The 57166-nt window shown below is 71.3% G+C and carries 47 protein-coding genes and 1 tRNA gene (1 of these 48 cut by a window edge); 16 read left to right on the forward strand and 32 right to left on the reverse strand.

Translation table 11 applies throughout. The annotated features are described in order from the left end of the window. The first annotated feature begins 131 nt into the window (after positions 1 to 131). Positions 132 to 956 (forward strand): SGNH/GDSL hydrolase family protein, encoded by an 825-nt coding sequence (locus tag ACFWEE_RS18645; protein ID WP_386890370.1) that lies wholly within the window; start codon positions 132 to 134, stop codon positions 954 to 956. A gap of 8 nt (positions 957 to 964) precedes the next feature. Here ACFWEE_RS18645 and ACFWEE_RS18650 read toward each other — a convergent pair whose 3' ends face one another. From ACFWEE_RS18650 to ACFWEE_RS18675, 6 genes are all read right to left on the reverse strand, one after another. After that, the gene (locus tag ACFWEE_RS18650; RefSeq protein ID WP_386890372.1) at positions 965 to 1879 is read right to left on the reverse strand and encodes an STM4011 family radical SAM protein; all 915 of its coding nucleotides are present in this window, start codon (positions 1877 to 1879) and stop codon (positions 965 to 967) included. 7 nt (positions 1880 to 1886) lie between these two features. Then, a complete protein-coding gene (locus ACFWEE_RS18655; RefSeq protein WP_386890474.1) occupies positions 1887 to 3320 on the reverse strand; it encodes an STM4012 family radical SAM protein in 1434 nt (477 codons plus the stop codon). A 37-nt stretch (positions 3321 to 3357) separates the two neighbouring features. After that, positions 3358 to 4164 (reverse strand): STM4013/SEN3800 family hydrolase, encoded by an 807-nt coding sequence (locus ACFWEE_RS18660; protein ID WP_386890475.1) that lies wholly within the window; start codon positions 4162 to 4164, stop codon positions 3358 to 3360. A gap of 61 nt (positions 4165 to 4225) precedes the next feature. Further along, a complete protein-coding gene (locus ACFWEE_RS18665; protein WP_386890373.1) occupies positions 4226 to 5434 on the reverse strand; it encodes an STM4014 family protein in 1209 nt (402 codons plus the stop codon). Further along, positions 5415 to 6476, reverse strand: a complete 1062-nt coding sequence (locus tag ACFWEE_RS18670) for an STM4015 family protein (protein WP_386890375.1) — start codon at positions 6474 to 6476, stop codon at positions 5415 to 5417. Before ACFWEE_RS18670 ends, ACFWEE_RS18665 begins: the two co-directional genes overlap by 20 nt. Then, positions 6473 to 7429, reverse strand: coding sequence for an STM4015 family protein (locus ACFWEE_RS18675; protein ID WP_386890377.1), 957 nt, complete (start codon positions 7427 to 7429; stop codon positions 6473 to 6475). The genes ACFWEE_RS18670 and ACFWEE_RS18675 overlap by 4 nt, the downstream gene beginning before the upstream one ends. A 320-nt stretch (positions 7430 to 7749) precedes the next feature. Here ACFWEE_RS18675 and ACFWEE_RS18680 point away from each other — a divergent pair, with 320 nt between their 5' ends. The 4 genes from ACFWEE_RS18680 to ACFWEE_RS18695 all read left to right on the forward strand — a co-directional run bounded on the left by ACFWEE_RS18680 (position 7750) and on the right by ACFWEE_RS18695 (position 11016). Then, positions 7750 to 8076, forward strand: a complete 327-nt coding sequence (locus tag ACFWEE_RS18680) for a hypothetical protein (protein WP_386890378.1) — start codon at positions 7750 to 7752, stop codon at positions 8074 to 8076. Between the two features lie 92 nt (positions 8077 to 8168). Continuing rightward, positions 8169 to 9188, forward strand: coding sequence for a DUF6745 domain-containing protein (locus tag ACFWEE_RS18685; protein ID WP_386890380.1), 1020 nt, complete (start codon positions 8169 to 8171; stop codon positions 9186 to 9188). Between the two features lie 90 nt (positions 9189 to 9278). Beyond that, positions 9279 to 9719: a PPOX class F420-dependent oxidoreductase gene (locus tag ACFWEE_RS18690; protein WP_386890382.1), complete on the forward strand. Its 441-nt coding sequence runs from the start codon at positions 9279 to 9281 to the stop codon at positions 9717 to 9719. Positions 9720 to 9825: 106 nt separating this feature from the next. Further along, complete coding sequence (locus ACFWEE_RS18695) at positions 9826 to 11016, forward strand: MBL fold metallo-hydrolase (protein WP_386890383.1); 1191 nt, start codon at positions 9826 to 9828, stop codon at positions 11014 to 11016. Positions 11017 to 11085: 69 nt separating this feature from the next. Here ACFWEE_RS18695 and ACFWEE_RS18700 read toward each other — a convergent pair whose 3' ends face one another. Further along, entirely contained in the window at positions 11086 to 12747 is a 1662-nt protein-coding gene (locus tag ACFWEE_RS18700; protein ID WP_386890385.1) for a beta-1,3-glucanase family protein, read from the reverse strand. A 254-nt stretch (positions 12748 to 13001) separates the two neighbouring features. Between ACFWEE_RS18700 and ACFWEE_RS18705 the strand changes: the two genes are divergently transcribed. Beyond that, positions 13002 to 14042: a LacI family DNA-binding transcriptional regulator gene (locus tag ACFWEE_RS18705; protein ID WP_386890386.1), complete on the forward strand. Its 1041-nt coding sequence runs from the start codon at positions 13002 to 13004 to the stop codon at positions 14040 to 14042. 163 nt (positions 14043 to 14205) lie between these two features. Here the strand turns inward: ACFWEE_RS18705 and ACFWEE_RS18710 are convergent, their stop codons facing one another. After that, the gene (locus ACFWEE_RS18710) at positions 14206 to 17007 is read right to left on the reverse strand and encodes a glycosyl hydrolase (protein WP_386890387.1); all 2802 of its coding nucleotides are present in this window, start codon (positions 17005 to 17007) and stop codon (positions 14206 to 14208) included. 325 nt (positions 17008 to 17332) lie between these two features. Here ACFWEE_RS18710 and ACFWEE_RS18715 point away from each other — a divergent pair, with 325 nt between their 5' ends. From ACFWEE_RS18715 to ACFWEE_RS18725, 3 genes are all read left to right on the forward strand, one after another. Next, entirely contained in the window at positions 17333 to 17773 is a 441-nt protein-coding gene (locus tag ACFWEE_RS18715; protein ID WP_386890388.1) for a MarR family winged helix-turn-helix transcriptional regulator, read from the forward strand. Between the two features lie 167 nt (positions 17774 to 17940). Continuing rightward, positions 17941 to 18504, forward strand: a complete 564-nt coding sequence (locus ACFWEE_RS18720) for an isochorismatase family cysteine hydrolase (RefSeq protein ID WP_386890389.1) — start codon at positions 17941 to 17943, stop codon at positions 18502 to 18504. After that, positions 18501 to 19073 carry a YbhB/YbcL family Raf kinase inhibitor-like protein gene (locus tag ACFWEE_RS18725; protein ID WP_386890391.1) on the forward strand — a complete coding sequence of 191 codons (573 nt, stop codon included), beginning with the start codon at positions 18501 to 18503 and terminating at the stop codon, positions 19071 to 19073. The genes ACFWEE_RS18720 and ACFWEE_RS18725 overlap by 4 nt, the downstream gene beginning before the upstream one ends. 84 nt (positions 19074 to 19157) lie before the next feature. Here ACFWEE_RS18725 and ACFWEE_RS18730 read toward each other — a convergent pair whose 3' ends face one another. The 9 genes from ACFWEE_RS18730 to ACFWEE_RS18770 all read right to left on the reverse strand — a co-directional run bounded on the left by ACFWEE_RS18730 (position 19158) and on the right by ACFWEE_RS18770 (position 36471). Further along, positions 19158 to 21557: a discoidin domain-containing protein gene (locus tag ACFWEE_RS18730; RefSeq protein WP_386890392.1), complete on the reverse strand. Its 2400-nt coding sequence runs from the start codon at positions 21555 to 21557 to the stop codon at positions 19158 to 19160. Between the two features lie 51 nt (positions 21558 to 21608). After that, positions 21609 to 23213, reverse strand: coding sequence for a glycoside hydrolase family 13 protein (locus ACFWEE_RS18735; protein ID WP_386890393.1), 1605 nt, complete (start codon positions 23211 to 23213; stop codon positions 21609 to 21611). Positions 23214 to 23451: 238 nt separating this feature from the next. Next, positions 23452 to 24327, reverse strand: coding sequence for a carbohydrate ABC transporter permease (locus ACFWEE_RS18740; protein WP_386890394.1), 876 nt, complete (start codon positions 24325 to 24327; stop codon positions 23452 to 23454). Between the two features lie 18 nt (positions 24328 to 24345). Then, a complete protein-coding gene (locus tag ACFWEE_RS18745; protein ID WP_386890395.1) occupies positions 24346 to 25302 on the reverse strand; it encodes a carbohydrate ABC transporter permease in 957 nt (318 codons plus the stop codon). Positions 25303 to 25393: 91 nt separating this feature from the next. After that, on the reverse strand, positions 25394 to 26818 hold the full coding sequence (locus tag ACFWEE_RS18750) for an extracellular solute-binding protein (RefSeq protein WP_386890397.1): 1425 nt from the start codon (positions 26816 to 26818) through the stop codon (positions 25394 to 25396). An 898-nt stretch (positions 26819 to 27716) separates the two neighbouring features. Further along, complete coding sequence (locus tag ACFWEE_RS18755) at positions 27717 to 32003, reverse strand: discoidin domain-containing protein (RefSeq protein WP_386890398.1); 4287 nt, start codon at positions 32001 to 32003, stop codon at positions 27717 to 27719. A gap of 398 nt (positions 32004 to 32401) precedes the next feature. Further along, positions 32402 to 33616: a D-mannonate dehydratase ManD gene (gene manD, locus ACFWEE_RS18760; protein ID WP_386890400.1), complete on the reverse strand. Its 1215-nt coding sequence runs from the start codon at positions 33614 to 33616 to the stop codon at positions 32402 to 32404. 174 nt (positions 33617 to 33790) lie between these two features. After that, positions 33791 to 35188 carry a ricin-type beta-trefoil lectin domain protein gene (locus ACFWEE_RS18765; protein WP_386890402.1) on the reverse strand — a complete coding sequence of 466 codons (1398 nt, stop codon included), beginning with the start codon at positions 35186 to 35188 and terminating at the stop codon, positions 33791 to 33793. Then, positions 35185 to 36471: a family 16 glycosylhydrolase gene (locus ACFWEE_RS18770; protein WP_386890403.1), complete on the reverse strand. Its 1287-nt coding sequence runs from the start codon at positions 36469 to 36471 to the stop codon at positions 35185 to 35187. Before ACFWEE_RS18770 ends, ACFWEE_RS18765 begins: the two co-directional genes overlap by 4 nt. A 654-nt stretch (positions 36472 to 37125) precedes the next feature. Here ACFWEE_RS18770 and ACFWEE_RS18775 point away from each other — a divergent pair. The 5 genes from ACFWEE_RS18775 to ACFWEE_RS18795 are packed head-to-tail and all read left to right on the forward strand — an operon-like array spanning position 37126 to position 41268. Then, positions 37126 to 39282 (forward strand): ATP-binding protein, encoded by a 2157-nt coding sequence (locus ACFWEE_RS18775; protein ID WP_386890404.1) that lies wholly within the window; start codon positions 37126 to 37128, stop codon positions 39280 to 39282. A gap of 7 nt (positions 39283 to 39289) precedes the next feature. Continuing rightward, entirely contained in the window at positions 39290 to 39724 is a 435-nt protein-coding gene (locus ACFWEE_RS18780) for a roadblock/LC7 domain-containing protein (protein WP_266712128.1), read from the forward strand. Further along, positions 39721 to 40095 carry a DUF742 domain-containing protein gene (locus ACFWEE_RS18785; RefSeq protein ID WP_327179223.1) on the forward strand — a complete coding sequence of 125 codons (375 nt, stop codon included), beginning with the start codon at positions 39721 to 39723 and terminating at the stop codon, positions 40093 to 40095. The genes ACFWEE_RS18780 and ACFWEE_RS18785 overlap by 4 nt, the downstream gene beginning before the upstream one ends. Continuing rightward, positions 40073 to 40702: an ATP/GTP-binding protein gene (locus ACFWEE_RS18790; RefSeq protein WP_327179224.1), complete on the forward strand. Its 630-nt coding sequence runs from the start codon at positions 40073 to 40075 to the stop codon at positions 40700 to 40702. Before ACFWEE_RS18785 ends, ACFWEE_RS18790 begins: the two co-directional genes overlap by 23 nt. Further along, positions 40699 to 41268: a GAF domain-containing protein gene (locus ACFWEE_RS18795; protein WP_386890407.1), complete on the forward strand. Its 570-nt coding sequence runs from the start codon at positions 40699 to 40701 to the stop codon at positions 41266 to 41268. The genes ACFWEE_RS18790 and ACFWEE_RS18795 overlap by 4 nt, the downstream gene beginning before the upstream one ends. 79 nt (positions 41269 to 41347) lie before the next feature. On the opposite strand, the gene ACFWEE_RS18800 is transcribed toward ACFWEE_RS18795, so the two are convergent. Continuing rightward, a complete protein-coding gene (locus tag ACFWEE_RS18800) occupies positions 41348 to 42244 on the reverse strand; it encodes a transketolase family protein (RefSeq protein ID WP_386890408.1) in 897 nt (298 codons plus the stop codon). Positions 42245 to 42313: 69 nt separating this feature from the next. After that, complete coding sequence (locus ACFWEE_RS18805) at positions 42314 to 43021, reverse strand: transketolase (protein ID WP_386890410.1); 708 nt, start codon at positions 43019 to 43021, stop codon at positions 42314 to 42316. Positions 43022 to 43145: 124 nt separating this feature from the next. Between ACFWEE_RS18805 and ACFWEE_RS18810 the strand changes: the two genes are divergently transcribed. After that, positions 43146 to 43219, forward strand: a tRNA-Pro gene (locus tag ACFWEE_RS18810). A 106-nt stretch (positions 43220 to 43325) separates the two neighbouring features. On the opposite strand, the gene ssuE is transcribed toward ACFWEE_RS18810, so the two are convergent. The 10 genes from ssuE to ACFWEE_RS18860 form a co-directional block, all read right to left on the reverse strand. After that, positions 43326 to 43883 carry an NADPH-dependent FMN reductase gene (gene ssuE, locus ACFWEE_RS18815; RefSeq protein WP_386890412.1) on the reverse strand — a complete coding sequence of 186 codons (558 nt, stop codon included), beginning with the start codon at positions 43881 to 43883 and terminating at the stop codon, positions 43326 to 43328. A gap of 66 nt (positions 43884 to 43949) precedes the next feature. Continuing rightward, positions 43950 to 44720 carry an alpha/beta hydrolase gene (locus tag ACFWEE_RS18820; RefSeq protein WP_386890413.1) on the reverse strand — a complete coding sequence of 257 codons (771 nt, stop codon included), beginning with the start codon at positions 44718 to 44720 and terminating at the stop codon, positions 43950 to 43952. Positions 44721 to 44826: 106 nt separating this feature from the next. Further along, positions 44827 to 46167, reverse strand: a complete 1341-nt coding sequence (locus ACFWEE_RS18825) for an LLM class flavin-dependent oxidoreductase (RefSeq protein WP_386890477.1) — start codon at positions 46165 to 46167, stop codon at positions 44827 to 44829. Between the two features lie 127 nt (positions 46168 to 46294). Next, positions 46295 to 47167 carry an ABC transporter ATP-binding protein gene (locus ACFWEE_RS18830; RefSeq protein ID WP_386890415.1) on the reverse strand — a complete coding sequence of 291 codons (873 nt, stop codon included), beginning with the start codon at positions 47165 to 47167 and terminating at the stop codon, positions 46295 to 46297. Then, complete coding sequence (locus tag ACFWEE_RS18835; RefSeq protein ID WP_386890416.1) at positions 47164 to 48150, reverse strand: ATP-binding cassette domain-containing protein; 987 nt, start codon at positions 48148 to 48150, stop codon at positions 47164 to 47166. The genes ACFWEE_RS18830 and ACFWEE_RS18835 overlap by 4 nt, the downstream gene beginning before the upstream one ends. After that, complete coding sequence (locus tag ACFWEE_RS18840) at positions 48147 to 49037, reverse strand: ABC transporter permease (protein ID WP_386890418.1); 891 nt, start codon at positions 49035 to 49037, stop codon at positions 48147 to 48149. The genes ACFWEE_RS18835 and ACFWEE_RS18840 overlap by 4 nt, the downstream gene beginning before the upstream one ends. A gap of 2 nt (positions 49038 to 49039) precedes the next feature. Then, positions 49040 to 50068, reverse strand: a complete 1029-nt coding sequence (locus tag ACFWEE_RS18845; RefSeq protein ID WP_386890420.1) for an ABC transporter permease — start codon at positions 50066 to 50068, stop codon at positions 49040 to 49042. 52 nt (positions 50069 to 50120) lie between these two features. Beyond that, positions 50121 to 51692, reverse strand: coding sequence for an ABC transporter substrate-binding protein (locus ACFWEE_RS18850; RefSeq protein ID WP_386890422.1), 1572 nt, complete (start codon positions 51690 to 51692; stop codon positions 50121 to 50123). Between the two features lie 491 nt (positions 51693 to 52183). Further along, positions 52184 to 53050 carry a DsbA family protein gene (locus ACFWEE_RS18855; protein ID WP_386890479.1) on the reverse strand — a complete coding sequence of 289 codons (867 nt, stop codon included), beginning with the start codon at positions 53048 to 53050 and terminating at the stop codon, positions 52184 to 52186. Between the two features lie 53 nt (positions 53051 to 53103). After that, positions 53104 to 53559 (reverse strand): RrF2 family transcriptional regulator, encoded by a 456-nt coding sequence (locus ACFWEE_RS18860; RefSeq protein WP_386890423.1) that lies wholly within the window; start codon positions 53557 to 53559, stop codon positions 53104 to 53106. Between the two features lie 140 nt (positions 53560 to 53699). Between ACFWEE_RS18860 and ACFWEE_RS18865 the strand changes: the two genes are divergently transcribed. Beyond that, complete coding sequence (locus tag ACFWEE_RS18865) at positions 53700 to 54212, forward strand: cupin domain-containing protein (RefSeq protein WP_386890425.1); 513 nt, start codon at positions 53700 to 53702, stop codon at positions 54210 to 54212. Positions 54213 to 54473: 261 nt separating this feature from the next. Here the strand turns inward: ACFWEE_RS18865 and ACFWEE_RS18870 are convergent, their stop codons facing one another. From ACFWEE_RS18870 to ACFWEE_RS18880, 3 genes are all read right to left on the reverse strand, one after another. Beyond that, positions 54474 to 55355: an endonuclease/exonuclease/phosphatase family protein gene (locus tag ACFWEE_RS18870; RefSeq protein WP_386890426.1), complete on the reverse strand. Its 882-nt coding sequence runs from the start codon at positions 55353 to 55355 to the stop codon at positions 54474 to 54476. Positions 55356 to 55545: 190 nt separating this feature from the next. Continuing rightward, the gene (locus tag ACFWEE_RS18875) at positions 55546 to 56481 is read right to left on the reverse strand and encodes a WD40 repeat domain-containing protein (RefSeq protein WP_386890427.1); all 936 of its coding nucleotides are present in this window, start codon (positions 56479 to 56481) and stop codon (positions 55546 to 55548) included. Between the two features lie 220 nt (positions 56482 to 56701). Then, positions 56702 to 57166, reverse strand: partial view of an RHS repeat-associated core domain-containing protein gene (locus ACFWEE_RS18880; protein WP_386890428.1) — the 3' end only. It continues 6165 nt past the right edge of the window; 465 of the gene's 6630 nt are visible here — the last part of the coding sequence; its start codon lies off the right edge, out of view; its stop codon occupies positions 56702 to 56704.

Consider the following 57166-nt stretch of genomic DNA (forward strand, 5'->3'; position numbering starts at 1 on the left):
GCACGCGCAAGCGTGCCGCCCCTCTACTTATTCCGGCTTTACCAAAAACTGACCGGGTGGCCTATCTCACCCCACGTCAACCCCTCCTTACGGTCGCGTAGGTCACATTGAAAGGAGCAAGATATGTGGCCGTGGCAGACGATTCGAGAATCCAGAAGACAGACATCATCGGGTCGTACGCGGCGATCGGCGACAGTTTCACCGAAGGAGTCGGAGACCCCGGACCCGACGGGACCTATGTCGGCTGGGCGGACCGTTTCGCGGCTCTCCTGGCGGACCAGCTTCCCGTCCCCGACGAGGCGACGAGCTCCGATTCCCCGCGCGGGGAATTCCGGTACGCCAATCTCGCGGTACGCGGACGACTCCTCGACCAGATCGTCGAGGAGCAGGTCCCCCGCGCCAAGGAGCTCGCACCCGACCTGGTGAGCTTCTGCGCCGGGGGCAACGACATCATCCGGCCCGGCACGGACCCGGACGACCTGGCCGAGCGCTTCGAGCGCGCGGTCGCCGACCTCACCGACGCCGTCGGCACCGTCATGGTCACCACCGGGTTCGACACCCGCGGCGTGCCGGTCCTGCGTCACATGCGCGGCAAGATCGCCACGTACAACGTCCACCTGCGGGCCATCGCGGACCGCTACCACTGCCCGGTGCTCGACCTCTGGTCCCTCCGCTCGATCCAGGACCGCCGTGCCTGGGACGAGGACCGGCTCCACCTGTCCTCCGGAGGGCACACGCGGGTGGCACTGCGCGCCGCGCAGGTCCTCGGACTGGAGACACCGGCCGACCCCGACCAGCCGTGGCCCCCGCAGCCCCAGCGGAACACCTTCGAGGTGCGGCGCGACGACATCCACTGGGCACGCGAGTACCTCGTGCCGTGGATCGGCCGCCGACTGCGCGGCGAGTCCTCCGGCGACGAGGTCGCCGCGAAGCGCCCGGACCTGCTGCCGCTCTGAGCGGGGCCCTACACCAGAGGAAGCCGGAGACGTGCCGGGCCCGCCGCGGCGGGCCCGGCCGGCGCCGCCGGAATCCGCTCCGGGCCCGCCGGAATCCGCTCCAGGACACCCCCGGCGAACACGTCGTACAGCGGCAGAGACTCCAGGTGCACGTACCCGATATGGCAGTCGCAGACCGCCAGTGGGCAGGCCCTCGGGCCGAGCGCCCGGCGGTAGCTCCCGTCGTAGAGACTGCCCAGCTCTTCCTTGACGAAATGGCACCGGCGCACGGTGCCGTCCCCGTCCACCGAGATCACCGACTCCCCGGTCCGGCACGGCAGCCCCGCCGAGCGGTGCGGATGGCGGCTGTACGGGAACAGCGGGTCGAGCGCCGTCCAGCGCTCCGCCTCCGCGTCCGTGTACGCGACCCCCTCGGCGGCGTTCACCCACAGGTACACCTGCTCCGGCAGCTCCGCCCGCAGCCTCCGTGCCTCGGCGAGGTGCTCCTCGAAACCGACGACCCCCACGCTGTACCGCACCCCCGCCGCGGTCAGCTCCCGGCACTTGCCGAGGAACCGGTCGTATGGGGTCTGGCCCGGGTGGTACGTGCACCAGAGCGCCACCCGCTCAGGGTCGGCCCCGGACAGCCAGCCGGTCCGGCCGCTGAGGTTGGTCTGGATCGCGACCCGCGCCACCTGCGGCAGGTGGGACAGCTCGACCAGCGCCCGCCGGTACCAGGACCGCACCAGCCCCTCGCCCCACGGGGTGAAGAGCACCGAGAGACGGTCCCCGGTCTGCGCCGCGACCCACGCCGTGAAGCGTTCGAGCGCCGCCCGGTCCGCCGAGAGCTGCTCCCGGCTGTCCCGCCTCTTGGCGAACGGGCAGTACGGGCAGTCGTAGTCGCAGGACGCGAGCGGGCCGCGGTAGAGGATCGTCAGGTCCACGGCCCGCTCACTTCGCCTCGTACGCGGCCATCGCGGCGCGCACGGCGGGGGAGAAGAGGGCAGGACCGAGCGCGTCGGAGTGGGCGAGCCCTTCGGGGGAGAGCCGCAGGAGGTCATGGCCGCCTATGCCGTTGCCGCCGTCCAGCCACCCGAGCTCCGCGAAGCGGGCCAGCTCCACGGGGAAGTCGTCCGCTGGGTCGCTGCCGAACCGCTGCCGGTACTCGGCGCGCGGCAGCCCGGCCGCCTGAAGCAGTGACTGGAGGAGATGGCGGCGCTTGGCCTCGTCGCCGTCGACGGGCCGGCCGACCTCCGCCCGGGAGAAGTCCTCGGTGGCGGTGAAGCGGTCGATGATGGTGCGGATCTCCGGCATGCCGACGGCGTAGTCGAAGGAGTAGTGCAGCTCCGAGGTGTACGAGCGGGCGCCGCAGCCCAGGCCGACCATGCCGTCCGTCTGGCAGGCGTAGTCGTCGGGGCCCTCGTGCGGGGCGTCCGCGCGGCGGAACATCCGCATCGAAACCTGCTCGTACCCGTGGGCCAGCAGGTGGTCCCGGCCGGTGCGGTAGAGGTGGAGCCGCTGGCCGTCCCAGGCGGCGTCCGCCGCCGCCCGGGCCTCGGGGCCGTTGCCCTCGGCGAGGCGGCCGAGGCCGGTCAGAGGGCGTACGTACAGCGGGTAGAGGTACAGCTCCTCGGGGCGCCAGGCCAGGGCGGCGTCCAGCGAGGCGAGCCAGGTCCGCGGGGTCTGCCCGTCGATGCCGTAGATCAGGTCGATGTTGAGGACCGGTATCCGGGTCTCGCGGATGCGGCCGAGCGCCGCTTCCACGTCGGCCCGGCGCTGCGGGCGGACCGCCGCCCTGGCCTCGCCGTCGACGAAGCTCTGCACGCCGATGCTGATGCGGGTGGTGCCCCGGTCGGCGAGCACGGCGAGCCGGTCGGCGGTCGCCGTGGACGGGGAGGTCTCCACGGACAGCGGCACCGCGCGCAGATCAGCGCCCATCCTCTCCTCCGCGATGTCGCAGAGCCGATCCAGCTCGCCGGCGGTGAGGAAGGTGGGCGTACCGCCGCCGAACGCGGCGGCGGCGAACCGCACCGGCCCGTCGTCGCCCAGCGCCTCCCGCACGGCGGACGCCTGCCGGTCGAGCGCGTCGAGGTAGCGGGTGGTCAGCTCGCCGGGAGCGCCGATCCGGGTGAAGAGGTTGCAGAAGCCGCAGCGGACCTCGCAGAACGGTATGTGGGCGTAGAGCTGGAGGGCGTCCTTGTTCTCCCCGGCCCACAGCTCGCGCAGGGCGGGGCGGTCGTCGAGCTTCGCGTAGGCCGTCTTGTGCGGGTAGGCGTAGACGTAGCTCTGGTACGGCCGCACGGTGGCGCCGGTGGCGGGCGTTCCGGCCGGGGTGGGAGTGGCGGCGGGTGTCGCGGCCGGGGCGGTGGGGCGAGTGGCCGTCATGGCCGGGGCGGTGGGGCGAGTGGTGGTCATGGTCGGGTCAGGCCCCCGGTTCGAGGAAGAAGTGGGCGTACGGAACCGTCCAGACGGCCTCGTGGCCGAGCCGGTGACCGGTGTACCCGTCGTCGCCGTAGGCGGTGCCGTGGTCGGAACAGACGATGGCGAAGCACCGGCGCCGGCTGCTTGCCGCCGCGAAGAGCCTGCCGATGTGCCGGTCCACGTACTCCAGAGCCGCCGCATGGGTCGCGCGAGAGTCCCCGGCCTCGGCGGTGGCGCCGGGCAGATGGAACCAGTTCGGCTGATGGAGCGCCGAGACGTTGACGAAGAGGAAGAGCCGCTGATCGGCCGGGAGCGCGGCCACGACCTCCTCGGCACGGGTGACCTGCGCCTCGAAGGAGGCCGGGGAGGCCACGCCGAACTCCGGCTCCCAGTGGCTCTCCGCGAAGAGGCCGGGCAGCACCGAGCCCAGGGGCGGCTGCCGGTTGAAGAAGCCGACGCCGCCGACACACACGGTGCGGTAACCGACTGCTTCCAGACCGCTCAGCAGGTCGGGGGAGTCGTACACGAAGGTCCGGCCGGCCGTCGTCTCACTGCCGGCGAAGCGCGCCGCGAAGAGCCTGGGGTGAGGTCCGGGCGAGGCGGGGGTGGGCAGGAACCCGGCGAAGATCGCCTGGTGGGAGGCGTACGTGAAGCTGCCGGGAGCGTGCCGCTTCTCCCAGACCCCGCCGGGGAGATGCCGGGCCAGATTCGGCAGGCGGCCCGCCGCCGCGAGTTCGACGGCGACGTCGTGGCGGAGGGTGTCCAGTGTGACGAGCAGCAGATCGTGACTGCCGACGACGGCGTTCATGTCGGGTACGCCGTCGTCCGGGGCGGTGGTCGTGGTCGTGGCGGTCGCGAGGGGTGCGGGGTCAGGGGGCTGCGGTGGCACGGTCGTTCCTTGTTCGTTCGTCGGATGCGTCGTCGTTGCCGGTGGGGGCGTCCGGGTGGGACCGCAGGGCGGCGGCCACCTGCGCGGCGTAGGTGTCCTGGCCTTCGGCGCCGCTGCCCGGCAGACCGGTCAGGCCGGGCAGCAGATCACCGAACGCGTTGACCTCGCCCACGGCGAACCGCCGCCAGCCGGTCGCCGGCAGCAGATCGACCCCCACGCACGGGGTCCGGGGGAAGCGGGCAGCCGCGCGTTCGCAGAGGGCCAGCGCCTCGGACCAGCTCCCGCCCGCCGAGGCCACCGCCTCACGGACCCGGTCCAGATCGCCGCGGGCCCCGCCGAGATGGAGGTTGGTCATGGGGGAGCGGCTGGTCCGCACGACGGCGTGCGTCGCGCGTCCCGCGACGACCACGACCCGCAGATCGGCCGACCGGCCCTGCTGCGAGGCCTTGGGCAGCCAGCGTTCGACGTGCAGGCCGTCCGGTGCGAGGGCGTCGACAAGGGCCGCGACCTCCCGCTCGGTGGTGTACCGCCGCACCCGCAGGGAGTTGAACAGCCGGCCCCGCTCGTCCCGTTCCACCGAGGTGGTCGCCTGGACCCGCCCCGGACCGGCCGTCTCCACGGCCAGCACCCCGGAGGCCGAGGAGCCGTGCGCCAACTTCACGAACACCCTGGGCATGCGGTGGTCCCGCATCAGCTCCCGTACGTGCTCCCAGTCCCGGACCGGAGCCGCAGAGGCTCCCGAGGTCGGCGAGGCGGGTACCGGTACGCCTGCCCCGTCCAGCAGCGCATGGCACAGCCGCTTGTCGAACAGCTGGGCCAACTCGTCCGGATGGTTCAGTAGTTCACCGCCGGCGGACGCCACCTCGGCGGCCACCGTCCCAACGGCCGCGAGGAAGTTCGCGTACCAGAGGGCCGAGCCTTCCACACGGGTCGGGTCGCCGACCCCGCGCAGCAGCCGCTCGACCTCCACCTCCTCGCCCGGCGAGTCCAGGCGCACCGACTCGCCCGGCAGGAAGCGCGCCCGGCCGCGCAGGACGTCCAGCCACGGCACGACCCGTGGCTCCGGCAGACCGGCGGCGCGAACCGCCTCCCGGAAGAAGGCGACCCGGCGGTTGAGCGGGTTGCCGACGACGGCGAAGCGCGGTCCCCGGCCCTGTCCCCGCCCCGCGCTATTCGCTGACCGCGACATACCGCTCGTCGTCCTCGTCCGGATCGAAGTCGGACGCGTCACCCGGCTCCGCGTCCACCACCGCGGGCGCGCAGGCGGACACGATGCGTCGGAGCATCTCCTCGCCCAGGTAGTGGTGGCGCAGATCGAGACGCGACAGATGCGACAGGGGCTGCCCGGCCAGCAGTGCCTCGCCGCCGGTGTCGCTCAGGGTGCCCATGGCCAGCGAGAGCGAATCCAGCTGGGCGACGACGGGCGCCGACGCCACGGCGGCGGCGATCTCGTCCTGGACGACGCTGTTCTGCAGTCCGAGATGGCGCAGCGCCGGAAGCCCTCCGCCGGAGAGCAGCGGAGCAAGGTCCTCGACCGTGGCGTCCCCGCCGTACCAGTCGGAGCCGAGCCACAGCTCCAGGCTCCGCAGCGCGGGCAGTTCGCAGGCGCCGACCGCCCGCACGACGTCTCCGGGCAGCCCGCCCGATTCGAAACGGAGGGACGTGAGGGAGGTGTGCCGCACGGGCCGCAGCCGGAGGGTTTCGCCGTCCTCGGTTTCCCCCGTGGTGCCGCCACCCCGGACGACGAGCTCCTCCAGGAGCGGATAGGCCTCCAGCACCGGAGTGATGTCGCACAGTTGCAGCCACGACACCTCGCACTCCTCGCTCTCCACGTCGGCGAGGAACAGTCCGCGCAGGGACGGGAGACGGGCGGCGTCGGCCGAAAGGAGCTCGACCACCCGCGTGAGAGGGGTGTACTCGTCCTCCCACCAGGGGCCGATCACGAGCGCCCGGACCCGCGAGGTGTCCACGGTGTCCATGAAGTGCCGCCACAGGACGGGAAAGTCGAGATCGTCCTGCCAGGCACTTTCGAGCCGCCAGGCGACCGCGTCCGCCGCCGGGAGGCTTCCGGCCGGTGCTGACTTCCCGTCCACGCTCGCGGGCGTCGTCCCACCGGGCGTCGTCCCACCGGGCCCTGTTTCGCCGGGCCCTGTTTCGCCGGGGGCAGGCAGGATGTGCACGGGCAGGCCGTGGAAGCTCTCCGGGTGCTCGATGTCCGTCGCGCTGCTCATTCCGCCACCGCCGTGTACCGGTTCTCGCGACCGCCGTCGTTCCAGGGTTTGTTGCGGTCGGACAGGTCGAGGCGGACGCCGTGCGGTTCCAGCGCGGCGGTGAGCCGCCGCTCCATCGCCTCGCTGAGGAAGTGGTGGTGGAGGTCGAGGGTGTCGAGATGGGTGAGCGGCTGGCCCGCGAGCAGCGCCGCGGCACCGTCGTCGCCGAGGACGCCGTTCGACAGGTCCAGGGTGCGCAGGCGCGCGACCACCGGAGCCGAGGCGACCGCCCCGGCGATCTCTTCCTGGATCTCGCTGTTGCGCAGGCCGAGGTGGTGCAGGGCCAGGAAACGGGTGCCGGAGAGGAGGGGCGCCAGGTCCGTGAGCTCCGTGTCACCGCCGTACGCCGAGACGCCGAGCCAGAGGTCGAGCTTCTCCAGCGCGGGCAGTTCGCTGTCCAGCACGCCGCGCACCACCTGCACCGGCAGGCCGCCCGACTCGATCGTGAGTGACCGCAGCGCGTCGTGCCGCACCGGAGGGAAGACCAGGCCGTCGCCGCCCCGCACACCCAGCTCCACCAGCCCGGGGAAGGCGTCGAGCAGAGTCGTCACGTCCGACTGCTCGATCCAGGAGATCTCCGCCTCCTCCAGGACCAGGTCACCGACGAACACGGCTTCGAGGGAGGTCAGCCGACTCGCGGCGGCGGTCACCAGGCCTATCGGGTAGGAAGAGCGGTGCTCGGTCGCCTCGCCCCACTGACCGATGATCAGCGCCCGCACGCCGGCCGGGTCCACCGTCGCCAGGAACAGGTCGAAGACCTCCTCCCAGCTGACCAGCGGGTCGTCCTCGTACGGGTCGACCCTGAGCCGCCACGCCACGGCGCCGGCCTCGGGGAGCGGGCGCCCCTCGGCGGGGATCTCGAAATCGACGGCGGGAAGGCCGTGCAGCTCGCTCAGGTGGTTCGCAATGGTCATGACCCGAAGCTCCGGTGTGCTGGGGACGTCTGTCTGCCGCAAGGTCTATCAAGTGCCACTGACAGCGCCGCATCCGGGACGGGGAACGCCGCCGTCCGGCGGCCGGCACGTGCGCCGGTGCTCCCGGGACGCCGCGCCCCGGAGCGCCCGGACCGGCGGATCCACGGTTGCGATCGCGCGGCCCGACGGTCCGGGGACCGGGGCCGTACACAGCCGCGCGGTGCCTCCGCCGACCGCGTGGAGCGGCCGATGTCAGACCCACCTCCTAGCGTTCTCCACAGGTTCGGCGCACGGGGCGCCGCACTGGAAGGGAGACGTCCGTGTACCGGCAGGGGGATGTGCTGATCATGAAGGTCGAGGAGTCCGAGGTGCCCGCGCCGTTCCTGGAGGCGCCTGGCGAACTGCGGGACGCGCGGGGTCGGTTGGTGCTGGCGCTGGGTGAGGTCACCGGACACGCGCACGCCGTGCAGGGCCCTGGCCGGCTGATACGCGAGTCGGGGACGTTCGGACCGATGCTGCTCCACCTCCCCGACGGGGGGCGGGTCGTGCACGAGGAGCACGCCCCGATCGCGTTGCCCAGGGGGTGGTTCCGCGTGGTGCGTCAGCGGGAGTACGTCCCCGGCGCGTTCCGCGTCGTGGCGGACTGACGGGCGATCACCGGCACGGGCTCGGAACGAAGGAAGCGCCTGACAGGCGCACCGCAGCAGGAACGAACCAGAACAGGAACGGGTGACCAGGGATGACAGGGACGGGCATGATGACGCGGGACGTGACCTCGTGGCGGGCGGTGGCCTCGGCCACCGGAAGGGCCGACCGGACGGCGGCGGAGGAGGGCATTCGCCTGGCCTACCGCACGGCGGGACTGGCGGAGCCGGGCCGGATCGTCTGGGTGGACTCGCCCAGGGCCGCGGTGGAGGCGGTGGAGAAGCTCGTCGACGCCGGGAAGCCGGTGCGCGAGGAGGTGCGCACCCGGCCCTGGGGTCACGAACGCCGCCGCAAATACGACGAGTTGGGGGCGATGGGCTGGGCCGCGCTCTGGTCGGCGACCGGCGCGCAGCTGTGGGAGACCACCTCCGCCCTCGCCGAGCGCATCCGTGCGGGCGTCGTGGCCGAGCTCGCCGTGCGTCCCGAGGACGAGACGGCGGTGCGGCTGGTGCTGCTGGACGCCGTGCTCGGGCAGCACGACGCGGCATGGCTCGCCGCCTTCGAGGACAGCGAGCCCCTGGCCGGCCTCGCGGTGGTGGCGCGCAACGCCGGCTGGTGGTGGCCCTACGAGAACGTGGTCGTCGTCGCCGAACGCCCCGAGGTGCTGCACCGCGACGAGGCGGGCCGCCTCGACCGCGGGGACGGCCCGGCGCTCGCCTACCCGGACGGCTTCGCCCTCCACGCCTGGCGCGGCATGCCCGTGCCGGCCGCCTTCCTGGAAGAGCTCTCGGCCCTCACCCCCGAGCGGATACGCGAGGAGGCCAACGCCGAGCTGCGGCGCGTGATGCTGGAGCACTTCGGCTACGACCGCTACCTGGAGGAATCCGGGGCGGAGCCGGTCCACCGGGACGAGACGGGCATCCTCTGGCGCATTCCGCTCCCGGGGGACGAGGACGTCGTGATGGTCGAGGTCGTCAACTCCACCCCCGAACCCGACGGCACCCACCGCACGTACTGGCTGCGGGTGCCGCCGGGGACCCGTACGGCGAAGGACGGGGTCGCCTGGACCTTCGGGCTCGGGGGTGAGCAGTACGCACCGGTGCGCCAGACGTGACGGAGGGTGGCCACGCGTCACCACCGGCAGAAGATCGTGCCGCCGGCCCGTCGGTGGAATCTTGCGGGGTGCGGGCACGTTGGAGGGGGCATGACGTCTCTCGACCGCACACAGGAAGACCTTCTGCGACTCGTCGGTGCCTCGCACGACGGGGTACTCGTGACGCTGAGGAAGAACGGCCGTCCCCAGCTGTCGAACGTGAACCACGCCTACGACGCGGAAGCCCGGACGGTCCGGGTCTCGGTGACGGAGGACCGGGCGAAGACGCGGAACCTGCGCCGCGATCCCCGGGCGAGCTTCCACGTGACGAGCGAGAACCGCCGCGCGTGGACCGTCGTGGACGGGACGGCCGAGCTGACCCCTCCCGCCGCCGATCCCCGGGACGCCACCGTCGAGGCACTGATCACCCTCTACCGGGACGTTCTCGGTGAGCACCCGGACTGGGACGACTACCGGCAGGCGATGGTGCGGGACCGCAGGGTCGTCCTCACCCTGCACATCGATCACGTGTACGGGCAGCCGAGTGCCTGACGCGATACGCGTGGGGAGCCGGGCGGGTCCGGGGCGCGGTGCCCGACCGTCGCGCGGGCACATGTCCCGCACATAATAGGAAGAGACCGACTCCCCAGGAGATGCTGTGACCGGCGCCGACTTTCTGACCCCCCTCCGCACCCGCCTGCGCTCGATGCGTGCCGACGCGTTCGGGGCCGACCCCTCGGGGGCCCGGATGGAGCGCATCCGACGCTCGCCCCACTTCGCCGACGGAGCGTTCCAGAACCCGGTCGAAGCCCGCACCCTGCCTTCCGGCTCCTCGGTGGAGCTCGCGAAGACCTACTTCAACAAGGAACAACGGTCACACAGGGCACCGCAGGGAAACATTCCGGTGTACGCCACGACCTACGCCGACCTGGCCCGGCCCCCGGCCTCGGGCCTCCGGGTGACCTGGATGGGCCACTCCAGCGTCCTCGCCGAGATCGACGGCAGCCGCGTGCTCTTCGACCCCGTATGGGGCGAGCGCTGCTCCCCGTTCCCCTTCGCGGGCCCCAAGCGGCTCCATCCGGTGCCGCTGTCGCTCGAAGCGCTCGGGCCGGTGGACGTGGTCGTCATCTCCCACGACCACTACGACCACCTGGACCTGCCGACGATCCGCGCCCTCGCCCGGACGGACACCGTCTTCGCCGTGCCGCTCGGTGTCGGCGCCCATCTGGAGCACTGGGGCGTGGCGCCCTCGCGCCTGCGTGAGCTGGACTGGAACGAGAGCACCGAGGTGGCGGGCATCCGGCTGACGGCGACCCCCGCGCGGCACTTCTGCGGACGCGGCGTGCGCAGCGGGCAGCACACCCTCTGGGCCTCCTGGGCCGTCGAGGGCCCCGAGCACCGGATCTACCACAGTGGCGACACCGGCTACTTCTCCGGGTTCCGCGAGATCGGGGCCGAGCACGGCCCGTTCGACGTGACGATGATCCAGATCGGTGCCTACGCGGAGTTCTGGCCCGACATCCACATGACGCCCGCCGAGGGTGTCCGCGCGCATCTGGATCTCCAGGGCGGACGCCCGCACGGCGTCCTGATGCCGATCCACTGGGGCACCTTCAACCTGGCCCCGCACGCGTGGGCGGAGCCGGGGGAGTGGACCAGGGCCGCTGCTGAGGCAGTGGGCCAGCCGGGGGCCTTCCCCATTCCGGGGCAGCCCTTCGAGCCGTCCGGGGAACTGCCGGCCGAGCCGTGGTGGCGGGCCGTGGGCCACGTACCCGACCAGGAGTGGCCCGCGCCCGGCCTGCCGGAGGGCGAGGTCCGCGGCGCCCTCGAACTCGTCACGGAGGAGTGACACGCGTGTCCCGGTGCCCCGGCCGTCGACGACGGCCGGGGCACCGGGACCACCGGCGCGGTGGCCGGTTCAGTGGGTGAAGGTGAACCAGTTGAGGTTGACGAAGTCGGAACTGCTGCCGGAGAAGACCAGATAGACGTCGTGGACGCCGGTCGCGGAGGCGACGACGTTGGCGGGGACGGTCTGCCAGGCCTGCCAGCCACCGTTGTTGGCGAAGTCGATCTCGGCGATCTGCGTACCGCTGGTGCTGTCCAGCCGTACCTTGATCGCGCCGCTCACGCCCGCGTCGGCGCCCGAGGCGATCCGGGCCTTGAACTGGCTCGGCGAGGTCGAACCGAAGTCCACCGAAGAGAACTTGAGCCAGTCCCCGTTGGCGATGTAGCCGACGTTCTGGCCACCGCCGGTGTCCGTGGTGGTCTCCGTGGTGGTGCCGCTCTGGGCGGAGTAGGACTCCGCCTGGATGGTGTTGTAGGCGCTGGTCCCCGTGCCCGTGCCGCCGCCCGGGTTCGAACCCGAACCCGTGCCCGCGCCCAGCGAGATGGTCCAGGACGTGGGGTTGCCGTCCTGGATGTGGCCGTCGACGGGCGCGGAGTTGGTGGGGCCGACGTCGTCGTACGGGAAGGCGTAGCCGATGCTGGCGTACTTGTGGACGAGCCGGGCGTAGTGGTTGGTGATGGGGTCCGTGTAGTACTGGGACGGGGACACGCCGTCGGGGTTGTTGTTGCCGCCGGAGACCAGCAGGCTGCTGCGGTTGAGCGCGGCGGAGAGCCGGGCCGCGATGGCGCCCCGCGCGTCGCCGCCGGAGTTGTAGAGCGGACCGGAGGCGCAGCCGAAGATGTCGACGGCACTCGGCTTGGTGAAGGGGACGCCGTTGGTGTTCAGGCCGGAGAAGACGATGGCGCCGCCGGAGACGGTGCCGGTGTACGAGCCGATGCTGCCCTGGCCGTTCAGGGTCAGGGGGGTGGTGGCGTAGTGGCTCCACACCCGGTTCAGGTAGTCGTCCCAGTAGGTGCCGAAGTCCACCGGGGAGTGCGAGGGCGCCAGTACGCGCAGCACCCCGCCGGAGGAGTCGTTGATGACCAGCTTGTCCCAGGGGGCGCCGTCGACGGCGTGCTGGGCCTGGAGGCCGGAGGCGATGGAGGCGAGAGCCCCGGTGGGCAGCGGGCTGACCGTCTGGGTGCCGGAGCTTCCGGTGCTGGACATGGAGACCGGCAGGCCGACCATGTCGACGTAGGAGATGTTGGCGTACAGGTTGGCGCTGTTGAAGGTGAACTCGCAGAAGGTCCAGTTCGTCGACCAGTTGGGGTCGGCGCTGGTCAGCGCGGGCTGGACCACCCCGGGGACGGTGCCCGGGTTGACGAAGAACTTGAGCTTCTGGCCGACCGAGAACCAGACCCGGCCGCCGATGACGAAGCCGGCCAGGTTCACCTTGGTCGCCGCCGAACCGGAGGCGCCGAGCGGGATGGCGTAGTCCGCGATCGGGGTCACCGCGGCCGACGGGTTGGGCAGCCGGTTCAGGGCACCGTTCGCGGAGACGAACACCGGCCAGCCGCTGCTGTCCGTGCCGGAGATGTACGCGTAGACGGTGTTGTTCCCGGAGTTGTTCTGGAGCGAGATCGGGAGCGGTGCGCTCGCGGCCGAGGCCGTGGAGGTGAACGGCGACAGCGGGGAGAGTGCGGCAGCGGCGGCGGTCGCGCCGGTCGCGGTGAGGAAGGAACGTCGAGAGACCACTGACCCTCCGGAAGGGTGTGATGAACCGTCAGAAGCGCGACGGTGGTGGGGGTGTTGCCCTGAGGCGAACGAGACGCTAATGGCCTGTACCAATGAGGGTCAAGGGATGCGCCGAACGAAACCGGATGAGTTTGGGAGCGCTCTCAACCAGGGCTGCCACGGGGCACCACTCCGGGGCGACCCCGGCGTTAGGGTGGGAGCGACCCGGTGGCCCCACCTCCCGCGCCGCCGACCAGCGTTGAGGAGCGACCGCCTTGCCCGAGCAGTCCCCAGGTTCCCGGCCCACCCTGGAAGCCGTCGCGGCGCGTGCGGGCGTATCCCGGGCCACCGCGTCCCGGGTCGTCAACGGGGGCGACGGTGTGCGCAAACCTCTCGTGGACCGGGTGCGCCAGGCGGTCGAGGAGCTCCAGTACATCCCGAACCACGCGGCCCGTACCCTCGTCACCCGGCGTACCGGGGCGGTGGCCGTGGTGATCGCCGAGCCGGAGATACGTATCTTTTCCGACCCGTTCTTCTCCCGACAGCTCCGGGGCATCAGCAAGGAGCTGGCCGAACACGACGCCCAGCTGGTGCTGTTGATCGTGGAAGGGCCGGGGGACTTCGGCCGGATCGAGCGGTACCTCTCCGGCGGCCACGTCGACGGAGCCCTGGCCTTCTCCCTGCACACCGACGATCCCCTCCCGGCGATCACCCGTCGGGCCGGACTGCCGACCGTCTACGGCGGGCGGCCGAGCTGGACCACACCTCCCGGAGAGCGCACCGCCAGTTACGTGGACGCGGACAACCGGGGCGGGGCGCGGGCGGCCGTACAGCACCTGCGGGACCTGGGGCGGCAGCGGATCGCGTACATCGGCGGGCCGCCCGACCAGACCTCGGCACTGGACCGGTTCGACGGCTACCGCGACATCCAGCTCGACGTGGACCCGACCCTCGTCGCGGAGGCCGGGTTCACCGTGGAGTCCGGGGCGCTGGCGATGGAGGAGCTGCTGGAGCGCCGGCCCGACCTGGACGCGGTGTTCGCCGCCAACGACCTGATGGCGTCGGGCGCCCTGCGGGTCCTGGGTGAGCGCGGCATCGCGGTGCCCGGCCAGGTGGCCGTCGTCGGGTTCGACGACATGGAGTCGGTGGCCGAGGCGACCGTACCGCCGCTGACCACCGTGCGGCAGGACGTCGAGGGGCAGGGGCGGCTCATGGCCAGGCTGCTGCTGCGCGGCCTGGCCAGGGACCGCAAGGGGACCGAGGCGCCCGACTCGGTGATCACCCCGACCACGCTGGTACGGCGGGCCTCGGCCTGACGTAGGCGGGGGAGCCCGTGCCCGCCGGAGCGGGAGGGGAGCGGCTGCACCCGCAGGAGCCCCCGCGGGCGCGTGACGCGGCGCCTGCGGGGGCTCCTGCTCCCGGACGGGTGCAGAGGGATCGGGCGTACGGGATCAGACGTGCGGGATCAGACGTACGGGATCAGACGTACGGGATCTTGAGGACCGCCGCGTCCGTACCGGTCTGCACCTGGGAGGTGCTGTTCCCCAGGGCGTTCCAGATCTCCAGGCGGACGGTTCCACCGGTGAGGTTGCCCAGGGTGCCGGTGGTCGCCTGGGCGCCCACGGCCTGGGTGTACCCCTCCCACCCGGCGACCGGGTCGGTCGCGAAGTAGCGGTAGGTCTCCGTCCGGTCGAAGGTGCCGTCGCCGGTGAGGTCGTAGCTGACCCGGACCTGCGGAGCGAGCCCCACCGCCGTGCCCGCGTCGACCCGGAGGCTGAACGAGGTGGAGGCGCCGGAGGAGAGGGTGCCGTTGACGTTCGTGATCTGGTAGGTCGTCGGCTTGTACGGAGTACCGTCCCGGTTGACGCCGTCCGCCGAGGCGATCGTGTCGGTTCCGGCGGCGCCGTCCGTGGCGGTGGTGAGCGTACCGCCGGACTTCAGCCGGAAGGTGTTCCCGGTCGAGGTGCCCGTGCCCGGGTCGGTACCGGGGTCCGTGCCCGGGTCGGTGGTGCCGCCGCCGGCGCCCGTTCCGGTGGCCGTGGAGCGGGCCGGTACGGAGAGCGTCGCGCCGTTGGTGAAGGTGACGGTGCGGGCGGTGGTGCCGTAGTTGTGGGCGACGTAGGTGTTGACGCCGTTCTTGGTGAAGACGGCGGAGGTCGGGATGTCCCCGCTGATGCTCATGTCGGGGGCGCCGAGGCTGTCCAGCGTGGTGATCCACTGGTAGGTGTGCGCCTTGGACTCACCCGCCTCCGGGGTGTAACCCGCGTTGCCCGCGTCCCACTTGGCCTTCGCGGACGCCGGGTCGGCCAGCGCCTCGAACTCCCAGAGCAGGTCGCGCCATTCGACGGCCGGGCCGCCGTTCTCCCGCTCCATCTCGGCGAGGTTCCGCTTGACGGTGGCCTTGTCGCGGCCCAGGTAGAGCGAACCACCGGTGATCGGGAGCGTGTTGATGCCGTGGATCTCCTCGGGGTTCGAGGTCCACCAGGTGGAGTACGCGGCGCCGCTGCCCCAGACCATGCCGACCGTGTCGTGGCCGAAGGAGCTCGGGAAGACCTGCTGGTCGGTGTCGAACCAGTACTGCTCGATCGCTTCCGACTCGGTGGTCAGCAGGTAGCTGCCGAGGTCGCGCAGCGAGGTGTCACCGGTCGCCGAGCCCCACAGCACGAGTGCGGCGCTCAGGTTGGTCGACTCGGAGGACGACTCCTGGTTGTTGCCCGCCGCGAAGCCCTGGTGCCCGGAGGCCCAGCTGTGGCCCGCGTAGACGTCGAAGCCGCGCAGGAAGGGGAACGCGCTGTCCGTGCGGCTCGGGTTGGCGGTGTCGCGGATCAGGTTCTTGACCATGGTGCCCCACGCCGAGTCGGCGGCCCAGGCCTGGTCGTACTGGGCGATGATCGCCGCCGCGTACACGTAGTAGCTGTAATGGAAGTGATGGTCGTTCAGCTCGGTGTCGCTGCCGTAGGAGGCGGGGTACCCGATGAGGGTCTTCCAGGCCGTGTCATAGCTGAACTCGGAGGCGCCGCCGGCCGTGAACCACTCCTGGAGGCGGGTCTTCAGCAGCCCCAGCATCTTGTCCCGGATGCCGGTCTGGCCGATCTGGTCGGCCACGGGCACCAGTTGGGCCAGGCGGCCGAGCGCCTTGCCGGTCCAGTAGGTGTCGGTGGCCCCGGAGAACGGGTCGGAGGCGTTCGCCACCTCGTTGAGGTAAGCGGTCAGCCGGGCCGTGTCGACGCCACTGACCGCCGGAAGGGCCGGCACCACGCCCGAGCTCTTCTGGCTGGTGGTGAAGGAGGTGGCCTCCCGCACCTTCATCGTGCCGCGCGGGGACACGTAGGTGTAGCCCGTGAGCGCGTCGGAGGTGTGCAGCCACTGGTGGCGGTAGAGCGCCTGGAGCGTTCCTCGCTCGGTGCCCTCCTTGGCCTCCGTCGTGAGGCTGTACGTCGCCCGGACCGTGCCCCCCGAGGAGGACCAGGAGACGGTGGATCCGGTGACGAAGCTGAAGGCGTACTTCCGGAAGGTCGCGAGCGCGTCGGTGGACGGCAGCACGGCGAGCGAGAAGTAGTCCTTGCCGCCGAGGGGGGCGGTGATGGTGGACCCGGAGACCGTCCAGTCGGTGCCGGTCGGCGAGAACAGCGCGTAGTTGTGCCCGGCGACGGTGATGCCGAGGACGTTGCCGTCGTCCGCGAAGACGGTGGGGGCGCTCGCCGTGGTGATGCTGGCGTTGCCGCCGGAGCCCTTCGCGTACACGAACGGCAGGCCGTGGCCGATGGTCGTGCGCAGCGTGCGGGTGCCGTCCGACCAGTAGGGGGTGACCGTCCAGTCGGACCAGTCGTCGGCCTTCGTGTCGGGCGAGTTGAGGCCGCTGAGGCCGAGGGTCAGGTCGGCCTTGTGCGCGTACTCGTACTGGCGGCCGTCCCCGACGATCGAGGGTGTGGTCGGGTAGCCGACCTCCAGCCCGCCGGCGGTGGCCTGGTAGGTGAGCGGGTGGCCGTACATCGGTGTGGAGTACGGGTTGTCGCCGTAGCGCTGGTAGGCGAGCGAGGTCCACCAGTCGTTGGTGGGGACCGGCTTGTTCTTGGCGGCCTCGGTCAGCTTGGGCGTGACCGGCGCGCCGGTGTTGTTGGTCGGTCCGGAGGTGCCGGCCGGACGGGTGTCCGTGTAACTGCCGGAGCCCGCGGTGATCGTGGCGGCCACTGCCGGGGACGCGGCAGGGCCCAGGCCCACCGCGGCCAGCGCGACGGCGAGGGCCATCGCGGCAGCGGGTCTTACGAGGGAGGCTTGCATGGGGAAGCACCTCGAAGTCAGGAGGGGGTTGGAGCGCTTTCGAGAGCGCTCTCAGATGCCAAGGAAAGTAAAACTTCTGAAACCTTTGTGTCAATAGAAGTGGCACGCACGGTAGTTGGAGGAGTATGCGCGGGCCCTTGCGTTCGACTTCTGGCGGATGGAGGGGGTGTGGGGCGGCTTGAGGTGAAGTGTTGAGAGCGCTCTCAACTCGTGGATCACCGACTCCGGCCGGTCTGGCGACGTTTGGTGAGGGGAGGGAGCGGAAGCGGTGAGGCGGATCGGTGAAGAGGGTTGATAAAGGGGGTTGATAAAGTAGCCTTACCTTATGAATGACGACCTGGCTCCCGACGGAGTCGCCGCGGCCCTTCTGGCGAGCATCGCCGTGCTGGTACGGCGGGTGCGCCACGTACCCGTCGAGGGCGGACTCGCGATGCCCGAGCGGACCGCCCTGTCGCTCCTTGACCGCTCGGGTCCCACCACCTCCTCCGCGCTGGCCCGGGAAGCGCAGATCACCGCGCAGGCGATGGGGGCGACGCTCTCCGGGCTGCGCGCCCGCGGCCTGGTCGAACGCCGCCCGGACCCGGAGGACGGCAGGCGGGCGGTGCTGACGATGACCGACGCGGGACGCCAGGCGCTGAAGGACAAACGCAACGCCCGCACCGAACTCATCGCCCGGGCCCTGACCGGGGGCGCGTTCACCCCGGACGAGCTGGACCGGCTCGCGGCTGCGGCGCCGCTGCTGGAGCGGCTGGCCCGGAACATCTGACACCCGACCCCGGCGGAACGGGCCCGGGACGCCTCCCGGACCCGGCCCCGCGCCGGCCGGGACCACCCCGCACACCCGGCCCCGGGACCGGCCCGACCGGCCCCGCACACCCCGGCCGAACCGTTCCCCCCCGGGACCGGCCGACCCGCACAGGAGAGACGACCACCGTGACACTGACCACCATCGACCCCGCCCCCGCGCTCGTCGTGATCGACCTGCAGAAGGGCTTCCTCGAAGGCGCCGACCCCGCGATCGCGGCCGTCGTCGAGCCCACGACCCGTCTGGTCACCGCCTTCCGCCGGCACGGCCTGCCCGTCATCCTGGTCAACGTCACCGGGCGGGCCCCTGGGCGTACCGAGGGCGCACGGACGGGCGCCGCCGTACCGTCGTCGCCCGGCTGGGCCGACCTGATCGACGAACTCGACGTCCGGCCGACCGACCACCTGATCACCAAGCGGCGGCGCAGCGCGTTCCACGACACCGGGCTCGACACCCTGCTGCGGGACCTGGGCGTCACCCAGATCGTCCTCACCGGTATCTCCACCAGCGCGGGCGTCGAGTCGACCGCGCGCTCGGCCTCCGACCACGGCTACCACGTCGTCCTCGCCACCGACGCCATGGCCGACCGGGTGGAAGGCGACCACCGCCACAGTGTGGAGCGCGTGTTCCCCAAGCTCGGCGAAACAGCCACCACCGCAGAGGTCGTCGCCATGGTCGAGGCCACCCGATGACGCTGCTGGGCCGGCTCCTGCGCGACCGCCGGGCGGGCGAGACCCACCTGTCGTGGAATCTGCCCCACCTCCGGGGCCCCGGGCTGTTCACCCTCAGCAGCGAGGACTTCGGCCCCGACGGCTCCCTTCCGCGGGTCCAGTGCGCGAAGCGCGTCGGAGGCGAGGACCTCTCCCCCCACCTGCAGTGGACCGCGCTCCCGCCCGGTACCGCGCAGCTCCTCCTGGTCGTGGAGGACACCGACGTACCCATGGCCAAGCCCGCCGTGCACTGCGTCGCGCTGATCGACCCGGCTACCCTGCACCTCCCGCCCGGCGCGCTGGACGCGAAACGGCCCGGCCCCGGGGTGCGCCCGCTGCGGGCCACCGTCGGGCACGGCTACCACGGCCCCGCCCCCGTCAAGGGTCACGGGCCGCACCGTTACGTCTTCCAGCTCTACGCCCTCGCCGCGCCCGTCGGCGACGCCCCGGGTGCCACGCCGGTGGACCGGGCGCGCCCCCGCGCCCTGCTGTCGGGCCTCACCGCACCGGTCCTCGGCCGCGCCCGGCTGACCGGGGTGTACGAGCGCTGACCCCGGGGGCGACCCGTGAAGACGCCGACCCGCCCGCGGTCCAGGACCACGGGCGGGCGGAGGGGCTGTCGCGACGCGCGAGCGTCAGGAGCGGTACGCCTCCAGTTCGGAAGCCTGCACGGCGGGCCAGGCGGTGTTCGCGGTCCCGGTGACCCGCAGGTACCGGGGGGTGGAGCCGGCCGGCAGGGTCACGGTCGCCGTGTTGCCGGAGGCCGGGTCGAAGCGGTAGTCCTTCGACGCGGTCAGGGTGGTGAAGGCGGAGCCGTCGGCGCTGCCGAGGACCGTCAGGGTCTGGGTGCGGGCCTCCCAGGACGACGGCAGCTTGAGGACCACCCGCCCCACCTGGGTCGCCGATCCCAGGTCCACGGTCAGCGACTGCGGGAAGGACCGGTTGACGCTCTCCCAGTACGAGTTGGCGTCGCCGTCGACGGCTCTCGCCGGGGCGTAGACGTCGGCGTACCCGGTCGCGGTGACGGGCCTGCCCAGAGCGAGGTTGCGGCCGGGGTCCGGGGTCGGGCCGGTGGGGGTGGGCGTCGGGGTCGGGGTCGGGGTGGGCGTCGGAGTGGGGGTCGGTGAGGTGCCGTGGTCGTAGTTCGCGGTGGGCCACGGGCCGCAGTACGTCGCCGGGAGCTTGGCGTTCCAGCCGGAGTTGCCGGAGCCCTGGGTCAGCGCCAGCGACGCGCCGAGGCAGCTGTAGACGGGGTCGGTGAAGCCGATGTTCGTGGCGCGGACATTGGTCAGCGACAGCTGCGCCGGATCGTTGAACTGGAGCGCGAAGGTCCCGGTGCCGTCGATGTTCACGTTGGTGAAGTTGACGTTCTTCGTCGTCCCGGAGACGAAGTGGATCGCGGCGTAGGAACTGTCCAGGATGTCCGTGTCGGTGACGTTGATCGTCGCCTTGTCGATCGGGCTGTTGCGGGCGTCGAACCAGACCGCGCCGATCGGGAACGGCCAGCCGTAGTCCGTGTTGCCCGCCCGGATGGTGGTGTTGCGGGCGAGGGTGAACGTGCCCTGGACGTCGGTGCCCTGACCGGGGGAGACGCCGGGGAAGCGGTTGCCCACGTGCAGGGCGCCGCCGTTGGTGAGGCTTTCGGCGAGGACGTTGTCGGTGACCGAGATGTCCTTGCCGCCGTAGATCGCCACGTGGTTGGCGAGGATCGGGGCCACCACGGTGTTCCCGGTGAAGGCGTTGGCGGTGTCGGCCTTCGTGTCGGACCACATCGCGAGGCCGTCGTCGCCGAGGTTGCGCAGGAAGGTGTTCTCCACGGAGGAGTGGGTGACGCCCCAGTGGAAGTTCACCCCGTCCGCGGTCTGGTCCAGGATGCGGCTGTTGCGGATGTGGAAGTTGTCCATCGGCCCGTCCATCCACGCGCCGACCTTGGTGTGCTGCAGCCACACGCCGTCCACGACGGAATCGCTCATCGCGCCGCCGATCGCGTTGACCTGGTCCTCGTCCACCCGCTCGGTGATGTCGCCGATGATCGCGAAGTCCTTGAGCGTGACGTTGCGGCTCGGGCCGCCGGCCTCGTACGGGCGGACGCCGCCGCCGTACCCGCCGCCGGAGGCGTACTTGCCGTAGATCCCCGCCGCACGGCTCCGGTCGGTGGGGTGACGGCCGCCCAGCACGCTGTACCAGGGCCCGGCGCCGCGCAGCGTGACCTGGTCGACCACCACGTGGTCGGTCAGCTTGAAGGTGCCCTGCGGGATCCACACCTCCTTGCCCTGCGCCTTCCCGGCGTCGACCGCCTGCTGGAAGGCGGACGTGGAGTCCGCCGCGCCGCTCGCGTCGGCACCGTAGTCGGTGACCGACAGCGATCCGGCCGGACGGGTCACCGGGGCCGCGACCTGCTCGAAGTCGGCCAGGTCCACCACCGCCCACGGGGTGACGGAGGTGGAGGGAAGAGTGATCCGCACCTTCGAGCCGGCGGCCAGGGTCTTCCCGAAGAGCGTCCGGGTCTCGTCGTAGAAGTGGTGCGGCTGGCTCCCCGGGGTGTTGGTGAACGGGTACGAGCCGTAGAACCAGCCGTACCGGGAGGTGAAGTCGAGGTCCTTCAGCCTGGTCCCGTCCAGACTCAGCGCGACCGGCGCGGTGATGCCCGTACCCGCCGCGTTGTCCGGCACGGAGTAACGCACCGTCATGGCGTTGGCCGGTTTGGTGAGGGTGAACTCGACGTACTCACCCGGTGCGTCGAGCCGTACGGCGCGCCGCCCGGACGCCTCGGAGGGAAGGGTGGTGTACGTACGGTCGGGCCCGATCAACGAGCCGGAGGTCGCGGCGTTCTCCGCCTCCAGCTCGGTGAACGGCACCTGCGCCCCGCGCCCCGCCACCGCGAACGGGGAGAGTGCGGGCGCCTCGGCCGCCGCCGCGGAACCGGCGCCGCCCCCGGTGAGGGCGGCCACCGTCCCCAGGGCCACGGTGCAGGCGAGTGAGGCCAGCAGAGCGGTCACGGACCGTCCACCGGGTGCGGCTCTTGTCACGCTCATGGTGCACAACCTCCTGTGGGGGGACATCTGGACGGCGATGCGGCGGCTGGATCAGGCCAGCAGCCACACCGCCGTGTCCTTGGGGAGGCGGCCCTCGTCGTCCAGGGGGCCGCCGGCGAGCAGGACATCCGTGTGGGCGGGCAGTTCCGCCGGTCGTGTCGCCAGGTTGACGACACAGATCAGGCCCTCGCCGCGCCGGAACGCGAGGACGCCCTCGGCGGAGGGGAGCCAGGTCAGCGGCTCGCTCCGGAACGCCTCGGTGGTGCGCCGCAGCCGCAGCGCCTCCCGGTAGAGCGACAGCATCGAGCCGGGGTCGCCGCTCTGCCGGTCCACGGCGTACGCCTCCCAGCCCTCGGGCTGCGGCAGCCACGGCTCCGCGCGCGAGCCGAAACCGCTGTACGGGGCGTCCGCGCTCCACGGCAGCGGCACCCGGCAGCCGTCCCGCCCCGGATCGCTCCCGCCCGAACGGAAGTGCATCGGGTCCTGGATGCGGTCGAGCGGGATGTCCGCCTCCGGCAGACCCAACTCCTCACCCTGGTACAGGTAGAGAGACCCGGGCAGCGCGAGCGTCAGCAGGGCGGCGGCACGCGCCCGGCGCTCGCCGAGCGCCAGGTCGGTCGGCGTGCCGAACGCCTTCTTGGCGAAGTCGAACCCGGTGTCCTCCCGGCCGTACCGGGTCACCGTCCGGGTCACGTCGTGATTGCACAGCACCCAGGTGGCCGGGGCGCCCACGGGCGCGTGCTCCGCCAGGGTGTCGTCGATGGACCGCCGCAGCCGGTCCGCCCGCCACGGGCACGCCAGGAAGTTGAAGTTGAAGGCGGTGTGCAGTTCGTCCGGGCGCAGATACCGGGCGAAGCGCTCGGAGTCCGGCAGCCAGACCTCACCCACGAAGACACCCTGGTACTCGTCGGCGATGGCCCGCCAGGAGCGGTAGATGTCGTGCAACTCGTCCTGGTCGATGTACGGGTGGGGGTCCACGCCCTCCACGAAGTCGGCGAGCGCCGGGTCCTTGGCGAGGAGCGCGGCCGAGTCGATCCGTACGCCCGCCACCCCGCGCTCGAACCAGAAGCGCAGGATCTCCTCGTGTTCCCGGCGGACCGCCGGATGGGCCCAGTTGAGGTCGGGCTGCTCCGGTGTGAACAGGTGGAGGTACCACTCCCCGTCCGGCACCCGGGTCCAGGTGCGGCCGGAGAACTGCGAGGGCCAGTCGTTGGGCGGCAGTTCGCCGTCCTCGCCCCGGCCGGGGCGGAAGTGGAACAGCTCGCGCTCGGGACTGCCCGGGCCGGCCTCCAACGCCGCCCGGAACCAGGCGTGCTGGTCCGACACGTGGTTCGGCACGATGTCCACGATCACCCGGATGCCGGACTCACGGGCCTCGTCGATGAGCTTCTCCGCCTCGGCGAGCGTCCCGAAGGCCGGATCGATGGTGCGGTAGTCGGCGACGTCGTACCCGCCGTCGACCAGTGGGGACACGTACCACGGCGTGAACCAGAGTGCGTCCACGCCCAGTTCGGCGAGGTACGGCAGCCGCGACCGGACGCCCGCGAGGTCCCCGGTACCGTCCCCGTCACCGTCGGCGAAGCTGCGTGGGTACACCTGGTAGATGGCGGCGCTGCGCCACCAGTCGTCGGCGCGTACCGGAAGAGGGGCTGCCACGTGAGGGTCCTTTCGGGCAGGGTCCGCCGCCGGCCGGACAGCGGGGCGTGCGGTCACGGCCGGCGACGGAGGCTTCATGGAGTGGCTTGCGAAGGTGCGTGTGCGGTGCGACGTGCGAACCCGCCGTGCGGGCGCGTGCGGGCGGTACGGGAGTGAGGGCGTCCGGGCACACGGGCGCGGGGGCGTGCGGGCAGGGGGCACCGGCTGCCCCGGACCGACCGGGGCAGCCGGGCGGGGGTCAGCCCTTGAGACCGCCCGCGGTGAGGCCGCTCATGATGTTCCGCTGGAACACCAGGAAGATGAGCAGCGTCGGCAGGGAAGCGATGGTGAGGGCGGCGATCAGCACGTTCTCCGGGACTCCGTTGGAGAGCGAATAGATGCCGACGTTCAGGGTCTGCATGGCCGGGTCGGGCAGGGTGAGCATCGGCCAGAGGAAGTCCTTCCACACCCCGACCACCGCGAAGATGGAGACCACTCCGAGGATCGGCCGCGATATGGGCAGGACGATCGAGCGCAGGGTACGCAGCGGGGAGGCGCCGTCCATCGACGCGGCGTCCAGCAGCTCCTTCGGTATGGAGTCGAAGAACCTCTTCAGCAGGAAGATGTTGAAGGCGTTGGTCACCGACGGGAGCCAGATCGCCCACGGCGAGTTCAGCAGGTTGCGTTCCACCAGGGGGACGTCCAGCACCGTGAGGTACTGCGGGACGACCAGCACCGTCGCCGGGATCATGAGGGTGGCCAGCATCATGCCGAGGATCGCCTTGCCGAAGACGGGCCGCAGCCGGGAGAGCGAGTAGGCCGCCGCGACGTCCAGCACGAGCTGGAAGGCCAGCGCCCCGAACGCGTAGTACAGGGTGTTGAAGAGGAGATGGGAGAGGTCCATCACCTCCCAGGCGCGGGAGTAGTTGGAGGGAGTCAGCGTCGACGGGAAGAACGTCGGCGGCGACTGGACCGCCTCCTGCGTGGACTTGAGCCCGCCGGACACCATCCAGTACAGCGGTCCGAGGAAGACCAGCGTGAACAGGACCATGACGAGGCCGAAGACCACCCAGTAGACGGCTTTGCCCCGGGGCCGGGCCAGTTGGGCCGGCGAGATGAGCGTGCGTGTGGACATCTGTCGTTTCCCCCGGTCCTACTCGTCCTCGGCGCGGCTGAGCCTCACGTACACGGCCGACACTCCGGCGAGCAGTACGAGCAGGACCAGGCCGAGCGCCGCCGCGGCGCCGTAGTTGTTGAAGTTGAAGGCGTACTGGTAGATCAGGTAGACGACCGTGGTCGTCGATCCCTCGGGGCCGGCGCCGCCGGTGAGCAGGAAGGGCTCGACGAACACCTGCATGGTCGCGATGACCTGCATGAGCAGCAGCAGCGAGAGGATGAGCCGGGTCTGCGGGATGGTGACGTGCCAGATCTTGCGCAGCAGCCCGGCGCCGTCCAGCTCGGCGGCTTCGTACAGCTCGCCCGGGATGCCCTGGAGCGCGGCGAGGTAGATGAGCGTCGCGCCGCCCATGTTCATCCAGGTCGCGGCGACCACGACCGAGAGCATCGAGGTGCTCGGGTCCTGGAGCCACTGCTGGGCGGGTATCCCGAAGAAGCCGAGAAGCTGGTTGAGCAGGCCGTACCCGGGGTCGTAGAGGTACTTGAAGAGCAGTACCGAGGCGACCGGCGGGAGCATGACGGGGAGGTACACGAGGAGCCGCAGGTAGCCTTGTGCGTGCCGGAACTCGTTGAGCACCACCGCGACCACGAACGGGACGGCGAAGCCCAGGACCAGCGCGAGCACGGTGAAGAGCAGGGTGTTGCGCCAGGCCTGCCAGAACGCCGGGTCGTTGAAGACGGTGTTCAGATTGTCCAGGCCCGCCCAGGTGGTCTGCCCGTCCTCGGTCTTCTGGAAGGCGAGCAGGAACTCCCGCACCATCGGGTACCAGGAGAAGAGGCCGAAGCAGATCACGGCGCCGATCAGGAAGCCGTGGGCGGTGAGGTTGCGGCGCAGGGCCCGGGCGAAGGCGCCGGCGGGCGTCGGGCCGTCGCCGTGGTGCCGGGACGGGCGGGGCGTCTTCGCCGCCGTCTTGGGGATGGTGGGGGCCGACATCGTCGCCGCCTCCTCGGTGCAGTGGTGCCGGAACGCGGTCCGGGCGCGGACGGGGTGCGGGGGGCCGGCCGGGCCGGCCCCCGTGCCCGGGTTACTGGGTGGCCAGGACCTGGTTGACCTGCTTCTCCGCGTCGGAGAGCAGCTTGTCGACGTCGGCGTTCTTGTTGGTCAGGAGACCGGACATCACGTTGTCCAGGACCTTGTAGACCTCCTGGGCCTTCGGCGGCTCGGCCTTGCCGGGGACCGGGTTGTCCACGAAGGTCTTGAAGTTGGCGACCGGCATGGTGGCGAACTGGGCGCGCGCGGCGTCGTCCGTGGTCTTCGATCCGTTCAGCCAGAAGTTGGGCTGGGGGACACCGACGGGCAGCTTGTCCGCCTTGGTGCGCTCCCAGTTGAACTGGCCCTTGCCGACGGTCAGGTTCTTGAAGTTCAGCCAGGCGATCGCGGCCTTGATCTTGTCGGCCGAAATCCCCTTCTTGATCATGTAGTTGTTGCCGCCGGCCAGGGTGTTCTTCTCGCCGGGGATCGGCCCCATCCCGAAGTTCTCGTACTTGGCGCCGAGTTGCTGCACCATGTACGCGATGTCGTCGGGCGCGGCGAGGAACATGCCCAGCTTGTCGGTGGCGATCTGCTTCTGCAGGTCGCCCCACTTCAGCAGCTGCGTCTTGCCCATGCTGTCGTCGTCCCACCGCATGGCCTTGATGTTCTCGGCGACCTGCTTGCCCAGGTCGTCGTTGAACGCCGCCTTGGTACCGCTCGCGTCGACGACCTCGCCGCCGACGCTGTACATCTGCGCGGTGAAGTGCCAGCCGCCGGTGTTGCCGGCGCTGTACTCGCCGAAGCCCGAGATGCCCTTGCCCAGGCCCGCGATCTTCTTCGCGGCGGTACGGACCTCGGCCCAGGTGCGCGGCGGGGCGTCGGGGTCCAGGCCCGCCTGCTGGAAGAGCTTGCGGTTGACGAGCAGGCCCATGGTGTAGTTGCTGGTGGGAAGCCCGTACAGCTTGCCGTCCTGCTTCAGCGAGTTGAGGACGTTCGGGTCGATGTCCGCCAGGGCGGGCACGCTCTTGTCCGTGACGTACGCGGTGATGTCCTCGGCGCCGTCGTTGTCGAGCACCTGCGGCAGGTCGGTGAAGTACGTGTAGAAGACGTCCGGCTGTGACTTCGCCTTCAGCATGGCCGTGAAGCGCGGCGGCTCCAGGCACTGGCCGGCGGTGGACCGGCCCTCGATGGTGACGTTCGGGTAGGTCTTGTTGAACTCGGCGACGTCCTCCTTCCACTCCTTCAGCTCGGCCGCCTTCGCCGTGGGCGGCATGCAGTCGATGGTGATCGTCACCTTGGTCTTCGGGTCCAGCGGGGCGGCGGGGTCGGCCGACGCGCTGCCGCCGCCGTCCTTCTCGCCGCCGTCGTTGTCGCTGCTGCTGCTCGTGCCGCAGGCCGCGAGCGCGGTGAGCGCCAGCGCGGAGACAAGGGCGACCGCGCCTGCGCGGCTTCGACGGCGGAACGCGGCTCTACTCATGGGTGGTCCCCCTCGGGCATGTGCGTGGACGTCGCCCCACCGCCGATGCGTTGTGGGGCGCCGCACACTCAACCACCGGGAACAGAAGGACGCAATATCTAGCGCCGATCTCGTAATTGTTTGACAGATGAATGAATGGGCCGCGGTGGATCATGGGTCGACCCGTGCGGGGCCCGTCGCGGACGGCTGCCGCCTCCGAGCCCGGGAAAGCGGCAGACCCCCGCCCCCGGAACGCGGCAGACCCCCGCCCCGGAACGCGGCAGACCCCCGCCCCGGAAGGGGGCAGGGGTCTGCTGGGGCGGGGTGTGCCGTGGGCGGTGTCGTCGTACCCTGCCACCGCCACCCCGCACACCGTCCGGCGCGCGGGTCCCGCCCTTGCGTGCCGTCCGTACCGCGCCGGGAGCCGGCGGGTCGCTCGCGCGCATGATTGCCCGGTGGCACCCCGGTCCGGCAGCCGCGAGGCCGCCGCCTGGCCGCCCCCCCGGGGGAGAGCGTGGTCCGCTCGGTGAGCTCCGCCGTCGGCCGGTGCCCGCGGGCCGATGCGGCCGTCCGGACGGCCGGACGGCCGGACGGCCGCTGGTGGCCCTGTGCGTGCCGGTGTGGTGAGCACCGGCCGCCAGGGTGCCCGGGAGAACCCGGGCTTGCCGTCGAGGGCCCGGCTGACCGTGGCCTCGCCGATCCCCTCCTTCCCTGCCGCCTGAGCAAGTCTTCGCGCCGCGAACGCAAGCCTGACGCAAGCTGCGCAAACAGCTTGCGTCGGTCGTGCGAGCCGTCGGCAGTCCGTCGTGCGGGCCGTTGTGCGGGCTGTCGTGCGGGCCGTCGTGCGGGCTGTCGTGCGGGCCGTCGTGACGGTGGAAGAACCCCGCCACGACGGCCCCGTACGCCTGCCGACCTCCGTCTACGGATTGACGTTGATCTTGAAGGTCGAGGTGGTGTTCCGGATGTCCACCGCGTTGTTGGAGAACCTCAGGCCGTTGAAGGTGACCTCACCGACCGCGGGACCCTGCCCCGACTCCGGCAGCTCGTTCGCCCAGAGACCGAAGCCGGACTTCGCGTCGAAGGCGTCCTGGCTCTTGCGGGCACCCGAGATCGAGATGTCCGTGAAGACCGTGTCCTTGATCGGGAACTGCGGCTGTCCGCCCACGTAGTTGGTCTGGAACATCACCCCGCTGTAGGTCGGGTCCACGATGTCCACGTGGCTGACCCTGATGCCCTGGAACACCTTGGAGGCGGAGAACACCCAGATGGCCGGGAAGGTCTGCGACCCCCAGAAGTGGCCGCCGGTCCGGACCAGGGAGATGTTCTCCAGGGCCGTGGGGCCCGTGCCGAAGCCGTTCATCGGATACCCGAAGTCCAGCGAGGAGATGGTGATCCCCGCGTAGACCAGGGTGTCCGCGACGCGGAGGTTGCGGAAGGTGTTGTCGTAACCGCCGTAGACGGCGATGCCCGCGGCCCGCCAGGTGAGGAGCGACGTCAGGTTCTCGAAGACGTTGTTCTTCATGTCCGCCCCGCCGGCGTCGATCGCCGAGAAGAGCGCGAAGCTGTCGTCACCGGTGGCCCGGGACTCGTTGTTGGACACGAGGTTGTCCGTCGAGCCGTTGGTCATGTTGATGCCGTCGGCGAAGGTGTCCCGGATGCGGGAGTTCTTGATGGTCATCCGGTCCGTGTTGGCGCCCCAGTACATGCACACCATGTGCTCGACCCAGATGTTGTCGATCACGATGTCGGAGACGCCCGCGAAGTCGAACACCTTCCCCGGACCGTCGATGCGTGAGGTGTAGTTGCCGAAGTAGGCGAAGCCCGAGAACGACGACCCGTTCGCCGTCGCGTCCGCGCGGAACCCGATGTCGGTGTTCTCCTGCCCGGCCGGTCCCTGGAACCTGGTGAACCAGGGGCCCGCGCCGACCACCTTCACGGCCTTGCCGTAGACCTGGAACTTCGACGAGGTCTGGTAGTCGCCCGTCGGCAGGTAGACGCCCACCAGCTTGCCTGTGGTGTCCATCCGCACCCGGTCCAGGGCGTTCTGGACGTCCTGGTGGGTGAACCCGGCCGGTACGGCGTACGCCGCCGGGTCGGGGTTGGCGACGGCCGTGGCCTGCTCCAGGCTGACGAAGTCGATCGCGTACGTGGAGGTGTTCGCGGCGTCCTTCTGCAGCCGGATCTTGGCTCCCGCCGGTACGGTCTCGCCGAGCAGGAGGTGCGCCTCGTCGTAGATGTGCCGGGGCCCGCCCGCCGAGGGGGAGTTGCCGGGGCCGGCCTCCGCGCCGTACAGCCACGCGTACCGTGAGGTCAGCGGGAGCGCCTTCTTCAGGACACCGTCGACGTAGACGTCGATCGTGGAGTCGATGCCCCCGCCGCCCGGTGCGTCCGGGATGGAGAACCGGGTCACCAGCGTGTTGGTGGCCGCGCGGGTGGTGAACTCGACGTACTCGCCGGTCGCGTCCAGGTTCACCGCCTTGCGGCCGGACGCCTCACCGGCGATGTCGCCCACCGTGCGGTTGGGGCCGACCACCTGGGCGCCGCCGCCGGTGGTGGCGTCCTCCGCCTCGTACGTGTCGTACGGCATGTCGGCGCCGCGGCCGACGAACAGCGACTGGGTGGATACGTTGTTCGTCCGCTTCACCGGCAGCTCGTTGGCGTCGTCGGCGAGCGTCACCTTCACGGTGTACGAGCCGTCGGCCGCCGTCCACGGGCCGAGCTTCACCGAGGCCGCGGTCGCTCCGGCCGCGATGGTACCGGTGAACGCGCCCGTCAGGGTCTTCACGGTCGTGTTGTTGGAGTCGACCACCGCGAGGGTCACCCCGTGGCTGCCGCTCGCGGAGGCGATCGAACCCTGGTTCTTGATCGCCACGTCGAAGGTCACCGCGTCACCGGCCGAGGGGCTGGAGGGCGAGGTGTTCACCGAGGCGACCAGGTCGGAGCTGGAGACCGGCTTCACCACGAGGGGATCGGTGCGGTTGTAGGTGTTGTTCGACTCGTTCTGCTCGATCACCTCGCCCGCCGGGTCCACCACCGCGCCCAGCGGATAACTCCCCGCCTCCCGCGTGCCGATGGAGGCGCTGACCGTGGTCGACGCTCCGGCCGCAAGAGCCCCCACCGAGGCGGTGGCGACCTTGGAACCGCCGAGCAGCAGGTCCACCTTGGTGGCGGCCGACGCGGACGCGCCGCTGTTGCGGACGGTGGCACCGAGGGTGATGGTGTCCGACTCCACCGGCGCGGAGGGCGAGGCCGTCACGCCGGTGACTTCGAGATCCGGGTTCGGCGCCGGGACCCCGATCACCTGGAACTCGGCCACCTGCCCGGCCGAGGAACCGGAGTTGGCCGTGAACTTCAGCTGTACGTCGGCGACGCGTCCGGAGACGGGGACGGTGACGCTGTTCCCGCTCGCCGGGTCGAAGGAGTAACTCTTCGCCGCGACCAGGCTGGTGAAGGAGCTCGCGCTCTGCTCCCGCCCGAGCACCTCGATGGTCTGGGTGCGGGCCGACCACGCGCTGTCGGGGTTGAGCTTCAGCACCAGGGAGCTGAGGTCGGCGTTGGAACCCAGCTGCACCGTCAGGGTGTTGGGGTAACTCCCCCCGGCCCCTTCCCAGTAGGTCGTCACGCTGTTGTCGTTCGCGTTCGTCGCGACGTAGGTGTGCACGTACGACGAGGCGCTGATCGGCTTGGACACCGCGAGGTTGGAGCCGGTGGTGCCGGAGCCGTTGCGGGTCACCGAGTTGCTCGCGGTGGACTGGTTGCCCGCCGCGTCCTTCGCCCTGACCACGTAGGTGACCGTGGCCGAGGCGGGCTGCGTGTCGGTGTACGTGGTCACCGAACCGCCGACGCTGCCCCGCAGGGTGTTGTTGGCGTAGATGTCGTAGCCGGTGACGCCGGTGTTGTCGGTGGAGGCGTTCCAGGCCAGCCTGATCTGGCCGCTCGCCGGCTCGGTGAGCGTCAGCCCCGAGGGGGCCGTCGGCGCCGTGGTGTCCCCGCTGCTTGCCTGCCGGGTGACGGTGTTGCTGTTCCCTGACTGGTTCCCGGCCGCGTCCTTGGCCCGTACGTAGTACGAGACGGTCTGGTTCGCCGGACGGCTGTCGGTGAACGTCGTCACCCCGCCCGCGACGCTGGTCAGCAGGGTGTTGTTGGCGTAGATGTCGTAGCCGGTGACACCGGTGTTGTCGGTGGAGGCGTTCCAGGCCAGCCTGATCTGACCGCTCGCGGGCTCGGTGAAGGCGAGGCCGGTCGGCGCGGACGGCGCCTGGGTGTCACCCGTCTCGGGGCCGTAGACCTCGAACTCGGACACCTGCCCCGCGGGTTGCACACTGTTCGCGGTGAACAGGGCCCGGACGTAACGGGTGGTGGTCGCGTCGAAGGTGAGGGTGACCGTCTGGCCCCCCGCGCTGTCGAAGGTGTACGCCTGGGAGGTGGTGAGGTCCGTGAAGGCCGAGTTGTTCGTGCTGCCCTGGATCTTCAGCGTCTGACTGCGCGGCCCCCAGCTGTCCGGCAGCTTCAGGACCACCCGGTCGACCCGTACGGCGGAGCCGAGATCCGCCTGGATCCACTGCGGGAAGGCGTTGTTGGCGCTCTCCCAGTAGGTCGACTTGTTGCCGTCGTTGGCGTTGGACGCCGGGTAGACGTCGGTGTGGCTGCTCTCCGACATGGTGCGCCCGCTCGCCAGGTTCACCGAGGAGGCGGCGGCGACCTTCACCTCCAGCTCGGAGAGCTGGGCGGCGTCGGCCACGGAGTTGTCCGTGACGGCGATCCGTACGTAACGCGCCTTCGTCGCCGGGTAGTTCACCGTGACCGCGTTGGCCTGTCCCGGACTGAAGGTGTACGTCGCCGAACTCTTCAGCGTGGTGAAGGCGGTGCCGTCGGTGCTGCCCTGGACGGCGAGGGTCTGCGTGCGGCTCGCCCACCCGGCCGGAAGCTTCAGTACGACCCCGTCGGTCCGGACGGTGGACCCCAGGTCGGTCTGCACCCACTGGGGCTGGTCGCTCTTGGCGGCCTGCCAGTAGGTGCCCTGGTCTCCGTCGGTGATGCCGGCGGCGGTGTTCCCGGCCCGTGCGCTGCTCGCCTTGGCCGGCAGGCCCGAGGCGGCGTTCGGCCCCGCTGCCGCCGCGGCGGTCAGCGCGGGCCATCCGACGGTCAGCAGGCTGGTGACGACCACTGCGGACAGGCCGCGCGCTCTCCAGCGTTTCGCTCTCATGGATCCCCGATCCCTCGGCCTCGCCCCTGACGGAGGCGAGGCACGGCTCAGTCGATGTGCAGGGAGAATTGGATTTATGCGTCAAGCACTACGTCTTTTGCGAGGAGCGGTCAGAGGGTTGCAGATATCTGGAGGCCCGTCTACCGGTCCCGCAGGTACCAATTGCCGTGCCTGAACGGCAGGATGGGGCGACACCCCGTTCCAGCAGGGGCTTTCGTGAGAGCTGTCGGGAAATGCAAGTTCGCCGCAAGGGATGAAAGCCGGTTGCGTTCTTGCGCAAATCTCCGGTGCGTGTTCCGTGGACACGCCGATGCCCCGGACCGCGGCGCGTGGAGGCGCGGTGGTCCGGGGCATCGGGTACGGCGGGAGCGAGCGGGCGCCCCAGGGCGCCCCCGGCGTCACCAGTCGTGGACGGTGCCGTCCTGGAGGCGGTTGACCGGCAGATACGCGGGCTCGTACGGGTGGGCGGCGGCCAGCTCCTCGTCGAGCTCCACGCCGATGCCCGGGGCCTCGCCCGGGTGCAGGTGCCCGTCGGTGAACGTGTAGGCGTGCCGGAACACCTCCTCGGTGAGGGCCGAGTGCCCGGAGTACTCCTGGATGCCGAAGTTGTGGACGGCGAGGTCCAGATGGACCGCCGCCGCCAGGCCCACCGGGGAGATGTCCTCGGGCCCGTGCGTCGCGGCCTTGACCTGGTACTGCGCGGCGAAGTCGAAGAGCTTCCGCAGCGGGGTGACCCCGCCGAAGTGGGTGACCGCCGACCGCGCGTAGTCGATCAGCCGCTCGGTGATCAGCGCCTGGTAGTCGTGGACGGTGTTGAAGACCTCACCCACCGCGAGCGGCGTGGTGGTGTGGTGGCGGATCAGGCGGAACGCGTCCTGGTTCTCCGCGGGCGTGCAGTCCTCCAGCCAGAACGGGCGGTACGGCTCCAGGTCCTTGCCGAGCCGTGCCGCCTGGATCGGGGTGAGCCGGTGGTGGGCGTCGTGCAGCAGCGGCAGCTCGGCGCCGAACTCCGCCCGTACCGCCTCGAAGACCGCCGGCACGTGCCGCAGATAGGCGTCGGTGTCCCAGTCCTCGACCAGCGGCCTTGCCTGCTGGTGGAGCACGGCGGCACCGCTCTCGTCGGTGGTGTGCACCCCGTACACCGCCTTCAGCCCCGGCACACCGGTCTGGATGCGGACCGCCCGGTACCCCTCGGCGAGGCGGGCCCGGACGGAGTCGAGCAGCTCCGGGATGCCGGCGCCGTTGGCGTGGCCGTAGGTGCGGACCCGGTCACGGCTCGCGCCGCCGAGGAGCTGGTAGAGCGGGAGCCCGGCGGCCTTGGCCTTGATGTCCCAGAGCGCCACGTCCACGGCGGCTATCGCGGCCATGGTGACCGGCCCGCGCCGCCAGTAGGCGCCCCGGTACAGGTACTGCCAGGTGTCCTCGACGCGGTGCGGATCGAGCCCCACGAGCAGCGGCAGCACATGGTCCTGGAGGTAGCCGACGACGGCGAGTTCCCTCCCGTTGAGCGTGGCGTCGCCGAGCCCGGTGAGCCCTTCGTCGGTCGTCAGCTTCAGTGTGACGAAGTTGCGACCGGGACTGGTGACGATCAACTTCGCGTCGACGATCTTCATGCGCGTGCTCTTTCCGGTGCTGGGCAGGGCTGTGCGATACCGGGCGGGGCCGACGTTGTGGCCCCGCCCTGCCCGGTATTCCATCAGCCCCGTCGCCGGTGCTCCGCCCGGGCCTCCCTCCCGCACACGTGTGTGGTGGCCGGGCCCGTCGGGACCCGGCCACCACACCGTGGTTCACCCGGTGTACTGCGCGAACACCCGGGTGTAGTCCCACGCCTGCTGGCTGACGTCCGAGCAGGTGTCCGCGCCGCCCCCGGTGCACGGCCGGTCACGGTTGACCGACCAGAAGGTCAGCCGTGCCAGGTGGTGCTGCTGGGCGTACGCGAGGATGGTGCGGAAGTCGTCCACCGTCACCGTCTCGCCGTTGTCGGTGAGACCGTTCATGGACGAGATGCCGATCGACCGGTACGTCTGGTCGTCGGTGTACCCGTAGGCGCTCTTCACCGCGTTCTTCAGGCCCTCCGCGGCCTGCTTGGTGAGGTTGCCCATGTTCTGGCCGGCTCCGCCGAAGTTGAACGGCATGATCGTCCAGCTGTCGACGGTCAGCCCCGCGGAGGCGGCCCGGTTGATCAGCGAACTGTCGGGACCGCTCTGGCCGGTGCCGAAGGTGACGTACACCTTGATGCCGGGGTTGTTGGCCTTCACGGTCTTCAGCGCGTCCACCGTGCGCTGCTGCACGGTGGCGCTGCTGTAGGCGTCCGCCTCGATGTCGATGTCGATCGCCTTGAGGCCGTACGCGTTGATGACCTTCTGGTACGCGGCGGCCAGCTCACCGGCGCTGGAGCAGGAGCTCTCCAGCTTGTTGCCGCTCCAGCCGCCGAACGACGGGACGACGTCGCCGCCCGCGGCGCGCACCGTGTTGACCGTCTGCTGGTCGACCCCGCCGGTCAGTGCCCGCGAGCCGTCCCACTGCGGGTTGCAGTAGCCGTTGCTCAGGACAAACGCCAGGGTGAACCACTTCACCCCGGTCGCGTTCATCACGGTCGTCGGACTCGGCGGACTGCCCCAGCCGTTGTAGAGGTACGGGGCCACGGCCATGGTCCCGCCGGGTGCGGGCGTGCCGCCGCCGGAAGGGGCCGTCCACTTCTGGTTGGCCGTGCCGGAGCAGGTCCAGAGCTGGAGCCGGGTGCTGTTCGCCGAGGAGTTGCCGGTGGCGTCCACGCACTTGTCCGCCTGCGGGTTCACGATGTCGTGCGCCGCGGACACCGTCCACTTCTGGTTCGCGCTGCCCGCGCAGTCCCAGATCTGGAGCTGGGAACCGTCGGCGATGCCGTTGTCCTTGACGTCGAGGCACTTGCCCAGGGCGCGGAGGGTGCCGTCGGAGTTGACGGACCACTGCTGGGCGGCGGAGCCGTTGCAGTCGTACAGCTGGACCGCGGTGCCGTTGGCCGTCGATCCACCGGCGACGTCGACGCACTTGCCGCCGATGCCGGTGATCGCGCCGGTGGCGGTCACCGCCGCCTGCGCGGTGGCGGGCAGCGAGAGGAGGGACGCCCCCGCCGCGAGGAGGAGAGCCGAGGGCAGCGCCAGGGACCGGCCCCAGGGGCGGCGGGCGTCCGCACGCGGGCTCACGCGGCGTTCACCGTCCACTTCTGGTTGGCCGTGCCGGAGCAGGTCCAGAGCTGGAGCCGGGTGCCGTTCGCCGAGGAGTTGCCGGTGGCGTCCATGCACTTGTTCGACTGGATGCCGACGATGTCCTTGGCCGCGGGGGTCGCCCATTTCTGCGCGGCCGTTCCGTTGCAGTCCCAGAGCTGGAGCAGGGTGCCGTCGGCGGTGCCGGCGTCCTTGGCGTCGAGGCACTTGCCGAGGGCGCGGATGGTGCCGTCGGAGTTGACGGACCACTTCTGGGCGGCGGAGCCGTTGCAGTCGTACAGCTGCACGGCGGTGCCGTTCGCGGTGGCGGCGCTCGCCACGTCGACGCACTTGCCGCCGATGCCCGTGATCGAGCCGCCGGTGGCCGGGGGAGGAGTCGTGCCGGTGTCACTGGTCGTGACGTGCACGTAGTCGACGACGAGCTGGCTCGGGAACGGCGTGGAGCCGTCGGGGTCGCCGGGCCAGTAGCCGCCGACCGCGAGGTTCAGGATGATGAAGAAGGGCTTGTTGAACACCCAGCTGTTGCCGCCCACGTCGGCGGGGGTGCGCGTCTGGTAGACGTTCCCGTCGACCGACCAGGAGATGGAGTTGGGCGCCCAGTCGACCGCGAAGGTGTGGAACGCGTCGGCGAAGGCCTGGCCGTTCGGCAGGGTGTAGCCCGCGCCGATGCCCGCGGAGCCGGAGTACCCGGGACCGTGGATGGTGCCGTGTACCGCGCCCGGCTCGTAGCCGACGTTCTCCATGATGTCGATCTCACCGCTGTTGGGCCAGCCGACGCTGCCCAGGTCGGAGCCGAGCATCCAGAACGCCGGCCACATGCCCTGGCCGCGCGGGATCTTCATCCGGGTCTCGACGTGCCCGTACGTCGAGGAGAACTTGCCGGAGGTGTTCAGCCGGGCCGAGGTGTACTGACACGTGCCGTACCAGCACTGGTAGTTGGCGGGGTTCTCCTTGCGGGCGGTGATGACCAGGTTGCCCTGGCCGTCCAGCTTGGCGTTGTTCGCGCCGGACGTGTAGTACTGCCGCTCGTGGTTGCTGACGTTGTCGCCCGTCTCCGTCTGCCACTTGCTCGCGTCGGGGGCGGAGCCGGCCGCGCCGTTGAAGTCGTCGGAGAAGGTCGTGGTCGCCGCGGCAGCGGTGGCGGCGGTCTGCGCGGTCACGGGTGCCGCGTCCGCGGGAACGGCGGTGAGCGCGCCGGAAGCGCACAGGAGGGACGCGACAGCGAGCGCCAGTCGGCGCTTTCGAGGGGTTCGCACGATCATCACTTCACTTCGTGTGGGGGTTGCCCGGTCGCGGATCTTTCGGGCAGGGGCTTGTGACCATGGACCAGTTGGTCATGGGCATGACAGGTTGCGACGCGATCCGGCATCCGAGGGGGCGATGCCGGTTGTTAATTCACTACTTGATTTAAGTGAGGGGAAGAGGGGGCGTCAAGGTGCTGGTACAGACCTTCTGTTGACCGTGGAGTGGAGACGCGCAGGCGGCTCGCTTCAGGTCTTGAACGGGCGGGGGCTCCGCCGTCGGCCGTGCGGGCGGGCCCCCGGGCGGTGTGCCGGTCGTACGCGGTGTCGTGCGCGGAGTGGTGCGGTGTGCCGGTCGCGCGCGGTGTCGTGCGTGGAGTGGTGCGGTGTGCCGGGAGGTGCGGTGACCGTGCGTCGGTTCGCGGGGGTGACCCGGTTCGAGTGGGTCGCTGCAATTCGGTCGTGAGTGCGGGCCGTCATACCAGAGCGGGACGGATGGCGGGCAAGTTCGACAACTGGCGCTCACGCCCGCCGCGTCGGCGACTACCGTGTGTGCTCAGTGATCAACGATGGGCTCATGTTCTTCGAGCCCACCCGGTTGATCCGGAGCCTGACCGACCCCCTTTGGTGCCACCGCATGAACGATTCCGGGTGCCCCACGTACCGAGGACGCTGATGTCTCAACTTCGCGCACCAGAAGCGCGACCGGATCGCCGGGAGAGCGGGCGGCACGGCCGCCCGGCGGGCCGTTCCCCCTCCACCGCGAAGCCACGTGCCGCGCAGCCGGCCCCGGAGGTGCGGATGCGTGGCCAGATGACGCGTGCGGCGCTGCTGCCGACCGTGGCCGCCCTGCTCAGCGGTGCCGCCGCGGTCGTCTTCACCCTGCGGGCTTCCGGGGTGCGCCCGTCCGGCAGCCTGCTGGCCGCGCTCGGCGGCTCGGGCGCGCTCGCCGTGACGGCCGTCGCGGCGGCCTGCATCGGCGCCCACCGGGTCGCGGCCGGGCTGCTCGACCGGGCCCAGGCGCTCCGCCGGGCCAACGCCCGCGGCCAGGCCGACCTCCAGCGGGCGCTGGAGCAGCTCCGCGCCGGGGAGGAGCCGCCCGCCCGCCGGGCCCCGCAGCCCACCGCCCCCGGCGCGGACGCCTTCGACCTGCTCGGACAGGAGATCGCGCGCTCCCAGGAGGCCGCCGTGGCCGCCCTGGCGCAGGCCTCCCAGCTCTTCAGCAACGCGGGCAACGAACAGAAGGTGGAGGTCTTCGTCAACCTCGCGCGCCGTCTGCAATCCCTGGTGCACCGCGAGATCCAGATTCTCGACGAACTCGAACACGAGGTGGAGGACCCCGACCTCCTCAAGGGCCTCTTCCACGTCGACCACCTGGCGACCCGCATCCGCCGCCACGCCGAGAACCTCGCCGTGCTCGGCGGGGCGGTCTCCCGTCGGCAGTGGTCCAACCCGGTCACCCTCACCGAGGTGCTCCGCTCCGCCATCGCGGAGGTGGAGCAGTACCCGCGGGTCAAGCTGGTCCCGCCGATCGAAGGCACCCTGCGCGGGCACGCGGTCGCCGACGTGATCCACCTGGTGGCCGAACTCGTCGAGAACGCCACCGTGTTCTCCGCCCCGCACACCCAGGTCCTGCTGCGGGTCCAGCCCGTCACGGCGGGCTTCGCGCTGGAGGTGGAGGACCGGGGGCTCGGCATGCCGGGCCAGGAGCAGAGCCGGATGAACGCCCTGCTCGCCGACCCCGACCAGGTCAACGTCGCCCATCTCCTCCAGGACGGCCGCATCGGGCTGTTCGTCGTCTCCGCGCTGGCCCGTCGGCACGGCATCGCGGTACGGCTGGAGAGCAACATCTACGGCGGTACGCAGGCGGTCCTCGTCCTCCCGCAGGTGCTGCTCGGCACCGAGAGCGACACCACCACCCCGCCGGAAGGCGTCCCGGTTCCCCCGCCCGGCGCCGTGCACCGGCCCCCCGCCCAGGACTCCGTACCCCAGACCCACCCGGCGCCGGGGTACACCGGACCCCACCCCGCACCCGTCCTCCCCGGTGCCCCGGACCGCACCCGGGGGCCGGACCAGGAACAGCTCCCGCCCGCGCGGGACCGGCTCCGTCCCGTACCGGGACGAGTCGGGCCCCTCGGCGCGGCACCCGGTGCACCCGGCACGGGACCCGACGCGCTCGGCGTGCCCGGTTCGGGGCCCGGTGTGCCCGGGGTGCCCGGTTCGGGGCCCGGCGTCCCGGGAACCCCGCAGCCTCCGCGCCAGATCCGCCGCGAGGCCCAGGGGCCGCCGCTGCCGCAACGCACCTCGGAGCGGTCCGCGCCGACCGGGTCCCACCCCGCCCCCGCGGGGTACCCCGCACCCACCGCGTACCCCGAACCCGAGCCCGCCGCCCCGGCGCGCCCCGAACTGCCCCGGCGCACCAACCAGGAGAACCTGGTGCCGCAGCTCCGCCAGCCCCCGGTGCGGCGCGTCCCGGACGAGCACGCGGTGCACGACCCCGGCCTCGTCGCCGCGTTCCGGCGCGGGATCGACCTGGCGGAGGCCCGGTCGGCGCAGGACACGGAACCCCCCGCCGCGGGCGGCGACGGCCCGCCGCCCGCCACCGGTCCCGGACCGTCCCCCCGCGGGCCCGGCCAGGGCCACCCGCAGGGAACGGGGTCCGTCGCGCCCGGCTTCGCCCCGTACGTCCCTCCGGCCCCGCCGCCGGTCCGACGGGTCACCCCGCTGCCCGTCCGCGCACCGGCCGCACCGTCCGACAAGGGAATCGCGGGCCGCCCCGGCCCCCGTCACGAGCACCCCGACCCCCGTCACGAGAACACGTACAAGGAGTAGATGCACCATGCCGAGCGAAATGACGTCCGGTCAGGTCGCCGACCTGGACTGGCTGCTGAGCGGACTCGTCCAGCGCGTTCCGTACACCCGCAGCGCCGTCCTGCTCTCCGCGGACGGACTGGTGAAGTCGGTCCACGGCATGGACTCCGACAGCGCGGACCACATGGCCGCCCTGGCGGCGGGGCTCTACTCGCTGGGCCGCAGCGCCGGAGCCAGGTTCGGGGACAACGGCGACGTGCGCCAGGTCGTGGTCGAACTCGACTCGACCCTGCTCTTCGTCTCTACCGCCGGTTCCGGAACCTGCCTCGCGGTCCTCGCCGGCCGCGAGGCCGACGCTGCGGTCCTCGGATACGAGATGACCATGCTGGTCAAGAGCGTGCGACCGTATCTGGCCACCCCGGCGCGGCACATGGCGGGGACACCGTTCACGCCGGGGCTGTGAGGGTGCGGGCTCAGGAAGGGCCGCTGCTCGACGCCGAGGCCGGCCGGCTCGTTCGTCCGTACACCGTCAGCAGCGGCCGGACCCGGCCGACGACCGAGCTGGACCTGCTCTCGCTGATCATGGCGACCGGCAGGCAACCGCAGGCCCACCTGGGCCACGAACACACCGTGACGCTCGGGCTGTGCGAGGGCCCCACGTCCGTCGCCGAGGTGGCCGCGCATCTGCGGCTGCCCGCGACGGTCGCCAAGGTCCTCGTCTCCGACCTGGTCGACTGCGGGGCCGTCACCGCGCACGCCCCCGCGTTCCAGGACATGCCCACCGACCGAACCCTGCTGGAGGCAGTGCTCGATGGTCTACGACGACAACTCTGACAGCACCGCCCGCCCCGCGCCCTTCCCCGTGGCCCTCAAGGTCCTGGTCGCGGGCGGGTTCGGGGTCGGCAAGACGACGTTCGTGGGCGCCGTCAGCGAGATCGCCCCGCTGAGCACGGAGGAGCTGCTGACCCAGGTCGGCGTGGGGACCGACAACCTCGACGGGATCGAGTCCAAGCGGGCGACCACAGTGGCCATGGACTTCGGCCGGCTCACCCTCTCCGACGAGCACGTCCTCTATCTCTTCGGCACCCCCGGCCAGGAACGTTTCTGGTTCATGTGGGACGAGCTGTCCCAGGGCGCCCTGGGCGCGGTGGTGCTGGCCGACACCCGGCGCCTCGAAGAGTGCTTCGCCGCCGTCGACTTCTTCGAACGGCGCGGCATCGGCTTCATCGTCGCCGTCAACGAGTTCGACGGCGCCTACCGGTACGCCCCCGACGAGGTGCGCGCCGCACTGGACCTCCCGCCGGGCGTCCCGGTCGTCCTGTGCGACGCCCGCATCGCCAGTTCCGGTACGGGCGCGCTGGTGACCCTCCTCCAGCACCTCATCAACGCCACCGCGGCCCCTGCCCCGGCCCCGCTCCAGACGTACGGAGCCCACCCGTGACCGGCAGGCCGCTGCTCACACCGGTCGACCGCGACGGCTCCGCCCGGGCCGCCCGGTTGCGCCGGCTCGGCCTGGGGGAGCGGCCGGACACGACGTTCGACAACTTCGACCACTTCGCCGACCGGGTCGCCGCCGTGACCGCCGCCCCCTACTCCATGGTCAACTTCATCGACGAGAACCGTCAGTTCTTCGCCGGTCTGCACACCCCCGCGGGCAACCAGGGCGGCGGCGACCTCGGAGCCGCCGCCGCGCACGACAACCGGAGCGACCGCTACCTCGCCCGCGACCACGGCTACTGCCCGCACGTGCTGGTCCGGCGCAAGGCCCTGGTGCTGGACGACGTCTGCGACTATCCGCGCTTCGCCGGGAACCCGGTCGTGGACGGCATAGGGATTCGCTCCTACCTCGGAGCCCCGCTCATCGACGGTACGGGCGTCGCCCTCGGCACCGTCTGCGCCGTCGACACCGTCCCCCGGCCGTGGGGGCGCGCGGGGCTCGTCACCATCAAGGCGCTCGCCCAGGAGCTGATGGGCCACATCGACCGCCGGGAGCTGCCGCGCCGCTGAGACCGTTGCGCCACCGGTCCCGTCAGCCCGGTCAGTCTCCCGTCAGCCCGGTGAGTCGCGTCAGTCCCGCCCCGCCCCGTCAGGCGGGCAGGAACCGGGTGATGCGGCCCCGGAGCCCCGCGGCGTCGAGCCCGTGCGCCGCGACGTGCTCGTCCAGCTGCCCGTAGCGGCGCAGCTCGGCGCGGCCCACCCCCAGGCCCAGCACACGGTGCGGCAGATCGAGCAGGGCTTCGCCGGCCGCAGCCGCGGAGGTCCCGGCGAGGTACGGCTCCACGAGCACCACATCGGCGCTGCTCGCGCCCGCCGCCCTGCGCAGTCCGGCGGAGTCGAAGGGCCGCACCGTGGTCGCGTACAGCACCGTCGTGTCCAGCCCCTCCGTCGCCGCCAGCACGTCGTCCAGCGTCGGCCCCACCGCGACGACGACGCCCCGGGAGCCCTCGCGCACGGTGCGGAAGGCGTCACCCTCCACCGGCATGGCCCGGCGGTTCGCCTGCAGCGACAGCCGCAGGTAGACCCGGTCGTCCCCTGCCGCGGCCCGCCGCAGCAGGGCCTCCGCCTCGTCCGGGTGGCCCGGGACCTGCACGCTCCAGCCGTCGAGCGTGTCCATCAGCGCCACGTCGCCGGGCGACATGTGGGTGAAACCGGCGGCGGGGGAGTCGTAGGAAGCCCCGGAACTCACCAGGACCCCGGCAACGCCCTGGTGCCCGAAGTCGAGCTTGACCTGCTCGAAGGGGCGCTCGACCAGGAAGCTCGCGAAGGTGTGGACGATCGGCCGCATCCCGGTCAGCGCCATCCCGGCGCCCGCGCCGATCAGCAGCTGCTCGCGGATGCCGACGTTGACCACTCGGTCGGGATGGCTCCGCGAGGCCTTCTCGAAGCCGTCGCGGCTGATCTCCGCCAGGACGAGGGCGAGGCGCGGATCATGGTCCAGGAGTTCGGTGGTGGTGGCGATGAAGCGTTCGCGCATGGTGTCCACGGGGATGGATCCTTCCGTTGCTGCCGGGATCGGCGGGTGGCTGGAGGGCGGGTGGCAGGGAGGGGCCGGTCAGCGCTTCGGCGCGGTCCGGGCGACCACGGCGTGCGGCCGACCGGGGTGAGGGGCGGTGAAGGCCGCGTACAGCGCCTCGTGGTCCCCGCCGTCCACGCTCACCACCGACCATCCGGCGGTCTCGAAGCGCGCCGCGATCCCGCCGGGCCGGCCGTAGGTCGCCGAGGCGTTGTCGATCACCACGGTGTGCAGCTGCTCCAGCCCCGAGGGCCCGGCGAAGGCGAGCGCCTCGTGATTGCTGCCCTCGTCCAGCTCGGCGTCCCCCACGAGAACCCAGACCCTGGGGTCGGTGCGCCCCTGCGCCCGCAGCCCCAGGACGGTGCCGACCGCGAGGGGCAGGCCGTGGCCCAGGGAACCGCTGCCGATCTCGGCCCCCGGCACCAGCAGCCGGTCGGGGTGCTGGCCCAGCGGCGAGTCGAAGGTGCCGAAGCCGGTGAGCAGCTCCTCCCCGAAGAAACCGTGGGCGGCGAGTACCGCGTAGTACGCCATCGGCCCGTGACCCTTGGAGAGCAGGAACCTGTCCCGCTCCGGATCGTCCATGGCCGCCGGGCCGACCCGGAGCACCCGGTCGTAGAGCACCCAGAGCACGTCCAGGGTGGAGGTGGCGGCGGGGCCGTGCTTCTCGTCGCCGGTCATGAGGCTCATCAGGCGGTTCAGGTCCGCGTAGCCATGCGTGCGGAGCTCGGCTCCGGTGGAGTTCGTCATGTCGATCATCGTGCGACCTCAATCAAGGTTGAGGTCAAGGGAAAGGTGTTCGTGACCACCGGCTCGGGTTTGGTATTGTTCTCTTGCAGGTCCGGCCAGGGCGAAAGCCCAGGTCAGACGGTGGCGGGACGTGGCGCAGCTTGGTAGCGCACTTGACTGGGGGTCAAGGGGTCGCAGGTTCAAATCCTGTCGTCCCGACTGGAGACAGTCGTTGTTCGAGGGCCGGTTTCGGAGAGATCCGAAACCGGCCCTCGGTCGTTTTGGGCCCCGAGGAGCCGGGTGCCGCGCGGGCTGGGGACGGTGCTCAGCCCGTGGCCGCGAGTACCGTCGTACGCCCGCCGAGCACCTGGGAGAACGTGTCGGTGACCTGGGCCAACGCCTCGGCCGTGCCGGGCGCGACGGTGAGGGTGCCGTCCTCGCCCACGGTGATGTCCTTGTCCACGGTGAACCAGCCGGGGACGATGTGCGCCGCGCCCATCGAGCTCAGGACGGGCCGCAACGCGTAGTCGATGGCCAGTACGTGGGCCGTGCTGCCGCCGGTGGCGAGGGGCAGCACGGTCTTGCCGGTGAGGGCGTACTGCGGAAGCAGGTCCAGCAGCGTCTTCAGCAGACCCGAGTAGGCGGCCTTGTAGACGGGGGTGCCAATCACCACACCGTCCGCCTCTTCGAACAGGGCCGCGGCCCCGACGACCGCCGGGTGCCGGAAGTCGGCGCCCAGCAGCGCCTCGGCGGGCAGCGTGCGTACGTCCAGCGGGGTCACGTCGTGGCCCTGCTCCCTGAGCCGGTCGTCCAGATGGCGCAGGAGCCGTGCGGTGCGGGAGGTGGCGGAAGGACTTCCGGAGACGGACAGGATGGTTGCCATCGGGCGGGCCTTTCTCTTCGGGTCAGGGAAACCGGTGGTGCCGGATGCGGTCGGCGGCGACAGCGCTCACCAGGCACTCGAATCGACCGCGACGACCGGCACCAGTCCGTTGCGCAATGTCTCCAGGAAGGTGACGATCTCCGCGGCGACCGAACGGTGCTGCAGGTCGTTCAGGACGTCGTGGTGCGCGTCGCGGACGACCGACAGGCGGGCACGGCCCAGCGTCTTCGCCGTACGGGCGAGCGCCTCGCGGTCCGCGAGCGGGTCGTGGTCGCCGACGAGGAGCAGCGCGGGGACGCCCGGCTCGCCGTCGTACGCGGCCGTGAGCAGGGACGCGGGGATCGCCTCGTCGAGTGCGCCCCGCCGTGTTCCGGCGTCCTCGGTGAGCGTTCCGCGGTGGGCGGGGCAGGCGGTGCGGACGTCGAGCTCGTCCTCCCAGCCGCCGACGGCCGTGGCGGTGCGGGCCGGGATTCCGGCGAGGACGACGGCGTCCGGCCGTACGGCCGACGGGGCGCCGTCCCCGCCGACGAGAGCCGCGACGGCGACCGCGCCCGAGTCGGCGCCGAGCAGCACGAGAGGACGGACCACACCGTCCTCACCGGGCGCCGCGCCCTCGGCGGCTTCGGCGAGCAGGGCGTCGGTGCGGTGCAGCGAGCCCGCGGGGTCGTCGGGGTCGATGGCGGGGGCGTCGACGACGCGGACGCGGTAGGCGTCGGCGGCCAGCCGCCGGCCGAGCCGGGCGTACGCCGCCCGGGACTCGCCCCGGCCGGGCACGACGACGACGGTGCCGCGGGTGCGAAGGCCCTCTGGCCCGAAGTAGTCGGTGTACTCGGTCATGCGAGGCTCCTGCGGGTGGCGGTGCGTACGTTCGACGGGTGCGGGTGGTGCGGGTGGTGCGGGAAGGCGGGGGCGTCCGACCGGGCGGGTGCGGGTACGCCGCGCATCAGCCGGCCGCGGCTTCGCGCTCGGCGGTGTGGCGGTTGGCGGGGACGGGCAGGCCGAGGTTGCCGCGCAGGGTGTCCGCCTCGTACTCCGTGCGGAACAGACCGCGCTTCTGCAGGAGCGGAACCACACCGTCCACGAAGCGTTCGAGGTCGTCGTTGTTGCGGAAGGCCAGGTTGATGCCGTCCAGGGTGCCGGCGTCGTACCACGTCTCGATGGTGTCGGCGACGGTCTCGGGCGCGCCGACGAAGGGGGAGCGGCGGAAGGCGTTCACCGACTCGGCGACCTGACGCAGCGACAGGTTCTCCGCCTTCGCGCGCTCGATGATCTTTGCGGCGCCCGTCCGGCCGCCCTTCTCGGCGAGGTGCGCGACGTCAGGGAACGGCGCGTCCAGGTCGTGCACACTGAAGTCGTACGCGCCGAAGGAACGGCCGAGGAGCGCGAGGTTGCTCGCGAAGTCGTTGTCCTCCTCGAAGATCTCCCGCTCCCGGCGCCTGGCCGCCTCGTCGGTCGCACCGACCACCGGGCCGCCGTGGATGAAGACCTTGATGTGGTCGGGGTCGCGGCCGTAGGCCGCCGTGCGCTTCTTGATGTCGGCGTAGTACTCGCGCGCCTGCTCCAGCGTGCCGCCGGGCGCGTAGATGCCCTCCGCGACGCGCGCCGCGAGGTCGCGGCCCTCGGGGGACACCCCGGCCTGGAAGATGACCGGCTGTCCCTGCGGCGAGCGCGAGAGGTTGAGCGGCCCGGCGACCTTGAAGTGCTCCCCGACGTGCTCCAGGGCGTGCAGCCTGGACGGGTCGAGGAAGACGCCGCGCTCCACGTCCGCCGGGAAGGCGTCGTCCTCGTAGGAGTCCCACAGACCACGGGCGACCTGGACGAACTCCAGGGCGCGGCCGTAGCGGGTGGCGTAGTCGAGGTGCTCGTCCAGCCCGTAGTTCCGGGACGTCCCGGTGTCGAAGCTGGTCACCACGTTCCAGCCGGCCCGTCCGCCGCTGATGTGGTCGAGGGAGGAGAAGCGCCGGGCCAGGTTGAACGGCGAGTTGTACGTGGAGCTCGCCGTGCCGACCAGGCCGATGTGCTTGGTGTGCGTGGCGACCGCGGACAGCAGGGTGAGCGGCTCCAGCCGGTTCAGGTAGTGCGACGGGTAGGTGGCGTTGATGAACTGGCTGTCGACGACGAACAGCGCGTCGAAGAGCGCGTGTTCGGCGGCCTGGGCCTGCTGGATGTAGTAGTTGATGTCGATGCTGGCGTTCTTGGCGACGCCCGGATCCTTCCAGAGGCCGTGCTGGCCGGGGCCGCCGACGCCGTACGGATGCAGAGCGAGGTGGAGCCTGCGGGACAGGGACATGGGTGTTCCTCTCGATGGTGCGGAAGGGGGCAGGTGTCGTCGGGTGCGGGTGCGGGTGCGGGTGCGGGTGCGGGTGCGGGCGCTGGTGCGGGTGCTGCGGTCGGCCAGTGTCGAGAACCGCTCAGTCGCTCAACCGCGCGCGCAGGAGCTCGCGTTCGGCGCGGTCGGCGGTGCGTGCGTGGAGTGTGGGCGCGGAGCCGACGAGCAGCCGGGTGTACGGGTGCCGGGGCCGGCCGATGACCTCACGGGCCGTGCCGACCTCGACGAGTTCGCCCCGGTAGAGCACGGCGATGCGGTCGGCGGTCCCGGCGACGGAGCCGAGGTCGTGGGAGATGAAGACGAGGGACGTCCCCCCGGCGCGGAGTTCCTTGAGGATTTCCAGCACCTGTACGCGGTTGGCGGAGTCCAGGGCGCTGACCGGTTCGTCGAGGATGACCAGGGCTGGCTCGGTGATCAGGGCGCGGGCCACGGCGACCCGCTGGCGCTGGCCGCCGGAGAGCTCTCCGGGCAGCCGCTGGAGCAGTTCCGCCGGCAGGTGCACCCGGTCGAGGAACGCGTGCGCTCTGCTCACCGCCTCCGCGCGCGCCGCCCCCTTGATGAGCAGGGGCTCGGTCAGAGAGGCCTCGATGGTGAGGTCGGGGTCCAGACTGCGCAAGGGGTCCTGGAAGACGTACTGGACGACGCCCCGTCGGCGCAGCGAGCGCCACCGGCGGGCGTTGAACGCGGTCACGTCCTCGCCGCCGACGAGGATCGAGCCGGCCGACGCGCGCACCAGGCCGAGGACGGCGCGGGCGAGGGTGGACTTCCCCGACCCGGTCTCGCCGATGACGCCGACGGTCTCGCCGGGCTCCACGCTCAGCGACACCCCGTTCAGGGCGCTCCGGCCCCGCCGGCCCCTCCCGTAGCGGACCTCCAGGCCTCTGATGTCCAGGACCGGTGCGGGACGCTTCTCCCGAGGGACGTCCGTACCCGCTGCGAGTGCCGTGGTGGTCATGACGCCTCCTTCGCGGTGAGGAACTTGTCGAGGCCGTAACTCTCGTGCTCGGCGATGAGGAGCCGGGTGTACTCGTGCTGCGGAGCGTGCAGGACGGCGTGCGTCGGGCCCTGCTCCACCACGGTGCCCTGCCGCATCACGAGGACCTCGTCGCACAACTGGGCGACGACGGCCAGGTCGTGGGAGACCACGACGAGGGCCAGCCCGGTGCGCTCGCGCAGTTCGGCGAGGAGATCGAGGATCTCCGCCTGGACCGTGACGTCCAGCGCCGTCGTGGCCTCGTCCGCGATGAGGGCCCGCGGCTCGACGGCGATCGCCGCGGCGATCAGCACGCGCTGGAGCATCCCGCCCGACAGTTCGTAGGTGTACTGGCCGTAGACCAGCTCCGGGTCCCGCAGGCGCACCGCGCCGAGGAGCGCGAGGGCACGCCGTCGTGCCTCGCGGCGCTTCACCCCCGTCTTCACGCGGATGACCTCGGCTATCTGGGCGCCCACCCGGATCGATGGATTGAGATAGGAGGCCGGGTCCTGGAAGACGGCGCCGATCGTGGTGCCGCGCAGGGCCGTCCACCGACGGGGTGTCAGGGTCGCGATGTCGGTGCCGTCGATCTCGACCGAACCGCCGGAGACCTCGAAGTGCGGGGGGAGGATGCCCAGCACCGCGCGGCAGGTGAGGGTCTTGCCGCTGCCGGACTCGCCGACGATGCCGACCGACTTGCCCAAGGTGAGCTCGAAGCTCACCCCGTGGACGATCTCCCGGTCCGCGGCGCGGTCGCCGATGCGTACGTCGCGGACGGCGATCACCGGCGCCGCCTGCGGAGGGGGAGCGGACGTGATGCCGGCTCCGGACTCCCGGGCGTCGGCGGGAGAGTTGGTGGTGGGGGACGCGTCGGCGGGAGAGACGGGGGCGGGCAGCGTGGTGCCGGGAAGGGCGTGCTGGGGCAGGGCGTGCTGGGACGGAGCGTGCCGGGACAGGGTGCTCATCGGGTACCTCCCACGGGGACGGGGGTGGACGAGCCGGTGCGGCCGGTTGTGGCCCCGCGGCGGGTGGCCAGTGCGCGGCCCGCCTCACCGGACACGTCGCGGATGGCGTCGGCGAGCAGATTGCAGGCCCAGACGGTGATCATGATCAGCAGGGCGGGTGCGGCCGGGGCCCACGGCTGATGGCCGAGGTAACTCAGGTCGGAGGCGAGCAGACCGCCCCAGGTGGGAGCGGGCGGCTGTACCCCGATGCCGAGGAAGGTCAGGCTGGAGACGATGACGAATCCGACGCCGATGGTCTGGGCGAGCGCCACGGCGATCGGCGGCAGCACCTTGACCCAGACGTGGCGGCGCACGATCCAGCCGAGGGAGGCCCCGGAGACGATCGCCGCCTCCACGTAGGGCGAGCGGGCCACGGCCAGGGTGGCCGCCCGGGCCACCCGGTAGAAGAGGGGGGAGACCAGCGCACCGGTGACGAGCATGGCCTGCGTGATGCCGTTGCCCAGCAGGGCGATCACCGCGATGGCGAACAGCAGGAAGGGCAGGGCGACCAGGGTGTCGGCCAGGCGGAGGGTCAGCCACTCGAAGACCCGGCCCGAGTAGACCGACAGGATGCCGGGGACGGCCCCGACGACCAGGGCCGTCAGTGCGACCTCCAGCGAACCGAGGACGCTGACGCGCGAGCCGTCCAGGAGGCGGCTGAGGACGTCACGGCCCAGATAGTCCGTCCCGAGCCAGTGGGCGCCCGACACCGGAGCGAGCGTGTTGCCGCCGGCGGCGAGGGGGTCCTGGGGAGCGAGCCACGGGCCGAACACCGTGAGGAGGGCGATCAGGACGAGAACGGCCACGGCGATGCGGCCGGACGTGAGTGAGAGGACGCGGCGCACCATCGTCAGACCCCCCGTCGGGATGCCGGCATCACACGGGCCAGCACCAGGTTGATGATCAGGTTGAAGGAGACGACCAGCACGATCGACACCACGAGGACGCCCTGCACCGCGGGCACGTCGCCGGCCTGCGCGGAGTCGTTGGCGAACCGGCCGAAGCCCTGGAGGCCGAAGATCCACTCGGTGATGACGGAGGCGCCGACCAGCGCCGGGAACTTCTGTCCGACCGTGGCGAGAGCGGGCCCGATCCCGTTGCGCAGGACGTGGCCGAAGAAGATCCGCCGAGGGCTCAGGCCCCGTACGACCGCGCCCGTCACGTAGTTCTCGCCGTACGCGGCGACGAGGCTGGAACGCAGCTGACGCGCCACGTCGGCGACGACGTCGAAGCTCAGCGCGACTGCGGGGAGCGTGATGTGCGCGATCCAGGGGCCGAAGCCCTGTTCGGCCGGGATGTATCCGGCCGAGGGGAACAGCTGGAGCTGGACGGCGAGGACCGAGACCAGCACGATGCCGACGACGAAGGCCGGCATCACCGAGATCACGGTGACGAAGCCCGTGATCGCCCGGTCGAGCAGGGTGGTGCGCCGGAGGGCCGCCACCGTACCGAGGAGGAAGCCGACGACCACGCCGATGATCAACGCGAAGGTCGCGACCGAGAGGCTGACGCCCAGGCCGAGGCCGATCAGCGTCGAGATGTCGGCTCCGTTGACCCAGCTGGAGCCCAGTTCCCCGTGCAGGACATCGGTGAACCAGTTCCAGTACTGGGTCAGGAAGGGCTGGTCGAGCCCCCATTCGGCCTCGATGCGGTGGATCGCCTCCGGGGTGGCGTCCTCGCCCAGTTGGATGCGCGCGGGGCTGAGCCCGCTCATGGCGCGCAGGGCGAACGTCACGAAGGTCGCGACCAGGAACACCGGTACGAAGATCGCGACGGACCGGCCCAGGGCGGAGGCCACGCGTCCTGCGGCGTGCCGCGCCCTCGCCCCGGTGATCTCGCGGCGGCGCTCGGGAGTCACCTCCGCCGTGGTCGTCGTCATGGGGCTGCCTCCTCTCTGTGGTGGGTGTGGAGCGGGTGGACGGGACGGATGGTCAGGAACCGCCGGCGATCGTCACGCCGGTCCAGTCGATGTGCGCGGGGTTCTTCGGCAGCCCGGAGACGGACGTGCTCTTCGCGAAGAGGTTGGGGGAGGAGAAGGTGAAGATCAGCGCCTTGCTCGCGAGGCCCGCGCGCGTCGCCTCCTTGAGGACCCGTGTGTAGTCGGGCGCGTCCAGGGGCGTCTGGCGGACCTTGGCGACCGCCTGCGCGAAGCCCTCCGGCTGGTAGGGAGAGCTGAGGTTGAGCGGGCCGTTCGGGCCGAAGTGGGCGGTGAGGGTCTGCACCGCGGAGTCGCGTCCCGTGGTCGAGTAGAGCGAGAAGGCGAGGTCCTTCGCGAAGAACGGGGTGGCCCAGTTCTTGTCGATCTTGATGGTGACCTTGACGCCCACGGCGGCGAGTTGCGACTGGACGATCTCCGCCTGCGGGTCCTCGGCGGGGACGACCAGGTCGAGCTTGAGCTCTCCCGGCCGGTGGCCCGCCTCGGCCAGGAGCTTCTTCGCCTTCGCGGGATCGTAGGGGTAGGCGTTCTCCGACTCGGCGTCGTACGCCACATAGCCCTTGGGGAACGGCTGGTCGGTCGCCTCCCCGTGGCCGAAGGTCAGCTTGTCGACGAACTCCTCGCGGTTGACCGCGTAGCGGAAGGCGTCGACGACCCTGTCGTCGTCGAACGGCGCCTTGTTGACGTTCAGGCTGAGGTTGGAGGCGTTGAATCCGGGCTGGGAGAACACGTCCAGCCCCGCCTTCGCGGCGGCGTCGGCCTGGCTCGGCTCTATGTCCGCGAAGTTGTAGACGCCGGTCTGCAGGCCCGGGACGACGGTGGAGGCGTCGGGGGCGGACACCAGCTCGACGTTGTCGATGTGGATGTTCTTCGCGTCCCAGTAGTCGGGGTTCTTCCGCAGGACCGCCTTGGTGCCCGGGATGAGCTGGTCGATGACGAACGGTCCGGCGCCGACGGGGTTCTGATCCAGCTTCGCGGGGTTCGCCGCGGCCTTCGGGCTGGCGATCTGCAGGACGCGCTCGCCGAGCAACTGCGGTATCTGGTAGTCGACCTGGGTGAGTTCGAGCGTCGCGTCCAGACCGTCGGCCCGCACCGAACCGATCGACGTCAGGTCGCCGAAGAGCGCGGAGTTCTTCTGCTTCTGCGCGCGTTCGACGGCGGCCTTCACAGCCGCGGCGTCGACCGGCTCGCCGTCGCTGAACTTCAGACCGGCCCGCAGGTGGAAGGTGATGCGGTCGCCCTTCTCGTTGTACTCCCAGCTCTCGGCGAGGTCGGGGACGGCCTTGCCCGATTCATCGGTACGCGTCAACGAGGCGTACACCAGAGCCAGTTCACGGAACTGCGCGCCACTGCCCGACACCACGGGATCCCAGTGGCCGGGGAAGTAGGAGGAGGCCCACTTGAGCGTCGCGGCGCCGGTCGACGCGGAGCCGCTGCCGCCGCAAGCGCTCAGGGCCGGCACGAGCAGGGCGACAACGGCGGTTCCGAGGGCCGCGGCCCTCAGGCCGCCCGCCTTTCGGGTCGACCGGACGTCCGGTCGGCTTCGGAGCGTGAGTCGTGCGAGCATCTCGTTCTCTCTGATGGAGTCCCGGCCCGTAAAAGGGCAGGAAGAAGCGGAGGAGCGTGAAGGGAGCGGCGCGGCACTCGCACGGAACCGTCGCCGGGGGTGCGGGCGTGCGTCGCGGGAACGCGTCGGCGCACGACGGAGCGGGAGTGGGGCCCTGGTTGGGCGCCGGGAACTCACGGCCCGCACGGGGGTACGGCGAGGAGGTACGACGGAAGACGAGGAGCTGACGCGAAGAGACAGGCGCGGATCAGCGGATCAGCCGGCCGGCGAACGGCCTGGGCTGCCGACGGAGGTCGGGCGTCGCCTGTGGAGCGGAGGTGCGGGGGACGGTCAGCGACAGAGTGCGCTGGAGGTGCGCCGCAGGTCCACGTAGCGGCAAACCACACCGGGGTGCGTCGTGAGCATGGTCCTCATCCTGGCGGCGGTCGTCCGCGTCTGTCAATGGACACCCATTGGTGTCTCATTGGGCGGGACGTCGCCGCAACGGCAGCTCAGGGCCCTGAGGGAGGCCGGAAAGAAGAGCCGAAGCGAGCTGACGCCTCATCAGAATGCAGCCATACAGGGCCGTTCGGTCCGTCCACCCGCACCGCGCCGGGCGGCGGCCAGGCCCCCGGTGCCAGGAGTCGGCGCTCCGGCCCGGTCAGGCTCCGGTGGCGTTCCAGCGCCTCGGCGGGCGAGAGCGGGGCGCAGGCCTTCAGCAGGCCGGGGCTCAGCTCCTCGAAGGCCGCCGCGTACGCCGCGTAGGGCCGCCAGCCGGGGACGGTGCGACGGCCCGACGGGGTACGCACGAGCAGTGTCGGCAGCGCGTAGCGGAAGCCGCCCTCCGAGGTCTCCTTGGCCGAACCGGGATGAGGCGAGTCGCAGCGTACGGACCGTACTTCGGCGACCGGGCGCCGGGCCTCCGCGCGATCGCGCTCCACCCGTGCGCGTGACGCGGCGGACACCGCGTCGGTCCGCAGCCGGTGCGTGTCCACGCCCGGAACGCCCCGAGCGGCGGCCACCGCGCGTTCGAGGGTGTCCGCGGGGTCGCCCAGCACGAAGACGGTCTCCCGCAACCGCCGCAGAACGCCCTCCGCCACGTCGGCGCCCTGGAGTTCGGCGGCCACGGCGACCAGCGAGGAGGGCCAGGAGCTCGCCGCCACCCGGCTGAGCACGGCCGCCCGGGGCGCACCGGTGTGCGAGCTGATCTCCTCGACGTACCGCGCGTACCACGCCGTCTCGGCCGACGGATCCGGCGCCGGGTCGTCCACCTCGTCGTCGAAGAGCACCGCGTACGCCCGCCGCCAGCGGACCCTGCCCTCCAGTGCCGTCCGCAGCCGCCGGAAGACCGGCTCCGAACCCCAGGCCCACGGGCACATGGGGTCGGTGTACTCCACCACCTCCACCGAGGGCGCGTCCCGTCCCGCCGCTGTCACGCCGCACCGATCGCGGACGGCCGCTTGCGTGCGTCGGAGGGCCGCTCGCGTGCGTCGGAGGGCAGCAGGGAGGCGAGGCTCAGCCCGCCGAGCGTCGCGGCGGCGTCCGACTCGATGCGTCGCCACACGCCGGGCAGGCCCACGGCGGCGCCGGGATAGTCGAGTCCGTCCAACGACTCGCCCCGCAGGGTGATCAGTTCGCCGTCGACGGCGCGCACGACGTCCAGCAGGGCGATCTCACCGGCGGGTCGGCCGAGCCAGTAACCGCCTTCGCAGCCGCGTTGGCTGCGCACCAGACCGGCTCTGCGCAGCTCACCCACCACGGACTTGAGGAAACGGAACGGAATGCGCTGCGCCGAGGCGATGGCTTCACAGGAGAGCGGACGGCCGGGATCACTCGCGAGCTCAAGAAGGGCGCGCGTGGCGTAGTCCGCCTTCGCGGAGATATGCATGGCCCCATCATGCCCCCGGAAGCAGGCCGCAGGCGACGTACTGCGGCCACTGCGTGCCTATGTTGCGGGAACATTGCCGCAGGTGAAGGGGATAGGACACCTCTTGACATCCTTTTCCGGGGCGCCCTAGCGTCCCAGCCATGAGCGAGCCGCTGACGACCCCCGGCGAGGGGTTCCACCCTCATCTCCACGCGCCGCTGGGCAGCCCGACGTCCCCCCTGCGCACCCGCCTCCACCACGTCCGGGCGGACGACCTCGACGGGGACACCGCGCAGACCGGCGGCATGCGCAGGTTCAGCGCCGTCAGTGGCAGGACCGTCGGCTCGGAGAAGCTGTGGATGGGCCAGACCCACGTGGCCCCCGCGACCGCCTCCTCCGACCACCACCACGGAGAGTCCGAGACCGCCATCCATGTGGTCAGCGGGCACCCGGAGTTCGTCTTCCTGGACGACTCGGGCGAGGAACCGGAGGAGGTGCGGCTGCGCACCTCGCCGGGCGACTACATCTTCGTCCCGCCGTTCGTCCCGCACCGCGAGGAGAACCCGGACCCCACCGAGGAGGCCGTGGTCGTCATCGCCCGGAGCACCCAGGAGGCGATCGTGGTCAATCTGCCGCGCCTGTACGCCCTGGGGCCGGACCACCAGGACGCCTGACGGACGCGACCCGTCCGACGCGCGGCGACCGTGCCGTCCCCGCGCGGCGCAGGCGGGACGGAGTTCCCCGTATGCGCCGAGGGGCACCCCACCGGCGGTGGACAGCCCCTCGACGTACGGGTGTTCGCCCTGCACGACGGTGTTCGTCCAGTAGGGCAGGCGTAGTTGACCGGGCCGACGCGCCAGGAGGCCCCGATAGGTGCCGGGGCTCAGCGGCACCCGACGCGTCGCTGTGGCGCCCCGGCTCAAAGGCGCCACGGCTCAGCGGTGCAGGCGGGCCTGTACGAGAACCGCGTCGTGGTCCGTGTACGTGGCGGGCTCGACCGTCACCTTCGGCGCGGCGAGGTTGCCGTAGACGTGCTGGATGCCGGGTGACTGTGTGGCGGTGTCGTCCGTCAGCGTCCACATGCCCTCGGGGGCGCAAGAGGCGTGGCGGTTGACGTCTCCCGCGAAGATCGTCCGGCCGCCCCGGCCGGCGAGGACCGCTGCGAGTTCGGCGCACTGGACCGAGTTGGTGCTGTCGGCGGCCTCACCGTCGGTCGACAGGTGGCTGCCGCACACGTTCACCCCGCGAGCCGTGGTGACGCACAGCCAGCGGCGCTCCTCGACCCCGCTGAACACGGAGTACGCGGCGTCCTCGGAGGAGCGGACGGCGTCCTTGGTGAGGACCGCGTTGCCGAAGACGCCGCGCCCGGTGGGTGTCTTGCAGTCCAGCGGCGCACCCCGGTAGATGACCGTGGCGAACCGGTACTGGTAGCCGGTGCGCGCGGCGATCTCGGCGACGTCCGCGCTGCACGCCTCGTTGAGGGTGACGGCGTCGACGCGGTGGGCCTGGACGCGGTCGACGACCTCGTCGAGGATCTTCGGGTACTCGGTGCGGGCGTAACAGCCCGCGTACCCGCTGGAGCAGAGGTTCATCTGGAGCAGCGAGAACGCCGCCCGGTCGTCCCGTCCGCCGTGCGCGGAGGCGTGCGATCCGTGTGAGGCATGCGAGCCGTGCGCGGCATGCGAGGGGTGCGCGGCGTGCGACGGGGCGGACGGGTGGCCGGCTGCCGAGGCGGTGGTGGGCGGCACCAGGACCGCGGCGAGCGCCAGCAGGGCGGGAGCGAGGGCGCGCAGACGCGCGGCCGTGAAGTTGATCATGCCGCGAGTCTGCTGACCGGACGGCGGCGTGTGAAGTGGGGCGGGGATCTGTTCACCGATGCTTCCGGCGGGTGTCACCGAGGGGGCGAAACCAGCCACCCGCAGGGCGCTCGACAGCCGAGTCGTGCGCCGCCCGCCGCCCGCCGCCCGCCGTCCGGCGCTCATCGCGGCAGCGACCGTTCCCCGGCACTCAGGCCAGCCGGTGGGTGGTGACCCTGCCGTCCGAGGTTCCGGCGGCCAAGAGCGTGCTGCCGTCGGGCAGCGGGACGGTGGAGACGTACGAGCCGTCGAATCGCCCGTGCAGCGGCTCGCCGGAGATCAGGTCCCACTGGCGTACGACGTCCTGGTCCGCGGTGAACAGCCGTGTCCGGCCCGCGACGGTGGCCGTCGCGATCCACACGAACTCCCCGTCCGTGGGTACCGGCGGTCCGACCTCTTCGCCCGTCTCGGCGTCCCAGCGGTGGACGGTCTCACCCTCCTCCACGACGCCGACGATCAGCGGACGTCCGTCCTCGGTGTACGCGGTGGTCAGCATGTCGATGTGCGGAGCGTCGATCTCCGTACCGAACGGGGTGTCGCACAGTGGCCCGTGCCAGCGCATCACGCCCTCGGAGTCGCCGGTGACGACCAATGAGGGCCCGCCGCGGAGGGTCGCCAGTGTCACGGCGACCGCGTCTCCCACGTGTTCCAGCGGGGCGGCCAGAGGGGTCCCCGTGGTGGGGTCCCAGAGATGGAGGCCGTTCACCCCGGTGCCGGCCAGCAAGGGCCGGCCGTCGCTCGTCAGGCCACCGGCGACCTGGAAGACCCGGTCGCCTCCGGTGGCATCGGCCAGAAGCCTCCCGGAGTGCGCGTCCCACAGACAGAGCCCGCCCTCGTCACCCGCGGCGATCCGCACCTGCCCGTCTTCGAGCGTCACCGCCTTCAGTGCGAAGGTCTCGGTGGACGCCGCCTCGGGGACCTGGAGTTCACCCGCGGGACGGCCCGTGTCGAGATCCCACCGGGTCAGCCGCCCCGAGGAGGCGGTCACCAGCTCCGTACGCCCCCCGGGTGAACGGAAGACCAACGGAAAGACCGGAGCGCCGAAACCCGTGATGTCGATCCCGTCGGCTGTTTTCTGTACACGCATTTTTCCACTTTCTTCCCGCGCCCAGACCCCGAATCCCTGCGGGGAAATGTGCCACATAATAGCACTCGGGGGGCGGTCGAATGTGGCCCGCCCCCCGAGTGCTGGAACTCTTCCGTGGTGCGTGGTCCCCGCGTTTCAGTTCAACGCGCGAGAATCCGGTGTGCGGGATCTCGACTCAGGGGGGATTTTTCCCTGTCGAACCCCGACTCGGACGGGATTTCTATTTCGCCCAGTCCGGTGGATTGATGACGTCGTCGAGCGTTCCCCAGTTGATCTGGCCGCGCCCTCCGCCGCCCTCGGAGTAGTCCCGGAGAGCGTTGAGGAAGTACATGCCGCGGACGGCGACCGCTATCGGTCTGTTGGGCTGGGGCATGCCGGCGTTCGGCAGGTGCTTCCACTGCTTGCGGAAGTCCTCGTCTATGACGAAGCCGTCGACGAACCCGTGGGTCCCGGTGAGCTGTTCCTGGCTGCGCCCGGTGGCGGCGGCCAGATCGAGTCCGCACTGGTTGCCGTTCTTGTCGCAGATGTTGTTGCTCGAATAGGCGCTCTGCCATTCGACGATCGGACCGCCCAGGGTCTTTCTCTGCATCGCGACGTCCTCGGCCAGTTCTCGCACGCCCTGCTCCGAGTGGGCGGGCTTTCCGTCGCTCCGTTTCCCCTTGACCTGGTACACGATGGTGTTCAG

The sequence above is a fragment of the Streptomyces sp. NPDC060184 genome (assembly GCF_042728795.1).
In the GTDB taxonomy this organism is placed as follows: Bacteria; Actinomycetota; Actinomycetes; order Streptomycetales; family Streptomycetaceae; genus Streptomyces.

Bases quoted from the DNA above. Each gene is read 5' to 3' on its own strand.
- ACFWEE_RS18855 (WP_386890479.1), bottom strand. From the start codon at position 53,050: ATGTGCCCGTGGGCCTGGGGTTCGGAGCCGGTCTTCCGGCGGCTGCGG.
- manD (WP_386890400.1), bottom strand. From the start codon at position 33,616: ATGAAGATCGTCGACGCGAAGTTGATCGTCACCAGTCCCGGTCGCAAC.
- ACFWEE_RS18835 (WP_386890416.1), bottom strand. From the start codon at position 48,150: ATGAGCACCCTGTCCCGGCACGCTCCGTCCCAGCACGCCCTGCCCCAG.
- ACFWEE_RS18865 (WP_386890425.1), top strand. From the start codon at position 53,700: ATGAGCGAGCCGCTGACGACCCCCGGCGAGGGGTTCCACCCTCATCTC.
- ACFWEE_RS18845 (WP_386890420.1), bottom strand. From the start codon at position 50,068: ATGACGACGACCACGGCGGAGGTGACTCCCGAGCGCCGCCGCGAGATC.
- ACFWEE_RS18660 (WP_386890475.1), bottom strand. From the start codon at position 4,164: ATGAACGCCGTCGTCGGCAGTCACGATCTGCTGCTCGTCACACTGGAC.
- ACFWEE_RS18790 (WP_327179224.1), top strand. From the start codon at position 40,073: ATGGTCTACGACGACAACTCTGACAGCACCGCCCGCCCCGCGCCCTTC.
- ACFWEE_RS18730 (WP_386890392.1), bottom strand. From the start codon at position 21,557: ATGAGCGTGACAAGAGCCGCACCCGGTGGACGGTCCGTGACCGCTCTG.
- ACFWEE_RS18820 (WP_386890413.1), bottom strand. From the start codon at position 44,720: ATGACCGAGTACACCGACTACTTCGGGCCAGAGGGCCTTCGCACCCGC.
- ACFWEE_RS18685 (WP_386890380.1), top strand. From the start codon at position 8,169: ATGACAGGGACGGGCATGATGACGCGGGACGTGACCTCGTGGCGGGCG.
- ACFWEE_RS18830 (WP_386890415.1), bottom strand. From the start codon at position 47,167: ATGACCACCACGGCACTCGCAGCGGGTACGGACGTCCCTCGGGAGAAG.
- ACFWEE_RS18690 (WP_386890382.1), top strand. From the start codon at position 9,279: ATGACGTCTCTCGACCGCACACAGGAAGACCTTCTGCGACTCGTCGGT.
- ACFWEE_RS18715 (WP_386890388.1), top strand. From the start codon at position 17,333: ATGAATGACGACCTGGCTCCCGACGGAGTCGCCGCGGCCCTTCTGGCG.
- ACFWEE_RS18870 (WP_386890426.1), bottom strand. From the start codon at position 55,355: ATGATCAACTTCACGGCCGCGCGTCTGCGCGCCCTCGCTCCCGCCCTG.
- ACFWEE_RS18670 (WP_386890375.1), bottom strand. From the start codon at position 6,476: ATGAGCAGCGCGACGGACATCGAGCACCCGGAGAGCTTCCACGGCCTG.
- ACFWEE_RS18875 (WP_386890427.1), bottom strand. From the start codon at position 56,481: ATGCGTGTACAGAAAACAGCCGACGGGATCGACATCACGGGTTTCGGC.
- ACFWEE_RS18770 (WP_386890403.1), bottom strand. From the start codon at position 36,471: ATGATCGTGCGAACCCCTCGAAAGCGCCGACTGGCGCTCGCTGTCGCG.
- ACFWEE_RS18780 (WP_266712128.1), top strand. From the start codon at position 39,290: ATGCCGAGCGAAATGACGTCCGGTCAGGTCGCCGACCTGGACTGGCTG.
- ACFWEE_RS18665 (WP_386890373.1), bottom strand. From the start codon at position 5,434: ATGTCGCGGTCAGCGAATAGCGCGGGGCGGGGACAGGGCCGGGGACCG.
- ACFWEE_RS18710 (WP_386890387.1), bottom strand. From the start codon at position 17,007: ATGCAAGCCTCCCTCGTAAGACCCGCTGCCGCGATGGCCCTCGCCGTC.
- ACFWEE_RS18725 (WP_386890391.1), top strand. From the start codon at position 18,501: ATGACGCTGCTGGGCCGGCTCCTGCGCGACCGCCGGGCGGGCGAGACC.
- ACFWEE_RS18675 (WP_386890377.1), bottom strand. From the start codon at position 7,429: ATGACCATTGCGAACCACCTGAGCGAGCTGCACGGCCTTCCCGCCGTC.
- ACFWEE_RS18775 (WP_386890404.1), top strand. From the start codon at position 37,126: ATGTCTCAACTTCGCGCACCAGAAGCGCGACCGGATCGCCGGGAGAGC.
- ACFWEE_RS18745 (WP_386890395.1), bottom strand. From the start codon at position 25,302: ATGTCGGCCCCCACCATCCCCAAGACGGCGGCGAAGACGCCCCGCCCG.
- ACFWEE_RS18750 (WP_386890397.1), bottom strand. From the start codon at position 26,818: ATGAGTAGAGCCGCGTTCCGCCGTCGAAGCCGCGCAGGCGCGGTCGCC.
- ACFWEE_RS18655 (WP_386890474.1), bottom strand. From the start codon at position 3,320: ATGACGGCCACTCGCCCCACCGCCCCGGCCGCGACACCCGCCGCCACT.
- ACFWEE_RS18850 (WP_386890422.1), bottom strand. From the start codon at position 51,692: ATGCTCGCACGACTCACGCTCCGAAGCCGACCGGACGTCCGGTCGACC.
- ACFWEE_RS18755 (WP_386890398.1), bottom strand. From the start codon at position 32,003: ATGAGAGCGAAACGCTGGAGAGCGCGCGGCCTGTCCGCAGTGGTCGTC.
- ACFWEE_RS18840 (WP_386890418.1), bottom strand. From the start codon at position 49,037: ATGGTGCGCCGCGTCCTCTCACTCACGTCCGGCCGCATCGCCGTGGCC.
- ssuE (WP_386890412.1), bottom strand. From the start codon at position 43,883: ATGGCAACCATCCTGTCCGTCTCCGGAAGTCCTTCCGCCACCTCCCGC.
- ACFWEE_RS18860 (WP_386890423.1), bottom strand. From the start codon at position 53,559: ATGCATATCTCCGCGAAGGCGGACTACGCCACGCGCGCCCTTCTTGAG.
- ACFWEE_RS18805 (WP_386890410.1), bottom strand. From the start codon at position 43,021: ATGACGAACTCCACCGGAGCCGAGCTCCGCACGCATGGCTACGCGGAC.
- ACFWEE_RS18740 (WP_386890394.1), bottom strand. From the start codon at position 24,327: ATGTCCACACGCACGCTCATCTCGCCGGCCCAACTGGCCCGGCCCCGG.